The sequence below is a fragment of the Curtobacterium sp. MCLR17_039 genome (assembly GCF_003234745.1).
GTDB lineage: Bacteria > Actinomycetota > Actinomycetes > Actinomycetales > Microbacteriaceae > Curtobacterium > Curtobacterium flaccumfaciens.
In genome coordinates this window covers 1-55,771 of the sequence record NZ_QKTF01000018.1, presented here as the reverse complement: position 1 = coordinate 55,771, position 55,771 = coordinate 1, and the positions used below count along the sequence as shown (strand labels likewise).

The window sequence follows — 55,771 nt, the reverse complement described above, 5'->3', positions numbered from 1 at the left end:
CCCGCTCCGAGCTCGACGCCGCCGGGTTCGGCGACGGCGCCCCTCGACTCGTCCTGCACTTCGGCGCCGTCGACCACCGTGCCCGCGTCTGGATCGACGGGCAGTTCATCGGCGGACACGAGGGCGGCCACACCCCGTTCTCCTTCGACGTCACGGAAGCGCTGGCCGCCGACCCCGACGCCGTGCACACCCTGGTGGTCCGCGCCGAGGACGACCCGCACGACCTGACCCAGCCGCGCGGCAAGCAGGACTGGCACGAGGACCCGCACGCGATCTGGTACCGCCGGACCACCGGGATCTGGCAGACGGTCTGGCTCGAGGCCGTGCCGACCGCCTCGATCGCGTCCCTGCGCTGGACGAACGTCGACCACGCGACCATGCGCCTGACGGTCCGGCTCGACGGGCACCGCACCGGCGGGGAGCGCCTGCGCGTCGAGGCCCGCTGGGACGACCGCGACGAGCACCTCGCCACGATCGAGACCACCGTCGGCGAGACCGGCGACGAGTTCGACGTGGTCGTGCCGATCGCACGGCAGACGAACGGGCAGGCCGAGGACGAGCTGCACTGGACGCCGGACACGCCCCGGCTGATCGACGCCACGGTCACGCTGCTGCCGAGCGCCGGCAACGCCACGACAGCGAGCACGGGCGCGCTCGACGCCGTCGCCAGCTACTTCGGGATCCGGACGGTCGGGGTCGACGGCGGCGCGTTCCTGCTCAACGGCCGACGCCACGACGTCCGCAGCGTCCTGAACCAGGGCTACTGGCCCGAGTCGCACATCGCCGCCCCGTCCCGCCAGGCACTCCGCCGCGAGGTCGAACTCATCAAGGAGCTCGGCTTCAACGCGGCCCGCAACCACCAGAAGATCGAGGACCCGCGGTTCCTGTACTGGGCCGACCGACTCGGAGTCATGGTGTGGGGTGAGGCTCCCGGCGCCTACGCGTTCTCCCCCCGCGCCGTGCAGCGTCTGATGCGCGAGTGGATGGACGCCGTCGAGCGTGACGCCTCGCACCCGTCGATCGTCACGTGGGTGCCCGCCAACGAGAGCTGGGGCGTGCAGCACATCGCCACCGACCCGGCCCAGCAGGCCTACGCCCGGGCCCTCGCCGACGTCACGCGGGCGTTGGACCCGACGCGTCCGGTGATCTCGAACGACGGGTGGGAGCACACGAACTCCGACATCGTCACGATCCACGACTACGAGGGCGACGGCCCCCGGCTCGGGGCCACCTACGCGGACGAGACCGCACGGGCTCGACTCCTCGGTGGCATCGGTCCGGCGGATCGCCGCATCCTGGTCGGCGGCGCCGAGGACCTCGGCCAGCCGGTCATGCTCACCGAGTTCGGGGGCGTGAACTACCAGCCGGGCGTCCAGCGCGAGGACGGCTGGGGCTACACGTCGGCCAGCGACGGCGACGACTGGGTCGCCCGCATCACCGCGCTGTACGACGCGATCCGTGCGAGCTCGTTCCTCGCCGGGTCCTGCTACACGCAGCTCACCGACACCATGCAGGAGACCAACGGCCTGCTCAACGCCGACCGGTCGCCGAAGGTGCCGATCGAGCAGATCCGTCGCGCGGTCACGGGGCGCTAGCCGGGAGGCCCGCACTTCGTGAGCAGTAATGGTCGGGTCCGGCAGACGGACCCGACCATTACTGCTCACGATGCACACAGGTTGCCTCGCGGCGGACGCGGGACGGCCCGCGATGCGGGGCGCGGCCCGCGGTCTGGGAGGATCGGGCGGGTGACGAACGTGGCGGAAGCGAGCCGGGCCTCCAGGCGGGGGTTCCGCAGCCTGCTGACCGGACGGCGCAGCGCCTGGACCGCACCGCTGCTGATCTGGGCGGGCTCGCGGGTGGTCAGCACCGTGCTGCTGGCGACCGTGTACCTGCTGGCGAGCGCGAACGGCTGGCCGTTCGCCTCGTACCGGCAGGATCCCTCGTTCTTCACGTTCTCGGGCTCGTGGGACGCCTCGTTCTACCGGATCATCGCCGAGCACGGGTACCCGGCGACGCTGCCGACCGATGACTCCGGGCACGTCCTGCCGAACGCGTGGGCGTTCCTGCCGGTGTTCCCCGCGGTGGTGCGGGTCGTGATGACGCTGACCGGAGCGTCGTTCTGGGTCGCCGGGGTCGTGGTGGCGTCGATCGCCGGAGCGGGCGCCTGCGTGCTGCTGTACCGGCTGGTGCTCGCCGTCGGGTGCTCGCACCGGGCCCGCTGGGCGACCGCACTGTTCGCGTTCGCGCCGACGGGGTTCCTGCTGCAGGTCGCCTACGCGGAGAGCCTGCTGCTCGTGCTGCTGTTCGGCGCCCTGCTCGCCCTGGTCCGGCGACGGTACTGGCTGATCGCCCCGCTCGGTGTCGTGGCGGCGTTCACGAAGCCCGGGGTCCTCGCGCTGGCGCTGGCACTGGCCGTGCACCTGGTCCTGCGGTGGGCGGCCTGGCGCCGGCAGCAGGACGCGTTCCCGTGGCGCGACCGGATCGCGATCGTGGTGACCGGCATGGTCGTCGCGGCTGCGGGACTGGCGTGGCCCGTCATCGCGACGGCCGTGACCGGGCGACCGAACGCGTACCTGGACACCGAGCTGTCGTGGTGGGTGGGGTTCGTCGGTCGCCAGCACTTCGCGCCGCTGACGCCGTGGTTCACGATGGCGTCGACGTGGCTCGGGCCGCTCGGCATCGGACTCGTCGTGGTGGTGCTCGCCGGCGCGGTGTGGTTCTTCTCGCGCCGGAGCACCCGGGCTCTGGGCACCGACGTGCTCGCGTTCACGGCGTCCTACGGGCTGTACCTGGTGGCGGTGTTCCTGCCGCAACAGTCGTTGCCGCGGTTGCTCATGCCGATGGCGCCATTGCTCGGGTCGGACGTGTTCGTGGGGACGCGGCGGCGGGCGGTGACGTGGCTGGTCGTCGGGGTGTGCCTGCAGCCGGTCGCGATCGTGCTGCTCTGGTTCCTCGGGTACCCGTGAGCGGTGCTGGTCGTCGACTCTGCAAGACACCGGTGTTCGCCGGTTGAACACGCGCAGACCGCGGTGCGACGTGCGAACACCGGTGTCTTGCGGGCCTGGTGAGCGCTACGCGTCGAACGTGTGGAACCAGGCCGATCCGCCGGGGTGCTGCACCGTGATCATCTCGTCGAGGTCGCGGTAGGGGCCGTCCTGGTTGTGGCTCGCCGACTTGATGCGGATGGTGCCGTCGGGCTCGGTGAAGACCTCGGACACGATGGTGGTGTGGTCGGGTGAGCCGTTGGCGTTCCAGTCGAAGAACACGATGTCGCCGACCTTGACCTTGTCGCGCTCGTCCGAGGAACGCCGGGTGAGCCCGAACTCGCCCGCGTTGTCCGCGAGCCAGGGGTCCATCGTCGGGCAGTAGGTCCACGTCGCGCTGTGCTCGGCACCGGCGGCCCGGTTGTACCAGTCGGACCGCTGCTCCCACCCACGGGCGATGAGGGTCTGGCTGACGTAGTTCGCGCAGTCGCCACCGATGGGGTTCATCGTGCCGTACTCGGCGAGGTTGTAGTCCTTCCAGTACCGCATCGCGTAGGCGAGCTGCCGGTCGACGTCGGTCAGTGCGGCGTAGGCGAGGGTGGTCGAGGCGACCGCGCTGCCCGCAGCGGGCGTCACTGCGGCGGTCGGCGTCGGTGATGCGGTCGCGGTGTCCTGGGTGGCGCCGCTCTGCCCGTCGTTCGCGGCGCTGCCGTTGCCGTCGGAGGACTGGTTCGCCGACGGGGTCGGTTCGATCGCGGACGTGAAGAGTGCGACGTCGGCGTCGCCGGCCGTGTACATCGCCTGGTGCGGGGCCGTGAAGGTCACCTTCGACGCGGTGGCCTGCACGTCACGCGCCGCGACTCCGCCGACGGTGACGCCCTTGACGGCGGCGAGTCCGGTCCCCGCCACGGTGACCGTGACGCCACCGACGAGCGGGACCTGCGCCGGAGCGAGGGACTTCGCGACGGGCTTCGCGGTCGGTGCGGACGAGGCGTCCCCACCGGAGCTCCCGCGCCCGCCGCCCGAGCCCTTGCCCGAGTCGCCGCCCTCGTCGCTGCCGGAGGAGCACGCCGCGACGGCGAGCCCGATCCCGGCGACGCCGGCGAGGGACAGGAGTGCGCGGCGGTTCATCGAGGCAGTCATGACACGACCAGCGTAAGCGACACCTCCGTCGTTCCGACACGGCATGATCGTCTTCGGGGGCGAGCGTCCTCCGTGTCCCAGCGGACCCGTTCGGAAGGAACACACACATGCCCGAGAGCCACGACTTCTTCGTCGCGACCGACCCCGAGACCGCCCGTGCACAGGTGCGCGAGGCCCTGTCCCGCGAGGGCTACACCGTCGACGACGCCGAGCAGGGTGCACTCCGTGCGACCCGCGGCAGCCTCGGCCTGACGCTGCTCATCGGTGGCATGGCGAACGACCGCACGTTCCACACCCGCCTGGACGTGCAGATCATGATCGCCCCGGACGGCCGCACCGTCGCCCGGCTGTTGCGTGGCTCGGGCAAGTCCGCGATCAAGGGCGGAGCGCTCGGCATCTCGCGCGGCAACCGGGCCTTCGAGCAGGCCGCGAACGCGATCCACACCACCTTCGCGCAGTCCGGCGTGCTGACGGAGAGCATCGCGGGCTGACGCCCGACGAACAGCCCGACCACGGCAGAACGGCCCGGAACCTGTGGGTTCCGGGCCGTTCGTGTTGCTACCTGGTGGAGCTAAGGGGATTCGAACCCCTGACCTTCTCATTGCGAACGAGACGCGCTACCAACTGCGCCATAGCCCCAAGTGCTCGATCACATTAGCACCCTCGGTCGGCCCAGCCGAAATCGCCGGTGGCCCGTCGGGCGTGCCGCGGGTCAGACCGCGCGGCGCCGCCGCATGATCGCGTCGAGGTCGGCCTGCTGGTAGGCGTCGTCGTCGAGGACCCCCATTCCGGCCCACTTGCTCGGCGGACCGGCCGGAGCGGCGGGTTCGTCGGCAGCAGCAGCGGAGGCAGCGGCAGCAGGAGCAGCGGGCGCCCGCAGCCCGAGCCGCTCGGCCAGACGCCCCTGGTCGTGCGCGGACAGCGATGCCGCAGCTTCCTCGAGCTCGGGTCGCATCCGCGAGACCCGCGCCAGCGAAGGGTCGGACTCCCCCGCGCGGATCGCCGCCGCTTCGGCCTCGGCTTCCGCCTTGGCCGCGGCGACGCGCTCCTTCAACCGCGCGGCGAGTTCCGCCGACGACTCGGGCGATGCAGCCGGTGCGCTCGGGCGCTCCACGTAGAGGGGCTTGGGCACGTGGTTCGGGGTCCACGAGCGGTCCGCAGCGGGTGCAGCGGGCTGCTCGGTCGACAGGGGCGGGGCCGGGTCGGTCCAGGCGGTGGCCGGCCGGGAGGCGCGGGTCGCGCCCGTCTCGCCGGCCGCGAGACGCTGCTTCCGCGCCGTCGCCACCTGGTGCAGCTGGGCCAGGACCGCTGCGGACCCACCGGCGGCGACGAGGCCTGCGACACCGACGAGCCAGAGCGACGGTGCCGCGACGAACACCACGAGGGCCACGACGATGCCGAGCGTGCCGAACAGGGTCGCCCCGAGCCGGGAACGGCGCATGCGCATCGCGGTCAGGGCCGGAACGGCGGACGCCCGCTCCAGCACCGGGGCCTGCTCGGCCAGGCGGCGGGTGATCTCACGCTGCCGCGCCGCTTCGTGGGCTCGGACGATGGCGGTGCGCTTGGCCTCTTCGGACCGGGCGACGCGCTGCGCCTGGGCGAGGGACTTCGCGTTCATCTCGATGCGGACCTCGTCCGGCAGCTCGGCGGTCTGCGCGAGGATCCGGAGGGTCTGCTGCAGCCGGATGGCGTTCCGCTCGGTGGCCAGGTACTGGCGGCGGGCGGCCCACGACGGCATCAGGTAGACGAGCCAGAGGACGGCCGCGACGAGCAGGACGATGCCGCCACCCCACGAGCCGATTCCTGCCATGCGAACACGGTAGGGGCGGCGGTTCCCGCGCCGCGTCATTGCCGGACGCGTGTTGCGCGTGTCGGGGGCGAATCTGCGGGGGCGAGCCGCGCCTCCAGGCCCGTGACAGGCGGCCCGTCAGATGCGGGGCGTCGTGTCCAGCGGCATGGCGGCCTCGTCGCGTGCTGCGAGCGGCACGGTCCCCACACCGGGAGGCACCTGCCCCTGGACCCAGCGCTCGAGAACGCCGCCGCGGACCTCCTCCGCCACCAGCGCGAAGCAGAAGTGGTCGCGCCAGTCCCCGTTGATGTGGATGTAGCGGCGACGGAGTCCCTCGTACCGGAAGCCGAGCTTCTCCACGACGCGCAGGCTCGGGGCGTTCTCCGGCCGGATGCAGATCTCGATCCGGTGCACGCCGAGCGACCGGAAGCAGTGGTCGACGGCGAGGGCGACCGAGATCGGCGTCACGTTGTGGCCGGCGGCGTCCTCGACGACCCAGTAGCCGATGGAGGCACTCGCGAGCGAGCCGTAGGAGATGCCGGAGACGTTGAGCTGACCGACGAAGCGGCCGTCGAGCTCCATCGCGAACGGGAGTCCGAGTCCCGCGCGGGCGTTGGCCTGGAGCGCACGGATGCTGCCGCGGACGTCGGTGGAGACGTGTCCGGAGGGGTTCGTGGCCTCCCAGGTGCGGAGCCACGAGCGGTTCGTCGCGAGTGCCGCGTCGAGGTCGCGGGTGTCGCGGAGCCGGAGGGGCCGGATGGTGACCCGCCCGTGGGACAGGGTCGGGATCGTCGTCATCGCTGGGTTCCTCCGGGGTCCCGCCGCTGTGCGGGACGGGGTGTCCCGCCCGGATCCGTCATCTGACGGACCCGGGCGGGATGGCCGACTATTCGCCCGCGTTGAACTCCTTCAGCCACGACTTGAGGTCGGGGCCGAGGTCATCGCGGTCCGAGGCGAGCTGCACGATCGCCTTGATGTAGTCGAGTTTGTCACCGGTGTCGTACCGGCGTCCACGGAACACGACGCCGTACACGCCGCCGGTCCACTCTTCGGCGCTCGCCATCTTCATGAGCGCGTCGGTCAGCTGGATCTCGCCGCCCTTGCCCGGCTCCTGCTTCTCGAGGACGTCGAAGACCTCGGGACGGATGACGTAGCGGCCGATGATGGCCAGGTTCGAGGGCGCCTCGCCCTGCGGGGGCTTCTCGACGAGCCCGGTGATCTTCACCACGTCGTCGGTGTCGGTCGGCTCGACCGTGGCGATGCCGTACAGGTGGGTCTGCGACTCGGGGACCTCGAGCAGGGCCACGATGGTGGCGTTCTTCTCGCCCTGGACCTCGATCATGCGCTGGAGCAGCGGGTCACGGGCGTCGATGATGTCGTCACCGAGGAGCACGGCGAACGGCTCGCGGCCGACGTGCATCTTCGCGCGGAGCACCGCGTGGCCGAGGCCGAGCGGGTCGCCCTGCCGCACGTAGTGCATGTCGGCGAGGTCCGTCGACTGGTTCACCTTCTGCAGCTTCTCGTGGTCACCCTTCTTGCGGAGGGTCTCCTCGAGCTCCGACACGTGGTCGAAGTGGTTCTCGAGCGCGTTCTTGTTGCGCCCGGTGATCATCAGCACGTCGGTCAGCCCGGCACCGACAGCCTCTTCCACCACGTACTGGATGGCCGGCTTGTCGACGACGGGGAGCATCTCCTTCGGCATCGCCTTGGTCGCGGGGAGGAAGCGGGTACCCAGCCCTGCGGCCGGGATCACCGCCTTCGAAATCTGGAAGCCCATGGTCAGACCGTATCCGATCCCCCTTTCGAGGGCATGTCGTCGCTCCGGGGGACACGGGACCCCGCGGGTTCCCGGCGGGAAGCCGCAACCGTGCCCCCTCGGTAGACTCCTGCCCATGATCGCCGATCTCGGGAACGAGAAGCGCGCCCTGCGAGCCGAACTCCGGCAGCGGCGGCGCACCCGGACCACGACCGAACGCGACGCGGACACCCAGACCCTGACCGCGACCCTGCAGCGCTTCGTCGAGGAACGCCAGGTGACGTCCCTCGCCCTGTACCTGTCCGCACCGGACGAGCCGAACGTCCGCCCGTTCCTGAACTGGGCGTTCGGGCAGGGCATCCGCGTGCTGCTGCCGGTCACCCGCGAGGACGGGCTGCTCGACTGGGCCGTCGGCGATGGCGAGAGCGAGACCGAGAGCCTGCTCGGCCTGCCCGAGGTGGTCGGCGAGGTCCTGTCCCCGCTCGCGATCAACGACGTCGACGCGATCCTCGCCCCGGCGGCGGCGGTCGGGCACGACGGCGTCCGCATGGGCTGGGGCCGCGGCTACTACGACAAGACCCTCGGGTCCATGGCGAACCGCCCGCCCGTCTATGCTGTGATCTTCGACGCGGAGTACCTCGACGAGGTCCCGCGCGAACCCCACGACGAACCCGTTGACGGCATCATCACGCCGTCGCGCATCATCACGTTCCGGAGCTGACGTGCCCACCTACTCGTACCGTTGCACCGAGTGCGACAACGCGTTCGACATCAAGCAGTCCTTCTCCGACGCCACCCTGACGGAGTGCCCGGTCTGCGGCGGCGTCCTGCGGAAGGTGTTCTCCCCCGTCGGCGTGACCTTCAACGGTGGCGGTTTCTACCGCACCGACTCGCGTCCGGCCCCGAAGTCCGAGGGCTCGTCGAGCACTCCCGCGAAGTCCGAGCCGAAGAAGTCCGAGCCGGCGAAGAAGACCGAGTCGAAGCCCAGCGGCTCGAAGCCCGCCGCGTCCTGACGCGGCCTGCGCTCTCCGGATAGGTTGGGGCGCGTCGCCACCCGGCGGCCGTCCTCGACCCGGAAGGAGACCCTCGTATGAAGGGCTTCAAGGAGTTCCTGCTCCGCGGCAACGTCATCGACCTGGCCGTCGCAGTCGTCATCGGTGCGGCGTTCACCGCGATCGTCAGCACGATCGTCAGCGCCCTGATCAACCCGCTCATCGGTGCGGTGTTCAACGCCTCGAGCCTCGACAAGGCGCTGGTCGTGGCGATCCCCACGTTCTCCGGCGGTGACGCACAACTGAAGTTCGGCGCGATCATCGGCGCCGTCCTGAACTTCGTCATCGTCGCCGCGGTCGTGTACTTCGCGCTCGTCGTGCCGGTCAACCACCTGAAGAAGGCGGCGTTCGAGCGCGTCAAGAACGACGAGGAGCAGACCCCGCAGGACGTGCCCCCGACCGACGTCGAGGTGCTGCTCGAGATCCGCGACCTGCTCCGCCCGCAGACCGGCGGTGCCACGAGCGCGGGCGCGCACATCGCCCCGTCGAACGCTCCCGAGGGGCCCGGCATCGGCGGCTCGACGAAGCTCTAGCGCCGGCGCCGTTGCAAGACACCGGTGTTCGCGCGCTGCACACCCGCAAACCGCGGTGCGCAGCGCGAACACCGGTGTTTTGCGGAGAGGGCGGCCGCGTCAGGCGGCGGGGACCGCGCGGCGCTTCGCGAACATCGCGACGGCGTACTGGGCGCCGGCGAGCACGTGGCCCGCGGTGCCGAGGTACACGAACACCAGGGCCACGACCCGGACCCACGGTGCGTTCTCGTCGACGGTGTGCACCGCGGAGAACAGCAGCACCGGCAGCCCGACGAACAGCAGGGCCGAGCGGATCTTGCCCGTCCACGTGACGTCGAGGTCCGGGTTGCCGTGGAACAGCACGCTCGACAGGACGACGAGCACCAGGTCGACGAGCACCACGACCGCCACCACCCACCAGGGCAGCAGGCCGACGAGCACCAGGGACAGCACGATCGCGATGATGGCCAGTCGGTCGGCGACGGGGTCGATCGCCTTGCCGAGCTTGGATCCCTGGTCGAACTTGCGGGCGATGAAGCCGTCCGCCCAGTCGCTCACGCCGATCACGACGAGGGCGACGAGCGCCCACCCCGGGTGTCCGGCGACGACGAGGCCGATGAACACCGGGATCAGCACGAGGCGGAACAGCGTGATCAGGTTCGGCCAGGTCTGCCAGTCGGGGCGCTGTCGCGCGGTGTCAGTCATCACGGGCCAGGCTACCGGTTACCAGTGCGGGGGGACGTCGCGTCGGAGCTGGTCGTCGTTCTCACCGTCGCGGTGCCGCGCCGGTTCCGGCGGCGGCGCGGGGTCGTAGCCCGCCACCGGCTGGGTGGTGACGCGTCTGCGGCGCCGCGCCGGGCCTCCCGGCTGGTCCGCCGTCTCGCGTCCGGACGACGCTGCCGTGCCGGGAGGCGCGGCTGACGACGCGTCGTCGGCCCGCGTCCACGTGCCCACCAGCTGGTCCGTCTCCGGCGTCACCGGACCGGCGGGCCGCGAGGCCCGGCGGCTCATCGGCGGGCGGGGATCGGCGGGATCGAGATCTCCTGCGTGGCGCCGCGGTCGACCCCGAGCACGGCGGCGACGGTGTCGGCGACGCGGTCCGGGTCGGAGAACAGCTGGAACGCGTGCACGCGCACGTAGTGCCAGCCGAGTCGGCGCAGCACCTCGGGACGCAGGCGCAGGGACTCGCGCAGCGATCCCTTGACCAGCGACGCGTCGGTCTCGATCGTGACGCACACCCCGCCGTGCGCGGCGACGAGACCGAGCTTGCCACGGTGTCCGAGCGCCACCGGGATGCCGCGCATCTCGAGGCGCCGGGCCAGGTCGACGAGCAGCGGGTCGGAGTCGTCCGGCACGTACTCGGCGGTGGTCCGGGCACGCACCTCGGCCAGGATCTCGGCGAGGGCGACGGTGCCGTGGCCCATGCGCTCGGCCTCGATGTCCGACGGCTGGAAGCAGGTGACGATGACCATCGAGCGACGCGCGCGGGTCATGGCGACCGCCAGCAGCCGCTCGCCGCCGGGCTTGCCGAGCGGACCGAAGTCACGCAGCACGCGGCCGTGCGGGGTGCGGCCGTAGCCGATGGAGAACACGACGCGGTCGCGGCTCTGCGCCACCGACTGCTCGAGCGTCGCCACGATGAACGGCTCGGCACGATCGCCGATGACGAACTCGGTCAGGTCCTTGTGGCCCTGGGCGGCGGTCAGCACGGCCTGCTCGACGCGCACGGCGTGCTTCGCCGATGCGGTGATGACCATGAGCGACTCGGTCGGACGGGTGCGGGCGTGGTCGATGACGAGCCGGACCACGCGGTCCACCTCGGCGTCGACGCTCTCGACGGCACCGGACTCGGGGTCGGGCACGGCCTTGCCGTCACTGACGTAGTCGAGCGCGATCGACCCGTGGCCGAGGAACGAGCCGGCCCACGGCAGGGACTCGATCTTGCCGCCGTAGAACCGACGGTTCACGAGCTCGGCCAGGTCCTCGCCGCCGGCGCGGTACGACCGCGACAGCGACAGGGTCGGCAGCAGTGTGGACAGCTTCGCCAGGGCGGAGTCCGCGTGGAACGCGTCGAGCGTGCCCTCGTCGACCTGCAGCGCCCGGTGCTCGGGGTCCACGGCGATGCGGAACGGCGACGGCGTCTGGGTGACCGGGTCGCCGAACACGACGGTCTGGCGGGCACGACGGACGGCACCGACGGTCTCGGCGATCGTCACGGCGCCGGCGTCGACCAGGATCACGGTGTCGAAGGGCATCGTGTCGGCGATCTGCGGCACCTCGTACGGGCTGGCGAGCCAGACGGGCGCGATCGACCGGGACAGGTGCGGTGCGGAGTCCTGCAGCAGGCGCGAGGTGATCGCGCCGTCGCGGAGCTGGGTCTTGAGCGCCGTCGCTTCCTCGGGCCAGTCGACGAGACCGACCTTCCAGTTCTCGGCGAGCTGCCACGCGAGGCCCTGCGATACCCCGGCCGCGTGGGCGTCGTCCACCAGGCGGAAGTCGGCCTCGACCCGGTCGAGCATGTCGGTGTTCGCGCCGAGCAGGGCCCGGTCGGACTCGAGCATGGTCTCGAGGGCGGACTGCCACCAGGCGAGCTCGAGCTCGGCCGGCACCTGCACGTCCGGCACGTGCCGGTTCGCCAGGTCGGTGATGAGCGGCTCGAGCTGCAGGTCGCGCAGGGTCTGCATGAGCTCGGTGCGCTCCTGCAGGTTGTGCAGGACGTCGGACTCGGCGGCGAGCTCGGCGATGGTGGGGACGAGCTGGTCGACCGGGGTGTTCGCGAGCTGGCGATCGCGCTCGGTGCGGCCCAGCGGCTCGTCGAGGCGCGCGAGGTCCTCGGCGACGTTCGAGAACAGCACCTGGACGTCGGCGATGCCCGTGGGCACCTCGGGGTTCACCCCGGCGGCGACGTAGCGCTGCCAGAGCACCCGCTGCTGCTGGACGCGGGTCAGGGCCTCGTGCAGGTCGGACACGTGCACGCCCGGGCGGACGTACTCGCGGGCGAGCTTCTTGAGCCGGCGACGGTTCGTCGACGACATCGGGGCGCCCTCGCCGCGGGGGGCGGTGGCGGCCACGAGCTCGGACACCGAGCGGTCGAAGACCACCGGCAGGAAGCGGTCGAGCGTGTCACGGATCTCGGTGAGCAGGCGCAGGTAGATGCCGAGCTCGTTGATCGTCGTGAACTGGCGCATGTGCGTCGAGCTCACCAGGTCGTGCGCGCGGCGGAGCAGGGTCGGCAGGCCGTCGGCGTCGAGGTCCTTCGCGATGCGGTGCGCACGCTGGGCACCGTCGCTCGAACCGAACTTCGCGCCGTACCAGGGCGAGTCGTCGGGGCCGTAGCGGAACTCACCGAGGTTCGCGGCGCTGACCATCGTCTCGGCGACGCGCGAACGGCCGTCGACCATCGATGCGACGGACTGCTTCGACAGGCGCGCGGTGGTCGACGGGGCGACGGGCAGCAGCGACAGGCGCGACAGCTCCACCAGGCAGTCGAGCACCGAGACACCGAAGTCGGGGTCCTTGCGGGTGAGCGACCCGCGGTAGTCCTTCAGCACCTTGCGCAGGCGGACCAGTGCGTCGTCGACCTCGCGGAGGTTCGGACGCGCGGCCTTCTCGTTCCGGGCGATGGCACGGACGACGTCGCGGCGCAGGGTCGACGGCGTGACCGCGACCCCGGGCAGCTGGACCTCACCGAAGCGGGCGGCGATGCCCCGCAGGGTCGCGCGGCGCGGGCTCACGACGAGCACGCGCTTGTTCGCGGCGACCAGGCCGCCCAGGGCGTTCACGATGGTCTGGGTGCCACCGGTGCCCGGAAGGGTCTTCACGACGATGGAGTTGCCGGCCGTGATCTGCGCGATCACGTTCTCCTGCTCGTCGTCGGCGTCGAGCAGGAGCGTGTCGGTCTCCGGGCTGCGCTCGTCCGACGGGGTCTGCTCGACCGGGTGGTAGGACTGCTCGACCTGCCACTTCGCGCTCGGGTTGCCGGCGAGGGCGTCGAGCACGGGGTGCGACAGGTCGCCGGTGTCCTCGACCATCCCGGTCGCGACCTCGGCGAAGGTGGACACCACGAGTCGGGCGTGCACCGAGAAGCCGGGGATGTGCGCGGTCAGGCCACGCAGGCGGTCGATGACGGGGTTCGGCGTGAAGGAGCCGTCCTGCTGCGCGAGGGCCACGAAGGACTGCGCGTCGAGGATGACCCCGAACTGCTCGTGCAGCGCGTCGGCGAGGCCCGGGTTGAGCACCGGTTCGCCGAGCAGGCGCACCTCGAAGTCGCGTCCGTGCCGGCGGATCGCCAGGGGGCGCAGGAGCACCGGGCCGCGGAACTGCTCGTCGCCGTGCTTCCAGTCGGCCATGCCGATGCCGAGCTTCACGGCGTCGATGCCGCGCACGGTGGCCAGCTCGGTGCCCTTCGCCTCGACGTGTCCGGCGGCCACGCGGGCGGCACGGAGCGCCACCTCGTCGCGGATCAGGCTGGACAGCAGGGTCGTCTTGCCGGTGATGAACTGCGCGAGACCGCCCGGGTGGGTGGTCGAGAGCTCGATGCGGGCGCGCGGGTGGTCGCTGAAGTGCGTGAGCGGGCTCGTGCCGCCGACACCGGTCAGCTGGGTGCGCCAGCCGTCCCACGTCGGTTCGGCCGCGTTGCCGGCCTGCAACCGCGGGTCGCCGAGGCTGATCGCCTGCGGGCTCGTCATCTGCAGCTCCGGGCGGAGCGTGCGGTCCGGCTCGTCGTCGGTCCGTTCCTGGTCCACGTCCTGCTGCTCGTCTCGATCGTCGTCGGGGCGCGCGCGGGCACCCTCGACGGGGACGTCGTCGTTCACGTCGTCCTCACCGTCGGTCACCCTGTCCGCTCGCCACACATCCGACACTGTAGGCGGAACCGGACGGCCTCTCTGGCAATGAACCGAGGTTTCGGGGTTTCCGCACGGACCTGACCGGCGTCAGACCTGACGTGCGGCGCGTCAGACCCGACGTGCGGCGCGTCCGATCCGACGGCGGCCCCGTCCGGTGTGGTACCAACGGGGCATGGCCATCGACGACCGCACCACTCCGTCCGCCCCCACGCCGAACCGGCGTCGATCGGTCCCCGCCGAGATCTCACGGTCGTGGCTGTTGGTCTCCGGCACCGCCACCGACCGGTTCGACAAGTCCCAGCGCTCCCGCGCCGACCAGATCATCCTGGACATCGAGGACGCCGTCGACCCCGCCGCGAAGCCCTCGGCCCGGCAGGGCGTCGCCGCCTGGCTCGCCGGCGGCGGCGAGGCCTGGGTGCGCATCAACGACGTCACCACGGACTTCTGGGCGGACGACGTCGAGGAGCTCCGCGGCCTGCCCGGGCTGCAGGGCGTCATGCTCGCCAAGACCGAGTCCCCCGCGCAGGTCACCGACACCTGGCACCGGCTCGGCGGCCAGACGCCGGTGATCGCCCTGGTCGAGTCGGCCCTGGGCATCGAGGAGTCCGTGTCGATCGCCAAGGCGCAGGGCGCGTTCCGCCTGGCCTTCGGTTCCGGCGACTACCGCCGTGACACCGGGACCAGCGCCGACACGCTCGCGATGGCGTACCCGCGGTCGAAGCTGGTCGTCGCCTCGCGCGTCGGCGACCTGCCGGGTCCGATCGACGGCCCCACGGTCGGGTCGTCGCACCCGATCCTCCGCGAGCAGTCGCAGGTGGCCGTGTCGCTCGGCCTCACCGGCAAGCTGTGCCTGGACACCGAGCAGCTCCCCGTCATCAACGAGGTCATCTCCCCCACGCCGACGGACGTCGCCTGGGCGCAGGACTTCCTCGACGACTTCGAGGCCCGCGGGCGGGTCATCCGCGACGGTTCCGACCTGCCGCGGCTCGGTCGGGCGCAGAAGATCCAGCGGCTCGCACAGGCGTTCGGGGTCGAGGCGCGGTAGGACTGCACGCATGACCTGGTCCAACGTCCCCGGCCCTCCGCCGCAGTCCTCCTCCGGCCCCACGGACGCGCAGCGCGCGGCGTGGGAGCGCGGTGGCACCACGCTGTTCCCGCCGGCGAAGCTCGCCGACCGGATCTCGACGGTGCTGCTCCTGGTGTTCGGTGCCGTCATGACCGCGATCACGGCGGTCGTCGGCATCGTCGCGATCGCCTCGGCCACGGCAGAGTGCGACGCCTCGGCCGGGTGCACACCCGGTGGGTACTTCGGTGGCGCGGCCATCGCGGTCGGTGGCGCCTTCGTCATCGGGGTCGCCACGATCGTGCTGTCGATCGGCGCGTGGATCCGACGGAAGCCGTCGTGGTGGATCGCGGCGATCGGCTTCGTGCTCGCGATCGTCGTCATCGCCTGGGGCGGGGTCGTCTTCGTGAACGCCGTCGACAGCGGGTCCGGATCGTCGTCGGTGTCCGCCAGCGCCTGACCGACGCCCACCGACACCACCCTTCCGACCGGACACCGGTCGTCCGACGCATGTCGGGTCGGAGAACGCGTGTGCGTTCCGGCCTGGAGGCGCGGGTCGGGGCCGCCACGCGCCTCCGGTCCGGACCGGGGTAGCGTCCCGGGCATGGTGACGGTGTCGCGGACGACGGTCGCGGTGGTCGGTGGCGGCCCCGCAGGGGTCGTCCTCGGGCTGCTGCTCGCCCGCGCCGGCGTCGACGTGCGCGTGCTCGAGCGGCACGACGACTTCAACCGGGACTTCCGGGGCGACACGGTGCACGCCTCGACCATCCGGCTGCTCGACGAACTCGGACTCGGTGCAGCGTTCCGGGCGTTGCCGCAGTCACGCCTCGACGACTTCTCGCTGCCGATGCCGGACGGCTCGCGGCTGCTGCTCGGTGACTTCTCGCGTCTCGCGCCCCCGTACGACCACGTGGCGATGGTGCCGCAGTGGGACCTGCTCGACCTGCTCGTGACCGCCGCCCGTCGGGAACCGTCGTTCCGCATCGCGATGGGCCTCGCGGCGACCGGACTCATCGAGGAGAACGGAGTCGTGACCGGGGTCCACCTGCGGCCGAGGGACGGGGCCGGCGAACCCGAGGAACTCCGCGCCGACGTCGTGATCGCCTGCGACGGGCGGAACTCGGTGCTGCGTCGCGCCGCCGGGCTCGTTCCACGGGCGTTCCGGGTGCCGTTCGACACCTGGTGGTTCCGGTTGCCCCGGCACCCCGGGGACGCGGCGAGCGCCCTCACCCCCGCGTTCTCGGACCGGGACGTGCTGCTGAGCTTCCCGCGGCCGGACTACCACCAGGTCGCGTACTTCGCGCCGAAGGGCTCGGACGCGGCCCTGCGCGCTGCAGGGGTGGCGGCCTTCCGTGCCCGGCTGGCGCGGCTCCGACCGGACTTCGCGGACCGGGTCGACGCGATCGCCTCGATGGACGACGTGCACGTGCTCGACGTCCGCATGGACCGCCTGCGCCGGTGGAGGCGTCCGGGGCTGCTCTGCATCGGTGACGCCGCGCACGCGATGTCGCCCGCCGGCGGGGTCGGCATCAACCTCGCGGTGCAGGACGCGGTGGCGACGGCGACGATCCTGGTGCCGGCGCTCCGACGGGGGCTCCGCGGTGGCGGCCTCGACCGGGCGCTCGCAGCCGTCCAGCGTCGTCGGACCCCGCCCGCAGCCCTGGTGCAGGCCGCCCAGGCGGTGCTGCACCGGGTCGTGTTCGAGCGGGCCTTCGCCGGGCACCTGCAGGACGGGCCGCCGCTGCTCCCGGTGCTGCTCGCGCGCTGGGTCCCGCCGGTCCGGGGCCTCTACGCCCGCGGCATCGCGTTCGGCCCGCTGCCGGAACACGCGCCGGAATGGGCTCGTCGGTGACCGGGGCTCGTCGGTGCGGGCGCCTCGTCGTGCGGCAACTGGGCGTCGGCGTCGGGGCCGGGCGCATGCTGGGCCGATGAAGCAACGAGTCATCGGAGACGTGTCCGTCAGTGCCATCGGTCTGGGCGGGATGCCCATGTCGATCGAGGGCCGGCCGGACGAGCGTCAGTCCATCGCCACGATCCACGCAGCGCTCGAGAACGGTGTCACGCTCATCGACACCGCCGACGCGTACCACCTGGGCGGCCACGACGAGGTGGGGCACAACGAGGAGCTCATCGCGCGGGCCGTCCGGGAGTTCCACGCCGACACCTCGGACGTGCTCATCGCGACGAAGGGCGGACACCTGCGCCCCGAGGCCGGCAACTGGGCGCAGAATGGGCACCCGGAGTACCTGAAGGAGGCGGCGAAGGCCTCGGCGAAGCGGCTCGGCGTCGAGCAGATCGGCCTGTACCAGTTCCACCGCCCCGACCCGGCCGTGCCGTACGCCGACTCGATCGGCGCGCTCGCCGAGCTGCTCGACGAGGGCGTCATCCGGATGGCGGGCATCTCGAACGCCGACCCGGATCAGATCCGCACCGCGAACGAGGTGCTCGGCGGACGCCTGGCGTCGGTGCAGAACCAGTACTCGCCGAAGTTCCGGTCGAGTGAGCCGGAGCTCGAACTGTGCGACGAGCTCGGCATCGCGTTCCTGCCGTGGAGCCCCCTCGGTGGCATCGGGAGCGCGGCGGACCTCGGGACGGCGTTCGAGGACTTCGCGTACATCGCCCGCGACCGTGGGGTCACCCCGCAGGTCATCGCGCTGGCGTGGGAGCTGCAGAAGAGCGACGTCGTCGTGCCGATCCCCGGTGCGTCGCGGCCGCAGTCGATCCTGAACTCGATCACGGCGCCGACCGTGCGGCTCCGGCCGGAGGACGTCGCACGTCTCGACGCCTCGCAGCCCGCGGCCGTCTGACGCCCGTCCCCCGTCCCCCGACGGGGGAGGCACGACGCCCCGCCCCTCCTGGTCCAGGAGCGGCGGGGCGTCGTCACGTGCGGGGCTGGGCGCGAGCCCGCTCAGCTCTTGGCGGGGCAGACCGCCGAGACCTGGTCGAGGGTGGTCTGCACCTCGGTCTGGGCCTTCTTGACCTCGGCGGAGTCCTCGGCCGCACCGGAGCGGATGGCGGAGCTGTAGCCCTTCGCCGCGCCGGAGAAGTCCTCGAACGTGTCGTGGACCTGGTCGTTCGAGACCTTCTTCAGCGCCGAGTCGATGCGCTGGACGAACTCGTCGACGAGCGCCGCACGGGCCTTCGGGTCGGCCGGGGCAGAGCTGGAACCCTGCTCCTTGAGGAATGACGCGAGTTCGTTCTCGAGCAGGGAGCAGGCTTCCCCCTTGGTCTGGGCGGGTGCCGCGGCGGCGGTCTTCGAGGCCGACGGTGCGCTGGACGAGCCCGAGTCGCTGCCGGAGCAACCGGCGAGCAGCGTGAGTGCGAGGCCGGCGGTGGCCAGCGCGATGAGCTTCTTGGGCATGGTGGAGAGTCCCCCTCGATCTGTCCGCACTCCCCCGGATGAGGTGCAGATCCGTCGTCGAGCGTACAGGGAACCTCCACAGGGACACCGGCGGCGGTTGTGGGCGACCGGCAGCCGGCCGGAGGCGGGTGGCGCGTACCGTCGAGGGCATGCGAGCCATCACGTTCGACGACGCTTCCATGTCCGTCACCGACCTGCCCGACCCCGAACCCGGCACGGACGAGGTCCTGATCGAGGTCGCCGCGGCCGGCGTCAACAACGCCGACCTGCAGCAGCGCGCCGGGAACTACCCGCCGCCGCCCGGGGCGTCGGAGATCCTCGGGCTCGAGGTCTCCGGCACGGTGCGGGCCGTCGGCGCGGGCGTCACGACCGTGGCGGTGGGCGACCGGGTGTGCGCGTTGCTCTCCGGCGGCGGGTACGCGGCACTCGTGGTCGCGCCGGTCACCCAGGTGCTGCCGGTCCCCGAGGGCGTCGACCTGGTCGAGGCGGCCGGACTGCCCGAAGCCGCGTGCACGGTCTATTCCAACATCGGCATGCTCGCCGGACTCCGCCCCGGGCAGACGCTCCTGGTGCACGGGGGCACGGGCGGCATGGGGTCGCACGCGGTGCTGTGGGCGAAGGCCCTGGGTGCGACGGTGATCGCGACGAGCGGCGGCGACCGCAAGGTCGCCGCATCCCGTGACCTCGGCGCCGACCTCGTCATCGACCACCGCACGGAGGACTTCGTGGAACGCGTCATGGCGTTCACCGACGGTGTCGGCGTCGACGTCGTGCTCGACGTCGTCGGACCGTCCTACCTGGAGCGGAACCTGCAGGCCCTCGCCCCGAACGGGCACGTCGCGGTCATCGCCTCGGGCAGCGGCCGCACCGCCGAGCTCGACTTCGGGATGCTGATGCGGAAGCGCGCGACGATCAGCGGCACGACCCTGCGCGCACGGCCGCTCGCCGAGAAGGCCGCCATCGTCGAGGCGGTCCGCTACAACGTCTGGTCACTGGTCGCCGACGGCCGGGTGCGCCCGGTCATCGACTCGGTGCTGCCCCTGGCCGAGGTCGAGGAGGCCCACCGCCGCGTGCGCGACGGCGAGGTCATCGGCAAGGTGCTGCTGACGCCCTAGGCGTGCACGCGGGCGAGGAACTCGACGAGCGCCGGGTGCTGCGGGTGGTCGAGGACGTCGGCGGGGGAACCCTGCTCGACGACCTCGCCGCGGTGCAGGAACACGATCCGGTCGGCGACGTTCCGCGCGAAGTGCATCTCGTGCGTCGTCATCAGGATCGTCGAACCCTGTCGCTTCAGCTCGGTGACCAGGTCGAGCACCTCACCGACGAGCTGCGGGTCGAGGGCGCTCGTGACCTCGTCGAGCAGCAGGAGTTCCGGGTCCGACGCGATCGCCCGGACGATGGCGACGCGCTGCTGCTGCCCGCCGGACAGGCGGTCGGGGTACGCATCGGCGAACGAGGCGAGCCCGATCCGGTCGAGCAGCCGGCGCGCGGTCTCCTCGGCCTGGGCCCGTCCGATGCCGTGCACCTGGCGGGACGCGAGCGTGACGTTGTCGAGCACGCTCATGTGCGGGAACAGGTTGAACTGCTGGAACACCACGCCGATGCGCGCCCGCACGGCGTCGACGGCGATGCGCGGGTCGGCGATGTCCGTGCCCTGCAGCAGGATCTCGCCGTCGTCGATGCCCTCGAGCAGGTTGACCGTCTTGAGCAGCGTCGACTTGCCGGAGCCCGAGGCCCCGATGACGCAGATGACCTGGTGGCGGTGGACCGTCAGGTCGATCCCGCGCAGGACCTCGTGCTCGCCGAACGCTTTGCGCAACCCGCGCAGTTCGAGGACCGCGGCGTCCGTACCGGACGCACCACGGGCCTCCAGGCCGGCCTCGCTCATACGGTCCCTCCGATCTGCTCGCGCCGCTGCTGGCGACGCGCGATCGCGTCCGTGACGCGGATCAGCGGCAGGCTGATCACCACGAACAGCAGCCCGGCGACGAAGTACGGCGTGAAGTTGTAGGTCTCGGCCTGCGCGATCTGGGCGGAGCGGACCGCGTCGACGGCCCCGAGGATCGACACCAGACCGACGTCCTTCTGCATCGACACGAAGTCGTTCATCAGCGCCGGGGTGACCTTGCGGATCGCCTGCGGCAGCACCACGAGCCGCAGCGTCTTGGCGTGCGAGAGTCCGAGTGACCGGGCGGCCAGGCGTTGGGAGGGGTGCACGGCCTCCATGCCGGCCCGGAGCACCTCGGCGATGTAGGACGAGTAGGTCAGGGTGATCGCGATCGTGCCCCAGACCTCGGCGGGGAGCCGCGGGAACACCCCGAGCCCGGGGATGCCGTAGCCGACCAGGTAGAGCACGATGATGAGCGGCAGGCCGCGGAACAGGTCCGTGTAGCCGGTCGCGAGCATCCGCAGCGGGAAGAACACGGGGTTGCGCAGGCCGCGGACGACCGCGAGCAGCGTGCCGAAGACGGCGACGCCGATGGCGCTGAAGAACAGGATCCGGACGTTCAACCAGAGGCCCAGCAGGATGTCCGGGAACGTGTCGACCGCGGTCTCCGGGTCGAAGAACGACTGCTGCACCGCCGCCCACCCGGGGGTGTTCACGACGCCGAAGTACACGACGGCGAGCACGACCAGGGTGGAGACGACCGACACCACGACGGAGCGACGGCCACGCTGGCGACGGTAGAGCCGACGCTCGAGCTCGACCTGGCTCGGCGCGGGTGCGGCGACCGGGGTGCCGGCCCCTGCTGGCAGGGTCATCCGGTTACTTCAGGACCGGCGTACCGGTCTCCGACGAGAGCCACTTGGTCTGCAGGTCCTGCAGGGTGCCGTCGTCGTCGAGGGTCTTCAGGGCCTTGTCGACCTTGCTCGTGAGTTCCGAGTCCTTCGGCAGGACGAAGCCGAACTCGTCGCCCTTGCCGTCGGACGGGAACTGCGCGGACACGGTGCCGTCGTCGAGCTGCGCCGAGGCCATGTAGAACGCCGTCGGCAGGTCGGTGACGATCGCGTCGATCTGCCCGGACTTGAGCGCGAGCACGGCGTCGTCGTTGGAGTTGAACACCTGCGGCGTGACCCCGAGGACGTCCTTGACGCTCGCGATGCTCGTCGAACCGGTCGCGACGCCGATGGCGTCCTGCTTGAGCGCCGCGATCGTGGTGTCGCCGGCGGCCTTCGACCCGGACGTCGTCACGACCGCCTGGGTCGTCGTGTAGTAGGCGCTCGACATGTCGACGGCCTTCTTGCGCTTCGCGTCGATCGAGAACTGCTGGACGTTGAGGTCCCAGTCCTTCGGCCCCGGTGCGATGGCGCTGTCGAAGGTGCTGCGCTTCCAGACGACGTCGGACTTGCCGTAGCCCATCTCCTTCGCGACGGCGTACGCCACGGCGGACTCGAAGCCCTTGCCGGACTCGGGCTTGTTGTCCTCGATCCAGGGCGAGTACGCCGGGTCGCCGGTGGCGATCGTGAGCTTGCCGTCGGTCACGGTGCCGTCGGCGTTGCTGCTGCCCCCGGCGGAGCAGGCCGACAGGGCGAGGGCGGCGACCGCGGCGGTGGCGACGGCGAGGGTGAAGCGGAGGTGACGGGTCACGGTCGGGCCTTCGTGCGAGGGGGGTGGGGGCAGGTCGAAGTGTACTTCGCGGTGGGATACCAACGCGAAACGGTGTCGCGGTGCTACTCGGCGGCAGGGTCCCCGTCGTCGGCCATCGTGAAGTCGTCGAACGAGAAGCCCGGCGACACCAGGCAGCTCAGCAGCACCTCGCCGTCGCCCGGGATCGTCCGCTGCCACACGCCACCGCGCACGAACGCCTGCGCGTCGTTCACCCGGTCGCGTCCGGCGTCCGGGCCGAGGGTGATCGTCGCGCCGGGCTCGGGGACGTCACCGTCGCCGCCGAGCTGCAGGTCGACGGTGTCCGGCCCGTGCCACATCCAGATCTCGTCGCTCGTGACCCGGTGCCAGGCGGAGGCCTCACCCGGGGGCAGCAGGAAGTGGATCAGCGTGGCGGCGGGACGCTCCCCCGCGGGGGTGGTGACCGTCGCCGGCGAGGTCCAGGTGCGGACGTACCAGCCACCCTCGGGGTGCGGTTCCATGCCGAGGGCGATCGCGCGCTTCGGCACGTCGAGCCACTCGATGAGCTCACCGGTGACGGTTCGGCGTGCGGCCATGCCGGGGTGGGGTGCGGACTCGGTCATCGTTCCTCCTGGTGCGGTGCGGGGATGTCCGTGTGCGGGGAAGCCGGCTCGGTGACCCCGCCCGCCACGGCGCGCACGACCCCGCGGATCACGGTGGCGGCCGCCCGCCCGGCGCCGTCCTCGACGAGCTCGGCGAGCGCGTCCGGCACCGTGCGGGCGTCGACGTCGAAGACCGCCAGGTCGGCACGCGCCCCGACGGCGAGGTGCCCGATGCGGTCCGGTCCGACGGCCAGCCCCATCGCGTGCGCACCACCGAGGGTCGCCGCTGCGAGCAGTCGCTCGTGCAGGTCACGGTGCCCGTAGCCCTGGGCTCGGGCGATGCGGTGCAGCGCGGTGACGTCGGCCATCAGGTCGAGGGACGGCGACGACGACAGGGAGTCGGTGCCGATGGCGATCGGGCTACCCTCGCGCAGGTAGTCCGCGACGGGCGGCGGGTCGAGGCCGATGACGGCGTTGGAGCGGGGGCACAGCGCCACCGCCGTGCCGCGGGCGCGCAGGAGCGCCCGGTCGGCGGCGGTCATGTACACGCCGTGGGCGATGTGGCAGTCCGGCCCGAGCACGCCGAGGCGGTCGACGAACGCGGTCGCGCTCGCGCCGAAGCCCAGGGCTCGCAGCGCCCGGAACGACGGCACGTTCGCCAGGTGCCAGTCGTTCCCGTGGCCGACGCCGTCGACCCCGTCGAGCCCGGGGACCGGACCGAGGGCGGTGCGCTCCCCCTCGAACGCCGCCTCACCGAGGTGCAGGTGCAGCCGCAGGCCGCGCTGCCGCACGATGTCGGGGAGCTCGAGCAGCGGAGCGACCTCGAGCGAGTACGGCGCGTGCGGCGACAGGCCGGCACCGGGTGTCGTGGGGATCCGGTCGAGTTCGTCGAGCACCTGGTCGCGACCGTGCGACTGCCAGGCGTCGTTCTCCCAGTCCATCACCTCCCAGTACGCGATCCCGCCGAGCCCGGCGTCCTGCAGCGCGGTCGAGGCCTCGATGTCGGTGACGATGTCCGCGATGCTCGTGACGCCGGCCAGGATCGACGCCCGTGCACCGTCCGCGGCTTCGGCCCGCCAGTCGTGCGGTTCGGCGTAGTCGACGTTGAACGCCGCGGCCCAGTCCTCGAATCCGTTGTACTGGCGTCGGCCGACACCGGACATGCCGGTGTACTGGAGGTGCGAGTGCGCGTTCACGAGTCCGGGCAGGAGCGCGCCGCGCCACTGCCGCTCGGTGAAGGTCGCGCCGGACCCGGTGAGCTGGTCGATGACCCACGACCGGTCGCCGACGTGCAGGATGCGGCCGTCCTGCACGGCCACCGCGCCGTCGGCGATCGGCGGCGCCGTCATCGGGACGACGACGCGCGCCGAGTGCACGGTGACCGGGTGCTGACGAGCGCTCATGCCGGGTCTCCGAAACGGTGGGTCCGGACGTCCGGCTCGCGGTCCGCCGGGTGTTCAGGGAGAAGGCCGGGAGGCCCGACGTGCGTTCCGAAGGCGGCGAGCGCCGCGCGGGCGGTCACGTCGTCGACCGCGGGGTCGATCGGCACGACGGCACGCTCCAGCTCGTCGCCTCGTTCCAGGAGCATCCGGACGGCGCCGAGCTGCACGGCGAACGACAGGTCCATGATCTCGACCGGGTTGCCCTCGGCCGCGGTGATGTTGATGCAGCCGCCGTCGTCGAGCACGATCGGCCCACCGTCGGTACCCGGGAACACGAACCGCTCGGCCTTCGGCCCCACGTCCTGGCGCCGGGCCCCGGCGTCGAGGGCGTCGTCGATGGCGATCTCCTGGTCGACCCCACCGGCGACGGCGAGGACCGCACCGTCCGCGCAGGCACGGAGCACGTCGAGGTCGATGGTGTCCGGCACCCCGGTGGCGCTCATCACGAGGTCGGCGTCGCGCACCGCCTCGACGAGCGGGGCCACGGCGCACCCGGCGAACCGCGCCTGCAGGGCGCGGACCGGGTCGGTCTCGGCGACCGTCACCCGGAACCCGAGGGCGGTGAGCACCAGGGCGACCCCCTCGCCGACGTGCCCGAACCCGGCGACGACCGCCGCGCCTCCCGGCATCACCCGGTGGGTGCCGGACGCGAGCCCGTCGACCAGGTCGAGCGCCGCGAACACCGTCGACTGCCCGGTGCCGTAGCGGTTGTCGAAGAACGTCTTGGTGCGGGCGTCGTTCACCGCGATCACGGGGATGCCGAGCTCGCCGCGCGCTGCCAGCACCCGCAGGGGCCGCAGGCCGCTCGTGGTCTCCTCGGCGGCACCGAGCATCGTCGGCAGCAGGTCTGGGCGTTCCTGGTGGGCGAGCCGGATGACGTGCGAGCCGTCGTCGAGCAGGATGTGCGGTGCGGTGTCGAGCATCGCGAGGGCCAGCTGCTTCTGCTCGGGGAGCGTCACCGTGCTGCTCGCGAACACCGTCAGGCCGGCGGACCGCAGTGCGTCGGCGACGGCGTCGTCGGTCTCGTCGGCGTGGGCGTAGACGACGACCTCGGCACCGGCGTCACGGAGCAGCAGGCTCAGCACCGCCGTCTTGGGCTCGAGGAACATCGCGACGCCGATGCGCGTGCCGCGCAGGAGTCCGCCGTCGCGGAGCTCCGCGGCGACCGAGCGGGCGACCGGCATCGACCGTCGTGCCCAGCGCAGGCGGGCGTCCGCCGCGGGGTCCTCCTCGGGGTCGCGGCCGGTGGACACCAGGAAGACGTCGTCGGACAGCATCGGGACGGCGAGCACGCCGGGGCGGGCGGGTGCGACGGGGCCGAAGGCGTCCTCGTCGACGGCGGGCAGGTACCGGCCGGCGTCGATGACGACCAGGGTGGTGCCGCGCGGGCGGCCGGCGGCCTGCTCGACCGCGGGGGTCGATTCGTCGGGCGTGCCGAGGCACCAGAGCTGGTCGACGAGGTCGGACGGCTGGTGCTGGTGGTTCGACTGCTCGACCTCGCGCGCGCCGAGTGCGGTCAGCAGGTGCCGCAGTGCCGCGGCATCCCGGGGGTCACCGCCGACGATGCGGAACCGGCGGGCGGCGACGAGCAGGTTGGTCGCCGCGGCGAAGCGCCGAACAACCGCCGAGGCCCAGACCAGCGTCGCGGGGTCGGGTGCTGGCGGCATGTGCCAATCGTAGGGCGAGCGGCAGCGGCGCTCCGGCGGGGGTCAGCGCAGGCGGTCGGGTCCGGGCGTCCCGTCCCACCCGGCGGGTGCCTGCGTCGCGTCCCGCCCGGCGGGTGCCGACAGGGCCTGCGTGCGTCCGCGGTGGTGCCGGAGCACACCGACCAGCACGGCGACGCCGATGAGGCTCACGATCGCGAGCCCGATCACGTAGACAGTCGTCACGATCCCGCCGACCGCCGCCGGCACCATGCCGTACTGCGCGGCCGAGAACGGGACCCCGGACACGACGAACGCGATCAGCGTGGCGATCGTGCCGTTCGCGTCCCACAGCCCGTGCAGCACCGAGACGACCACGTACGCCACGATCGGCGGCCACGACCAGCGGAAGCGAGCGCGTCCGGTGGCTGCGCCGAACAGCACCGCACCGAGGATCGCCGTCCACAGCACGTGCCCGACCGGTGCCAGCACCGCGCGGACCACCTCGGTCTGCAGGAGCGACGCCAGGTCGATCCCCCGGGCCGTGATCGCCGCGTTGAAGGCGTAGCCGGCGGACTCGAACGCGGCGAACCCGGCACCGATCGTCGCGCCGAGCAGCGCACCCTGCCTCGCCGTCTTCGGGCGGACGCGCCACCCCACGACGACGAGCAGGACGCCCTTCACGAACTCCTCGACGAAGCCGACGACCAGGTAGAGCCCGGCTCCCTGCTCCAGGTCGGCCTCGAGCAGTGACGCCCCGAGCACCCCGAGGATCCCGCCCACGAAGAACGCCGTGACGAGCTGCATGGTGCTGACCGTGCCGGTGACCCGCTCGATCACGAACAGCACGACGGTGAACGGCACGAGGAAGCTGCCGAGCAGGATGATCGTCGGCACGAGGTTCGTGTTCTGCGTCGACACCGTGACGATGATCGTGACGACCCACAGCACGAAGCCGACGAGCAGGGTCCTCCACCACCAGCCGTGGCGGTGGTGGGGGTGTGCGACGGGCGTGTCCCAGGGCAGGCTCATGGGCACATCGTGCTCCGGGCAGGGCGAGGGGCGTCACGGGAATGCCCGGGGGCGCTCCGACGTACTCTCTGCACATGAGCGATGCGACGACTGCCCCCGACCGCGTGACCATGTTCGGTGCCGACTGGTGCCGCGACTGCCGTCGGTCCAAGGCGCTGCTCGACACCCTCGGCGTGGACTACGAGTACGTCGACGTGGAGCAGGACCTGTCCGCTGCCGACCGTGCCGAGGCCATCAGCGGCCGGAAGAACATCCCCGTCGTGGTGCTGCCCAACGGCAAGCACTTCGTCGAGCCGTCGGACGCCGAGCTGCGGGCCGAGCTCGAGGCTTCCGGCGTGGTCTGATCGGCGAACCCGACAGTCCTCCCAGGAACCCCGGAGTTTCGTCGGATGTCGGCCCTGACTCCGGCAACCATGCCGCGGCAACCGCACCCACGAGGAGGACACCGTGCTCGGTCTCATCATCAGCTTGATCATCATCGGACTCATCGCCGGCGCTCTCGCCCGGCTCATCATCCCCGGCAAGCAGAACATCGGGATCCTCATGACGATCGTCCTGGGCATCGTCGGATCGTTCGTCGGCGGGTTCCTCGGGTTCCTGATCTTCCAGCACGACCCGATGGACGGCTTCTTCCAGCCGGCCGGCATCATCGGTTCGATCATCGGCGCGATCATCGTGCTGTTCATCTACACCCGCGTCGCGGGCCGCGGCTCGCGCCGCTAGGCACGACGCTGCCGGTCTGACCGGCGAACAACCACAGTCACCCCGGACCGCGTTTCCACGTGGTTCGGGGTGATTTTGCGTGTGCGGGCCGACTGCGCGCTGCGGGCTGCGACCGGGTCGTGTCGTCCGCCACGGCCTGGAGGCGCGGTGCGGGTCGGACCCGCACCGCGCCTCCAGGCCGTGGCCGCCCCGCGCCGGGGGCGACGCGATGGTCACGCTGGTCAGGCGGTGGCGAGCCGCCCCATCTCGCCGACGACCGCGCGCAGCCGCGCAGCCAGTTCGTCGCGGGAGCCGTCCGCCGATCGGTGGGCGGACTCGATCACGGCGGCCATCACGAGGGTGGTCGCCGTCCGCGCGGTGTCCTCGTCGACGCGCTCGGCGGCCACCGCCAGCACGGTCTGCCGCGCGTGCGCCATCCACTGCATCATCGCCGGGACCATCTCGGGGCGGGCTCGGACGAGCTCCTTCATGCGCCGGCGGTCCTGCGGCAGGGTGACCGTGTGCGCGACGAGGTCGCAGAGGTCCGACACGAGCGGCCCCGTGGCACCGAGGAACGCTGCGCGTGCCGTGTCCGGGACCGTCGTCGCCGGCAATCCGAGGGCTGCTTCGGCCTTCGACGGGAAGTAGTTGAAGAACGTCCGCGGGGAGACCCCGGCGTCCGCGCAGATCTGCTCGACGGTCACCCCGGCGAGTCCGTGGTCGGTGACGAGGGCGAGCGCCGACCGGTGGATGGCGGCCCGGGTCTGCTGCTTCTTGCGCTCCCGCAGGCCGCAGTCGGTCAGCGCGGTGGCCTCGGTGGTGGTGAGCTGGTGCACGTGCTGCGCTCCGTCTTGTTCTCGGGTTGGTGCGACGCCGGGCCTCCGCGTCCTGTGACGAGGAGGCCCGGCGTGACTCAGACCTGCGCCCGACCACCCTGGACGGGGATCGAACCGGTGACCGGGGCGGTGGGCGAGCCCATCGTGTCCGCGGCCCGCACGGCCTGCGCTTCGAGGTCGTCGGCGGTGCCGGCGTCGTCCGCCTGCTCCTGCAGGGCCGAGCTCTTGCGGAGCGGCGGCGCCTTGAAGAAGAAGCTCAGGACGAACGCGAGCAGGATCACCGCGAAGCCGACCCAGTAGACGGTCACGGCCGAGGCGTTGAACCCGGACATGAACGGCCGGGTCAGAGCAGCGTCCGCACCGTTGAGGTACGACGTGTCGCTCGTCTCGGCGTTCGAGTCGCTCGAGTCGTTCGCGCCCTTGTCGATCTGCTTCGACAGTTCCGGTGCGAGCTGGTCCACCCAGTAGGTGCGCTGCGCCGCGTCCGACCAGTCGACGACGAGCCGGCCGTCCTGCACGCTGGCGTGCGCCTTGTCGGCGGCGGCGGTGAGCGCCTGCTGCTGCACGGCGTCGGGAGCCCCGGCGGTGGCCTGGGTCACCTGGTCGGTGGCGGTGTCGAGGCCGGACTGCACCTGCTTCTGGAGCGGGGTGACGATCGGGTTCCAGATCTGGTCCATGACGCCCTGGTTCGCCTTGGCGCTGGCGACCTCCGGGTCGAGCGCCGCACTGAGGGCGGGCTTGAGGTTCGACTCGTCCGCCGTGGCGTGCAGGATGTTCGCCGGCATGAGCGAGAACAGGACGGACAGCAGGACGGCGGTGCCGAGCGTGCCACCGATCTGGCGGAAGAACGTGGCGGACGACGTCGCCACACCCATGTCACGCGGCTGCACCGAGTTCTGGGAGGCCAGGGTGATGCTCTGCATGAGCTGGCCGAGCCCGAGGCCGATCAGGAACATGCCGATCATCAGGAACCACAGCGGCTTGTCGATCGTCATGAACGTCAGGACGACGTAGCCGAGCGACACCAGGGCGGTGCCGATGACCGGGAAGATCCGGTAGCGGCCGGTGCGCGCCACGATCTGCCCCGAGGCGATCGAGGCGATCATCAGGCCACCGATCATCGGCAGCGTCGCGAAGCCGGATTCGGTCGGCGTCAGGCCGGTGACGATCTGCAGGTACAGCGGGATGGTGAGCATCGCGCCGAACATCGCGAAGCCGACCAGGAAGCCCAGGATGGTCGCCATCGAGAACGTGCTCGAGCGGAAGAGCTTGAGCGGGATGATCGCGTCGTCCTGCATGCGGGTCTCGATCACCAGGAAGGCGACGAGGCCGAGCGCACCGATGACGTAGCAAGCGATCGCGCTGGCGGAACCCCAGCCCCACGTGCGGCCCTGCTCCGCGACGAGGAGCAGCGGCGCGAGCGTGACGATGACCGAGGTCGCGCCCCACCAGTCGATGCGCGGCTTGGCCTTGGCCTCGCCGAACTTCGGCAGGTGCAGGAACGCGATCACCATGAGGAGCGCCGCGACACCGATCGGCACGTTGATCAGGAACACCCAGCGCCAGCCGGTGATGCCGACGATCGAGCTCGCACCCGCGAACAGTCCGCCGATGAGCGGGCCGATCACGGACGAGATGCCGAAGACCGCCAGGAAGTAGCCCTGGTACTTCGCGCGCTCACGGGGCGCGAGGATGTCGCCCATGATCGCGAGCGGCAGCGACATCAGCGCACCGGCACCGATGCCCTGGAACGCGCGGAAGGCGGCGAGCATGGTCATCGACGTCGACAGGGTCGAGAGCAGCGACCCGAGGATGAAGACCGCGATGCCGAAGATGTAGAGCGGGCGACGGCCGAAGACGTCGGAGAGCTTGCCGTAGATCGGCGTGGTGATGGTCGACGCGATCAGGTAGGCCGTCGTGACCCAGGCCTGCTGGTCGAGGCCGTGCAGGTCGTCACCGATCGTGCGGATCGCCGTGCCGACGATGGTCTGGTCGAGGGACGACAGGAACATGCCCGCCATCAGGCCGTAGATGACGAGCAGGATCTGGCGGTGCGACATGATCGGCTTGCCCGGCGTGCTCGCCGGGGAGTCCTGTCGTCCGCGCGACACCTCGACGGGTGCGGTGGCAGTGGACATGCGGGGTTCCTCACAGGGGATGTGGCGTGGTGGTCGTCGGCCCGGTCGGGACCCCGAACGAGGGTCAACCTTGCAGGCTCTGCAACTTTACACCGCAAGCACCTTTGCTACCAACGCAAAGTTGCCGAGCGTGCATGTTCGTGTACGGGTTCTCAGGTAGCGTCGGCGCATGGGGCGAACCACCTGGACCGATGTACCGACGACGCTGCGGCAGCAGGTGGAGGGGGTGCTGGGCGGTCCGGTCGTGACCGCCGAGTCCCAGGCGAGCGGGTGGTCTCCAGGCAGCGCAGACCGGGTGACGACCGCGGCGGGGGAACGAGCCTTCGTGAAGACGGTGTCGCGCTCGCGCAACGAGGCCGCCCTCGACCTGCACCGCCGCGAGGCCGAGGTCATGGCCCAGCTGCCGACCACCGTGCAGGCACCGCGGCTGCTCGACGCGCTGCACGCCACGGTCGACGGCGACGACTGGGTCGCGCTCGTGCTCGAGGACGTCGCCGGGCAGCACCCGGGCGAGCACCTCGACGGATCGGACACGACGGCCGTGCTCGACGCACTCCACACACTGCCGCTCGCAACCGATGGGCTGGCGACGCTCCCCCGCATCGCCGAGGACCTGCGCGGTGAGTTCGGTGCCTGGGACCGGATGCTGGCTGCCGGCTCGAACGCCGTCCGCGTCGCCGAGGTCGTCCCGCCGCACGTCCTCGACGCCGGCCCCGCGATCGCCCGCGCGGCATCGGGGGCAGCTGCCCTCGTCGACGGCGAACACCTCGTGCACGCCGACTGCCGAGCGGACAACCTGCTCGTCGACGACGCCGGGCTCGTCTGGGTGGTGGACTGGCCCTGGGCGAGCGTGGGCGCGCACTGGCTCGACCCGCTGACCTACCTGCTCGACACGCTCGTCCGCGGTGAGGACGACGACGTCGAACACCACCTCGCCACGCACCCGGTCTTCGCCGGGGTGCCCGCCGCCACGATCGACGCCGTGCTGGCCGGGCTCGCCGGACTGTTCTTCGAGCACGCCCTGCCCCCGGCGCCGCCGAACATGCCCACCATCCGCGACTTCCAACGGCGCGAGGGCGTGGCGGCCGCCGAGTGGCTGCTCCGCCGCTGGGCCGCCTGACAGCGCATCCGCCCGAGCGGGGGACGCGTGGTGTCCAGGGAGCGCAGCGCACCGGAGCGTACGGTCCACCGCATGACTGATGAGCACCGCACCCCGCGTCCCGAAGACGACGCCGCGCGCCTCGGTCTCGTCGTCGTCGGAGAGGCAGCAGCCCTGCAGTCCGGCGATGAGGCGGCACTGGACGCGAGCGAGCAGAACATCCGCGACACGATCGACGAACTGGTCGACGAACCCCTGACCCCGCGGCAGGAGGAGGTCGTCGAGCGACTCGCCGCGGCAGGCGGCACCCTGACCGCCGGACTCAGCGGTGCCCTCGCCGCCCAGAGCGGTCGCAGCGTCGACGACGTGCTCGAGGGTGCGGCACGCAGTGTCGTGTGGCAGCAGCGGCTCGCGGACGAGCGTGAGGACGCCGGCACGCAGCAGCGCGACCCGCAGAACGAGAACGGGCACGACGAGGGCTGATCCCCCGTCGCGCCCGCTGCAGGCACCCGCTCGGTTACTCGGCCGGCTCGACCTGTGGCACCGACTGCTCGCGAACGACCGCACGGGCAGCCGCCTGTCCCGTCGTGGTGCTCTTCACGATGTCGCTCAGGGTGAACCCGGCGGTGGCACCGAGCAACGCGTCGACCTCGCTGAACTGACTGACGACGCTCTTCGACAGGGCACCGGCACCCTCGGAGGACACCACGGTGAGCGTGTCGATGTTGCTCATCGGCGCCGCGAGCTCGCGGGCGATGCTCGGCAGCGTCTCGATCGCCTTGACCCGCAGGACGGCCTCGGAGTGCTGCGCGAGCGCGTCGGCCTGCGCCTTGGTCGCATCGGCCTCGGCCTGACCCTTCGCACGGATCGCGTCGGCGGCGGCTTCACCCTCGGCGCGTGACGCGTCGGCAGCGAGCTTGCGGGCGTCCGCCTCGGCCTTCGCCTCGGCCGCGACGGCCTCCGCGGAGATCCGACGGGCCTCGGCCTGGGCGCGTGCGGTCTCGACCTGGGCCCCGGCGGCGGCTTCGGCCTCGACGCGGGTCTTGCGCGCCTGGGCCTCGGCGACGGCGGAGACCTCGGACTCGAGCTCGGCACGGCGCAGCTCGGCACGCTTCTGCGCGGTGATCTGCTCCTGCTCGACGACACCCTGGGACGCGCGCGCCTGGGCGAGCGGGCCGGCGGCAGCGGCTTCGGCGGAAGCACGGTCGGCGTCGAGCTGCAGCGCGGCACGGCGGATGGCCAGGGTGTTCTCGGCCTCGGCGATCGCCTGGTCTGCGGTCGCGCGGGCTTCTCGCGCTTCACGGTCGGCCTGGGCCTCGGCGTTCTCGGCCTCGAGTCGCACGCGTGCACGCTCGGCACGGCCGAGGTCGCTGATGTACTCGTTGCGGTCCGAGATGCCCTTGATCTCGAACGAGTCGACGTCGAGCCCCTGGCTGTGCAGCGCGTCCTTGGCGACGTCGAGCACAGCGACGGTGAGCTGATCGCGCTTGCGGATGATGGTCGACACGTCGGTCGCACCGATCGAGGCGCGGAGCGAACCGGACAGGACCTCGCGCGCGAAGTCGTCGATCTTCTTCTCCTGCCCGAGGAACCGCTGTGCGGCCGCCCGGATCGAGGCGTCGGTCTCGCCGACCTTGACGAGCGCGACGGCCTCGACGTCGATGGTGACACCGCGGGAGTCCTGCGCGTTGACGTTGATGTCGATCGCACGCGAGCTGAGCGACAGCTTCGCGACCTTCTCGAAGAAGGGGCGGACGAGCACGCCGGCGCCGAGCACGACCTTGATGCCGGACTCGACGGTCTCGGTGCCGTCGGCGTTCTTGACCTTGCGGGAGCGCTTGCCCGTGATGATGAGCGCTTCGTCGGCACCGGCGTTGCGGTACACGACCTTGGCGTAGATCAGCGCGATCACGGCGAGGACGATGATCCCCACGATGATCAGCGGGACGGCTCCGAGCGCGAACAGGACTTCCATGACTCCCCCTTGAGGACCAGGCACCAGCCTGGATTCCGCATCTGTTGTTCCGTTGGCTCCCATCCTAGGAGCGCACGCGGACAGCAGGAGCGCGGAGGGAAGGGTTGGGGACAACAGACGGGAGGCGCGGTGCAGGATCACCTGCACCGCGCCTCCCGTCCGGGGTTGCGTCAGCGCCTACGCGCCCGCACGCCACCACTCGTCGAAGGGCGTCGCCGGCACCTGGCGCTTGTGCTCCGTCGCGCGGTAGCGCGACTCGATCGCCTCGGCGACCTCGACCGGCACGTCGTGGCCCTGCAGGTAGGCGTCGATCTCGGCGTAGGTGAGTCCGAGGTTCGCCTCATCGGTCTGCCCGGGCAGCTCGTCGAGCAGGTCGGCGGTGGGCGCCTTCTCGTACAGGCGAGCCGGTGCGCCGAGGTGCTCGAGCAGCTGCCGTCCCTGGCTCTTCGACAGCCCGGTGAGCGGGGTGAGGTCGACGCCGCCGTCGCCGTACTTGGTGAAGAAGCCCGTGACGGCCTCGGCCGCGTGGTCCGTGCCGACCACCAGCAGGCCGCGCTGCCCGGCGATCGCGTACTGGGCGACCATCCGCATGCGCGCCTTGACGTTGCCCTTCACGAAGTCGCTCAGCTCGACACCCGAGGCCGCGGTGTCCTCCATGACCCCGTCGACCCCGTGCTCGATGTTCACGGTGACGCCCGGGTCGGCAGCGATGAACTGCAGGGCGAGCTGGGCGTCGTCCTCGTCGGCCTGCACCCGGTAGGGCATGCGGACGGTCGTGAACTCGGCCGGCTGCCCCTCGGCTCGGAGCGACTCGACCGCGAGCTGGGTCAGGCGGCCGGCCAGGGTGGAGTCCTGCCCGCCGCTGATGGCGAGGAGGTACCCCTTCGCCCCGGTCGTCAGCAGGTAGTCGCGCAGGAACCCGACACGACGGGCGACCTCCTGCTCCGGGTCGATGGTCGGCTGGACGTTGAGGTCCGCTGCGATGGCGGCTTGGAGTTCACGCACCACCCCAGTATCACGCCGATCCGGCTCCGTGGACCGGCGGGTTCCCGAAGACGTCGATCGGGTCGACCGGGAGGTCCGGGGCGGCGGTGACCCGATCACCACCGCCCCGGGGATCCGCGACGACCCGAACGCGTCGCGGACCCGGTGAGGCGGACGCCGGTACCCGCCGGCGCCCGTCCTGGTCAGGCGCGACGAACTCGTCGCGCCGGGATCGCGGTGGGTGATCCGTGGTGTGGCACGATGCCCCCTCCTCCGACGGGGTCTCCGCCGCTGATCCGCCCCCGGTGGTGAGCCAGGGGATGTGGGGCCCGTCGAACGGGCCGGAGGCGGCTGGTGAGGCCGCTTGCTGTGGAACGTATCAGGGTCCGGGCAGGACTCGACACCCCCGTTCTGGGGTCACGAGTCGGGCTGGGTTCGTTGACAGTTCGATGCCTAACAGTTAGAGTCCTGATCATGCAGGCACCGGACTTCACGACACCGCTCCAGCTCATGCGGTGGATCGGATGGGCACAGCGCAAGGGCGCCGAGGAGTGGGTCCGTGAGCGCGACCTCACCCACGAGCAGTCCTTCGTGCTCGGGTACCTGCAGGAACACCCCGGCGCCATCCAGCGGGACATCGCCGAGGCCACCCGGACCAGCGCGGCCAGCGTCTCGAGTCTCCTGCAGGGACTCGAGCGGCGTGGCCTGATCGAACGACGACCGGACGCCACGAACGGGCGGACGAAGACGGTGCACGCCACCCAGGCGGGCATCGACCTCATCGCCGGGTTCACCGACGCGATGGTCGCCCTCGACGACTCCCTGCTCGCACCGCTCGACGCGGACGAACGCGCCACCCTGCGGCGGCTGCTGCAGAAGGTGACCGCGGAACTCGCGCCGCCGACCCGCTAGCCGCACCACCCGCACCACCCGCACCAGCGCACCACCCGCGCCGCCGCACCGACCCGCTCCACGCACCACGCGCCTCCCGGCCGGATCCGCCGGCGCGCCCTCGCGACCACGCGATCCCGCGCCTTCGCGATCCCGCGACCCCGCGACCCCGCGACCCCATCGGTCGCGTGCTCCCCCCTGCCGTGCCGGCGTCCGTCGGCGCGCCCACCGTCATGCCCGGAAGGGAACCGTCATGTCCTCCACCACCACCACCACCGCTGCGGCGACGAACCGCTGGTACCTCTCCGCTGCCCCGATCGCCCGAGCCCTGGTGCACCTGTGCGTGCCGATGGCCGCCGCGATGGTCGTCAGCGCCCTGTACAACGTCATCAACGCGGGCTTCATCGGCGCCCAGCACGACACGTCCTTGCTCGCCGCGATCACCTTCGGCACGCCGCTGCTCGGCCTGGTGATGGCCGTGGGCGGGGTGTTCGGCGTCGGCGGCAGCGCCTTGATGTCCCGGTTGCTCGGAGCATCGGAACACGACCCCGACAAGGCGCGGGACATCAAGCACGTCGCCTCGTTCGCCCTGTGGGGAGCCGTGGTGACCGGCGCCGTGCTCGGCGTCGTCGGACTCCTGCTGCTCCGCCCGCTCGTCGCCGTCCTCGGTGCCGACGCGGCAGCGGTCCCCGCCACGAGCGAGTACGTCGCCGTGATGCTCGCGTTCGTCCCCGTCCTCGCCGCGTCCTTCGCGCTCGAGCAGATCGTCCGCTCCGAAGGTGCCGCGCGGCAGGCGATGATCGGCCTGGTCCTGTCCACGGTCGGCAACCTGGTGTTCGACGTCCTGTTCATCCTGGGGCTGCACTGGGGTGTCGGCGGCGCCGCACTCGCAGTGGGCCTGGCCAACGTGGTCTCGATCGCCTACTGGGTGACGTGGCTGCAGCGGAACAGCGAGAACGTCAGCTTCGCGCCCAAGTGGTTCACCCTGCGTGCGGACATCCTGAAGCCCGTGTTCGGCATCGGCGTCGGCGAGCTGCTGCAGTCCGCGTTCCTCATCGTCACGACACTCGTCCTCAACAACCTCGCCGCCGCCTACGGTGACGACCCGCTGGCAGCGATGGGCGTCGCGGTCCGCATCGCCCAGGTGCCGGAGTTCCTGGTGATGGGCGTGACCATCGGCGTGCTGCCGCTGCTCGCCTACGCGTTCGGAGCGGGCGACGCCGATCGGCTCCGCTCCGGCCTGCACGCCGCGGCCCTGACCGTCGGCGGCATCGTGCTCGTCTTCTCCGGCACCGTGTTCGTGTTCCGCGAGCAGGTCTTCACGATCTTCTCCGGTGACCACTCGGTGCTCGCGATCGGCATGACGATCCTGACGGCACAGCTCGTCGCCGCCGTCGTCAACGGGTTCACGGGACTGCTCACCTCGCTGTTCCAGGCGACCGGGATGGTCATGCCCGCGATGGTGCTGTCGATGGCGCAGGGCGTGCTGTTCATCCCGACCGTGATCGCCGGCAACCTGTGGTTCGGACTCGCCGGGATCATCTGGGCACTCACCGTCACCGAGGGCATCGTGTTCGTCGCCGCCGTCGTCCTCTGGCTGGCGACGCGGGGTCGCATCGCCCGAGGCCTGGCCGAGGGCAGCGCGGCACGCGCCGACGCCGCTCTGGAGGCCACCCCTGTGGCGTGAGGCGCGTCGCCCCCGGCGTCACGCACCACGTGCGGACGGGAGGCCCGGTGCCGGTCCGGCACCGGGCCTCCCGTCCGTTGCGTGGTCGCGTTCCGTGCGCCGCGTGCGCTTCGTGAGCAGGAACGGTCGGGTGCGCGCGTGCGACCCGACCGTTTCTGCTCACGAAGTGCGCGACGCGGCGCCGCCCGCGCGCTACGTGCTGCGGCCGCGCCGCAGCAGCAGCACGACGACCGCGCCGGCCACCAGGACGGCTCCGGCGCCGAGGCCGATCCACACGCCCGGCGCGATGCCCGGCGACGAGGACGGAGCACCGTCCGAGGCTCCGGTGGCCGTCGCGGTGGCACTCGGCGTCGGAGCGGTGCTCGCCGTCGGGGTCGGGGTGGCACTCGCGCTCGGGGTCGACGCCGGGGCTGCGGCCCGGTACTCGAACGCGAGCGTGCCCTCGATCGGGTGGCCGTCCGGCGACACGTACCGCCAGAGCACCGTGTAGCTGCCCTGGTCGAGGTCGACCGCGCGGCGCATGGTCGTCCCGGAGACCCTCACGTCACCCGTGGCGACGTCGGCACCGGAGGCGTCCGTCACCTGGATCCGGAGTCCGGCGTCGAGGCCGGCGAGCGGCGCTTCCGAGAAGGTCAGGTCGACGGATTCGAGCGGTTCGGTGACGACCGCCCCGTCCGCCGGGGTACTGCTGGTCAGGGCCGAGTGGGCCGACGCGGGCTGGACACCGACGAGCGTCAGCAGTCCCGCCGCGACGATCGCCAGTGCCGCCGCCGTGGTTCGGGCTGTGCGCATGCGCAGACTCTACCGACGGCGGAGCGGCAGCCCGCTGGGGGTCAGAGCTGCTCGCCGAGGAAGTCCGCGTAGGTGGGCTCGTAGCGCGCTTCGCTGACGCTGACGAGCTGGTGGCCGGTTCCTTCGAGGCGTTCGGCGACGAGGGCGGCGAGGTCCTCGGGCGAACGGAGCCCGTGGCGGTGCCACGCGTTCTGGATGGTGGCGGTCATGGTGACCAGCCCTTCGTCGAGATGATGCGCATCCCGGATCCGTCCGGGTCGACCCGCTGTGCCAGACCCCACAGATCGTGAGGAGCATCGTGACGACGAGTCCCTGATGACTGACCCGGTACTGCAACGATACGGTCGCGCCGGAGCGCCGTCGAGGCGGATGCGCTTCGCGGCTGACGGACGCGACGGACCGGCGCGGCGGGTGCGCTGTAGCGTCGGCGCATGGAGATCCTCTTCGTCCACGGCGCGCTCGTCCGCGACGGCGACTGGTGGTGGCAGCCCACCGCCGACCTGCTGTTCGAACGCGCCGGTGTCCGCAGTCGATCGGTGGCGCTGCCGTCCTGCGGCGAGGGCCCGTCCGGCCGCCCCGAAGGCGGTCTCGCCGAGGACGCGGCAGCGCTCCGGGCCGCGCTCGACCGCAGCGACGGAGCGATCGTCGTCGGGCACTCGTACGGCGGCACGGTCGTCGCCGAGGCCGGTCAGCACGATGCTGTCGAGCACGTGGTCCACGCGTCGTCCTACCTGCCCGACGTCGGATCGGCCCAGGCCGGGATCATGTCGGACGAGCCCGACCCGGTGGCGATCGGTGATGCCGGGGACGGAGCCCTGGCACTGGTCGGGTACGACGCCTCGTCGTTCGGCGCGCGGTTCCTGCAGGACGCCGTCCCCGAGGTGCAGCGGGCTGCGTGGGACCGCGTCACCGCACAGTCCGCTGCCGCGTTCGTCACGCCGACGACCGCCGCGGGCTGGCAGGGCGTCGACTCCACCTACCTGGTCTGCACCGAGGACCGGAGCACCACCGTCGGCCTCCAGCGAGCGCACGCGGCACGCGCGACGCGGAGCGTCGACGTCCCCACCGGGCACCATCCGTTCATCACCCGACCCGACCTGGTCGTCGAGCAGGTCGAGCTGCTGCTCGGAAGCGCCGCGGCTTGAGCCTTCGCGACGACGGACGGGAGGCCCGGTGCCAGCTGGCACCGGGCCTCCCGTCCTCAGTGGGTCGCGCCCAGGGCGCGGATCCGCTCGATCAGTCGGTGCCGGAGTCGAAGGCCGCGCCCTCGGACGCGAGGTCCGTCCGACGACCCATCGCGTCCTCGGCGTCGGAGGCGACGATCGCGCCGCCGAGGATCTCCTCGGCCTCGCCCGCCTCGAGCTCACCGACGAGCTCGGCCGTCGCGCCACCGATGAGGCCGGCGGCGGCGTACTGCTCGAGCCGCGAACGGGAGTCCGCGATGTCGAGGTTGCGCATGGTGAGCTGGCCGATGCGGTCGTCCGGGCCGAAGGCGGCGTCGCCGACGCGCTCCATCGACAGCTTGTCCGGGTGGTACGACAGCGCGGGGCCCGTGGTGTCGAGGATCGTGTAGTCGTCGCCGCGACGCAGGCGCAGCGTGACCTCGCCGGTGACGGCGGAGGCCACCCAGCGCTGCAGCGACTCGCGGAGCATGAGGGACTGCGGGTCGAGCCAGCGGCCCTCGTACATCAGGCGACCGAGGCGGCGACCCTCGTTGTGGTACGAGGCGACCGTGTCCTCGTTGTGGATCGCGTTGAGCAGACGCTCGTAGGCGATGTGCAGCAGCGCCATGCCCGGAGCCTCGTAGATGCCACGGCTCTTCGCTTCGATGATGCGGTTCTCGATCTGGTCGGACGCACCCAGGCCGTGGCGGCCACCGATGGCGTTCGCTTCGTAGACCAGGGCCACCGCGTCCGTGTACTCGACGCCGTTGATCGCGACGGGGCGACCGGCCTCGAACCGGACGCTGACGATCTCGGTCGCGACCTCGACGTCGTCACGCCACGCGGCGACACCCATGATCGGCTCGACGATGTCCAGGCCGCTCGACAGCTCTTCGAGGCTCTTCGCCTCGTGCGTCGCGCCCCAGATGTTCGCGTCGGTCGAGTACGCCTTCTCGGTGGAGTCGCGGTACGGGAACCCGCGGGCGACGAGCCACTCGCTCATCTCCTTGCGGCCGCCGAGCTCCTCGACGAACTCGGAGTCGAGCCACGGCTTGTAGACGCGCAGACGCGGGTTGGCCATCAGGCCGTAGCGGTAGAACCGCTCGATGTCGTTGCCCTTGTAGGTGGAGCCGTCGCCCCAGATGTCGACGCCGTCTTCCTTCATCGCGCGGACGAGCATCGTGCCCGTCACCGCGCGGCCGAGCGGCGTCGTGTTGAAGTACGTCTTGCCACCGGAGCGGATGTGGAACGCACCGGTCTGCAGGGCGACCAGGCCTTCTTCGACCAGGGCGCTCTTCGCGTCGACCAGTCGGGCGATCTCGGCGCCGTACTCGTGGGCACGGCTCGGGACGGCGTCGATGTCCGGCTCGTCGTACTGGCCGATGTCGGCCGTGTACGTGCAGGGGATCGCTCCCTTCTCGCGCATCCAGGCAACGGCGCAGGAGGTGTCGAGACCCCCTGAGAACGCGATGCCGACTCGTTCGCCGACGGGGAGACTGCTCAGGACCTTGGACACGAGGTCAATCGTACGGGGCCAGCGGGCCCGACTACCGTCCGGGGCGACGGTTGTGGAGAACTGCCCTGCCACCTGACCCGCCGTCACACCAGGAAGGGAACCAGATGACTGCCGAAGCCCTCGACGTCCGGGCGGAACTCCGCGCGCTGATCGAGCACCGTTCCGTCGCGCTCGACGCGATCGCCCAGGTGACCGGGATCTCGGAGTCCGAGCTCTCCGCGTACCTGGACGGACCAGGAACCGAGCACCAGGGTCTGACCACCCTCGGGACCGGGCTGACTCCCGACGAATCGCAGCGGCTCGCCGTCCTCGCAGCGATGCTGGCCTCTGCCCGGAGCGTGCCCGACGACGACCGCGTCCGCGGCATCCTCGAGAGTCTCACGCAGGTCACCGGGCTGACGGTCGCGAACATCGCGTCGCTCACGGGGATCGCGGAGTCCGACCTCGACGCGTTCTCGAGCGATCCGACCGGGGTGAGCGCTGCCGTGAAGTTCACGATCGCGACCCGGACCTCGTACCTCGTGAACGCCGTCAACCTGGCCGCACCGAGATGCTGAGCGGCACCGAGACACTGGGTCCTGCTGGTGCCCTGGACAGCACTACAGGGATTCGAACCCCTTCGACCTGCTGGTGCCCCTGGAGGGACTCGAACCCCCAACCGTTTCCTTAGGACGGAACTGCTCTTCCATTGAGCTACAGAGGCTGGCTCGTCCACTCTAGCGGCGGAAGCCCTGCAGGAACGCGTGCAGTTCGTCGACGAACAGGTCCGGCTGCTCGAACGGCGCGAAGTGCCCGCCGCGGTCGAGTTCGTGGTGGAACACGAGGTTCGTGGTGCGCTCGAGCCACTCGCGCGGCGCCCGCACGATGTCGCCGGGGAAGATCGAGAACCCGGACGGCACCTCGACCCGGCGTTCCAGCTGCTCCGCCGGGATCGCCGCGTTCGCGTGGTACATCCGCATCGCCGAGCCGATCGTGCCCGTGGCCCAGTACTCGGTGAGCAGCGCCAGCACCTCGTCGCGCGTGTAGACCGACCACGGGTCCCCGTCGCAGTCGCTCCACGCCCGGAGCTTCTCGAGGATCCAGGCGGCGAGACCCGCGGGCGAGTCGTTCAGCCCGATGGCGGCGGTCTGCGGCTTCGTGCGGTGCAGCATCGCGTAGGCGCCCTCGGTGGTGCGCCACCGATCGGTCGCGGCGACGAACTCCCGCTCGGCGGCGGACAACGTCGACGCATCGAGGCCCGGCCAGGCGAGTCCACCGTCGATGCGGTGCACGGCGACGACCCGATCGGGGTGGTCGAGTGCCAGGTAGCGGGCGACGTGCGTGCCGATGTCGCCTCCGGACACCGCGAACCGCTCGTACCCCAGGTCCGTCATCAGCGTCGCCCACATGCCGGCCACCTGCCGGGCGTCGAGCACCTGCGGCGGTGCATCCGAGAATCCGTAGCCGGGCATGTCCGGCACGACGACGTCGTACCCGGCGGCGACGAGCATCGGCAGCACCTTGCGGTACCGCCAGCCGGAGTCCGGCCAGCCGTGCGCGAGCAGGACCGGCAGGGCGTCGGGCCGCGGAGCGCGGGCGTGCAGCACGTGGATGCCGATGCCGTCGACGACGACACGGCGCGAGGGCAGCGCGGCGAGCTCGGCACGGTGTGCGTCGAAGTCGAACCCGTCGGCCCAGTACTCGACGAGCGGGCGCAGGACGTCGAGGTCCACGCCGAGCGACCAGCCGACCCCGGCGGGCGCGTCCGGCCAGCGCGTGGCACGAAGCCGAGCGCGCAGGTCGTCGATGGTCGCGTCGTCGATGTGCGGTGTCTCGCCCATGTCGGCGACGCTAGTCAGCGCCACCGACAGGCGGACGGGAGGCCCGTGGCGGCGTCACCACGGGCCTCCTGTCCGTCACATGGCGTGCAGCAACGGTCGGGTCGGCCTGATCGACGCGACCATTGCTGCACACGAACGCGGCGGCGGCCGCTACGCGGCCACGAGGTACTCGTCCCACTCCGCCTGCGGACGCTCGATGCCGCGCACGACCCACGAGGACCCGTGCGGCACCTTCGGCGGGAACCGGAGGCGCCACCCCATCTCCTGCGGGGTGCGGTCGCCCTTGGTGTTGTTGCAGACCAGGCAGCAGGCGACGAGGTTCTCCCACGAGTCCTGCCCACCGCGCGACCGCGGCTGCACGTGGTCGATCGTGGTGGCGTGGCGGCCGCAGTAGGCACAGTGGTTGCCGTCCCGACGCAGCACACCGCGACGGGACACCGGCACGAGCCTGGAGTGCGGGATGCGCACGTAGCGGGTGAGGATGATGACGGACGGACGGTCGTAGCTCGACGTCGACCCGGTGACCGGGTGTTCGACGTCGGCGGCGACGATGGCGGCCTTCTGGTTCATGACCAGCACGAGGGCTCGTCGGAACGAGATCACCGCGAGGGGCTCGTAACCGGCGTTGAGGACGAGAGTGCGCATGGGTTCCCTTCCGACGTGCCTGGACGGCTTCCAGGCGCTGCGGGTGCGTCGGACCGACGACGCGAACGGGTGAGGACGACCTGTTCACACCCCTGGAACCACGAAGAGCACCACCCGGATGGGCAGTGCTCTCGTCATGCAGGGGCGTGCTCGTGCACGCAGGCTGTGCTCGACCATATGTCGACGCGCGCGCGCCGACCCATGGTGCGGGTCGTGCGGAACATCGACATGAGGGTCTCCTGTTCGCGCCGGTGCGGACCGGTGCAGCGTCAGGTTAACCCAGAAACCGGCCCGGCACGAGGGTGCGCGGGCCGGTTCCGGTGAAGTTCACACGCCGGAGGGGCAGTGGTCGCTAGATGCCGAAACGGACGATGTGGTAGTCGCTGGTCCAGATCGGGCGGATCTGCACGGTGCCACCGGGCTTCGGGGCGTCCATGATCATGCCGTTCCCCATGTAGAAGCCGTCGTGCGCCTCGTTGTTGAAGATGACGACGTCACCGGGCTGCGCCTCGGACTCGGGGATCGTGGTGCCGGCCTGGTCCTGCAGCGGCACCGAGTGCGCGAGGTTGATGCCGTACTGGGCGTACACGAACATGATGAAGCCCGAGCAGTCGAAGCCCGACGGGTCCGCGCCACCGAAGACGTAGGGGGTGCCGATGTACTGCTTGCCCGTGGCGACCACGGCCGGCAGCGAGAACGGGGTGTCGGCAGCGGACGAGCTGGCCGCGTACTCGGCGGCCGTCGGTCCGGTGTACGAGGAGTACTGCTTCGCCGTCGCGGCACGGGCGGACTGGGTCTGCTCGGCCTGCTCGGCGGCTTCCTTCGCTGCGGCGGCCTGGTCGGCGGCGGCCTGCTTGGCGGCCTTCTCGGCGTCGAGCGTCGCGGTGGAGGTCGCGCCGAAGCCGTCACGGCTCGTGTCGGCGAGCGCCACGGCGTCGGAGACCGACAGCTCCTGGCTCTGCGTGGCCCGGACCTGACGCTGGGCGTCGGCGGCGGCGGTCGAGTTGGCCGAGGTCGTCGCGGCGAAGGCCGGGGCGACCGCGACCGTGCCGAACATGCCGGCGGCCACGGTGAGGACGACCGGCGCGAGGAACTTGCGCTTGCGCGACGACGAGCTGGCCTTCGCGGTGCTCGCGGCTGCGGCGGCCTGCGCGGCACGTCGACCACCGGGCAGCGGGGCGGAGCGCACCGGCACGACCTTGCGGACCGGGCGGCCCTCGGTCTCGCGCACGGCCCGCCGGGTGAGCGGGGCGGTGGTGGCGTTCTCGGTGTTCGTCGGGTTCGCGGGCGTCTGGTCGTCCGCGGCGGTACCGGTCTGCGTCAAGAGGTGGGTCTCCAACGTCTCGTCATCACGCCGCCGTGGGTGTCCGGCGGTGTGCAACCCCATCCGTTCGTCATCGTTTCCGATCGAGGCAGGAGACGGGTTCGAGACGTCCTGCCACGGGTCTCCGGCTCAGGGGCAGCGCGGCGACTCGGACGAGTGTACGGAGGCGTCGTTACCGTGTCGAGACCAAACGCCCCGGAGGTAACGAAACGGTAAAGACTCTCAGGGACGACCAGGAACGGTCAGTCCCGCTCGATGTAGACGTGCTGTGCGACCTCGATGGGCAGCTCGATGCCCGAGTCCTCGCCCTCGACGCGGACCGCGACGTAGGCGCCCGCACGCTGCACGCTCGCCATGCGCCCGGGCATGACCCCGGCGGTGCGGAGCTGGTGCAGGAGCTCCGGTTCGAACTGCACGGGCTCGCCCAGGCGTCGGACGACCCCGGTCGTGACGGCGTCGGTGCCCTCGGTCGCGGCGACGATGTTCTGGACGCCGTCGAGGAACCCGGCGGCCGCGGGGCCACCGATCTCGGCCAGTCCGGGGATCGGGTTGCCGTAGGGCGATTCCGTCGGGTTGCCGAGCATCTCGAGCAGGCGGACCTCGACCTGCTCGCTCATGACGTGCTCCCACCGGCAGGCCTCGTCGTGCACGAAGGCCCAGTCGAGTCCGATGACGTCGGCCAGCAGGCGTTCGGCCAGACGGTGCTTGCGCATCACGTGGGTGGCACGGGAACGACCTTCGTCGGTGAGCTCCAGGTGGCGGTCACCGGAGACGACGACCAGGCCGTCGCGCTCCATGCGGGCGATGGTCTGCGAGACCGTCGGGCCCGAGTGTCCGAGGCGCTCGGAGATGCGCGCGCGCAGCGGCACGATCGCCTCTTCCTCGAGGTCGAGGATGGTGCGAAGGTACATCTCCGTGGTGTCGACGAGATCGGTCACGGTCCGCCTCTCATGTCTGGGCCCAGCGCCGACCACACTACTTGTTCGCACCGACGAACACCGACCGGCGCCCGGGTGCACGTGAGAAAGGGTCATCCGACGCGGTGGACGAGCGGGTCGAACCCTCCCCGTCCGGCCGGTACACGGGCTCGGGCAGGCGGATCGTCGTCGGTAGGATCGGTGCATGGCAGACATCGTCATCCCGGCCGAACTCCTCCCCACCGACGGTCGCTTCGGCTGCGGTCCGTCGAAGATCCGCGGCGCCCAGCTCGAGTCCCTCGTGACGCGCGGTGCCACGATCCTCGGCACCTCGCACCGCCAGAAGCCCGTGAAGGACCTGGTCGGCAGCGTCCGCTCCGGCCTCGCCGACCTGTTCCAGATCCCCGAGGGCTACGAGGTCGTCCTCGGCAACGGCGGCTCGACCGCGTTCTGGGACGCCGCCGCGTTCGGCCTCATCGAGCGCCGTGCCGAGAACCTGTCCTTCGGCGAGTTCGGGTCGAAGTTCGCCAAGGCCGCAGCGGCCCCGTGGCTCGAGGCTCCGCACGTCGTCGAGGCACCGGGTGGCTCCCTCGCCGCACTCGAATCGGTCGAGGGCGTGGACGTCTACGCCTACCCGCACAACGAGACCTCGACGGGTGTCATGGCCCCGGTCGTCCGTGCGACCGGTGACGCCGGCGCCCTCACCGTCGTCGACGCGACCAGCGCCGCCGGTGGCGCCCTGTTCGACGTCAGCGCCACCGACGTCTACTACTTCGCCCCGCAGAAGAACTTCGCCTCGGACGGCGGCCTGTGGCTCGCGCTGCTCTCCCCCGCCGCGATCGAGCGGATCGAGCGGATCGCCGCCTCCGACCGGTACATCCCGGAGTTCCTGTCGCTCAAGAACGCCGTCGACAACTCGCGCCTGAACCAGACCCTGAACACCCCGGCGATCTCCACGCTGCTGCTCCTCGACGAGCAGGTGCGGTGGATGAACGAGTCCGGTGGCCTGGCGTGGGCGGACCTCCGCACGAAGACCTCGTCGTCGACCATCTACGACTGGGCCGAGGCCAGCGACTGGGCGACCCCGTTCGTCACCGACCCCGCCGCTCGCTCCCAGGTCGTCGCCACGATCGACCTCGACGACTCGATCGACGCCAAGGCCGTAGCCGCGACCCTGCGCGCGAACGGCATCGTCGACACCGAGCCGTACCGGAAGCTCGGCCGCAACCAGCTGCGCGTCGCGACGTTCACCGCGATCGACCCGGACGACGTCGCGAAGCTCGTGCGCGCGATCGACTTCACGATCGACGCCCTGCGCTGACCTCGGGGACACCCGCCGGAACGAGGACGGGCCCGGCACCACCGGATCGGTGGTGCCGGGCCCGTTCGTCGGTCCGGGTCAGGCGCGGTGGAAGCCCGGGTCGGCCTCGCCGGCGTCGAGCTGGTCGACCTCGAGATCGGCGTCGGGCTCGAACGGCTGCACGCGGCGGGCACGGCGGCGACGGGGCGGTTGCGGGGCCTCGTCCTCGGCATCGGTGTCGGTGTCGGTGTCGGTGTCGCTCACATCGGCGAGCGCATCGACGTCCACACCCTCGATGTCGTCGTCGCCCGATTCGTCGAGGTCGTCCTCGTCGGCGTCGAACTCGTCGTCATCGTCATCGTCGTCGTCCGACTCGTCGTCGTCCTCGTCGTCATCCGAGTCGTCGTAGTCGTCGTCCTCGTCGTCGTCGTCCGACTCGTCGTCTTCGTCGTCATCGGACTCGTCGTCGTAGTCCTCGTCGTCGGAGTCCTCGTCGGAGTCCTCGTCCGACGCGTCCTCGGCGCCGTCCTCGCCCTCGTGCTCCTGCGCAGCCCGGTACTCGGCCAGTCGCTCGGACCACGGCACCCACTCGGGCGCGACGAGCGAGCCGTCCCCGGGCATCAGCTCGACCTCGAGCACGGTCGGTTCGTCGTCGCCGACCTTGGCGACGCTGACGGTCCACCGCCACCCGGGGTAGCCGGGCAGCCGGTTGGCGAACAGGACGGACACGACGCCGTCCCCTTCGTCCACGGTGCCGACGGGCGCACCGACGGTCGACTCCGGGGTGACCTCGAGCAACGCCTCGCGCGCCAGGTCGGTGTAGTCGATGGGCGCTGCGTCGATGAACGCTGCGTCGATGGGCGCTGCGTCGATGGGCGCTGCGTCGGGAGCCGTCTCGGCCCCTGCTGTCTCGGACTCGGTCATGGGGTCACGCCTCCAACTGGTCTGCGACGTGCCGCAGGATGGCGGCGATGCGATCGCCGTTCTTCGGGTAGCGGCCGTGGCGGAGGTCTCCGCTGATCCGGTCGAGTTCCTTCACCAGGTCCTCGACGATCACGGCCATGTCGTCCGCGGAGCGACGGGTCATCCGCGACAGCGACGGCTGGGGCTCGAGCAGCCGCACGGACAACGCCTGCGACCCCTTCTTGCCCTGGACGACGCCGTACTCCAGCCGCGTGCCGGCCTTGACGGTCACGACGCCGTCGGGCAGCGAGGACGCGTGCAGGAACACCTGGTCGCCGTCGTCTCCGGTGATGAAGCCGAAGCCCTTGTCGTCATCGTAGAACTTGACCTTGCCGGTGGGCATGCGTGGACTCCTCGAGGTCGTGGTACGGCCGTGGTGCGTCGGATATCCTGGGTCGATGGCCAAGCCGACCCGATCAACCGGGAACCCGCAGGACTCCGCAGAACCCCCGGTGACGTTCAATCGTACCGAACGCGCTCTGGCGTTCATGATCGGTGGGATCATCATCCTCGGCTTGCTCTGCTTCGTCGCGATGATCATCATGTGGCTCACCGCACCTGCTGCCCAGGGTGCGATGCCGTGGCCGGTGGTCATGGCGATCCCGCTCTTCGGCTTCCCGATCGCCATGGTGCTGGTCTTCACGCTCCTCGGCATCACCTGGACACGTCGCGCACGAGCGAACCGGACGGCTCGCTGACGTCCGCCCCGGACGCTGGCACCGGACGATGACGACCACCGCCGACCTCGCCGCCCGACTCCGGGCGATGCCGGACGATGCGCTCGAGCGCCTCGTCGCGGCGAGGCGACTCCCCACCGCTGCACTCGCCGAGACCGGCCCGCAGCGCATCACCGACTTCTTCGACCTCGCCGAGGCGCTCCGCAGCGACGACGCCGTGGACGCCGCCGTCGAGCACCTTCCGCGCGCGACGATCCTCGCGCTGCGTGACGGCGGAGCCGTCGACGCGCTCGGCCCCGCGATCGAGCTCGGCCTCGCCGACGAGGACGGCGCAGTCGACGACGCGGTCGCCGCTCGCGTGGCCGCCCACCCCGACCTCACCTCGCTCGACGAGCAGCCTGGAGGCCCGGAGCAGGTCCGCCCCGCTGCTCCCGCCCTCGACGCCGCGGCGCTCGAGCGTGCGCGCACCACCGGTGCGGAGCAGGCGTTCGCGACGATGACCGTGCTCGCCGAACTGCTGCGGGCGGTCGACGCCGGCGCGGTCCGCGAACTCGTCAAGGGCGGGATCGGCATGCCGCTCGCCCGCACCCTCGCCGAGCGCATCGGCACCGACGCCGAACTCGTCGCGGGTCGCCTGGCGCTGCTCGACGGCATCGGGTTCGCCGACCCCGACACCGGACGCTGGATCGTCACCGACGCCGGGCACGCCTGGTTGCTCGCCGGGTGGCCGGAGCGCTGGGTGTCGCTGGTGGCCGCGTGGTCGGACACGCTCCCGCCCGCCGTGCACCAGGTGCTCGACCTGGCCGACGGGGACCTGCGCGACCTCGTGCCGCTCGGGCGCTGGGCGTACCCGGCGGGGTCCCGCTGGCTCGACGCCCTGCTGCTCGACGTCGCCGGCACCGCGGCGTCGCTCGGCCTGGCAGTCGACGGCATCGTGACGAGCACCGGTCGGGCGCTCCTCGACGGTGACGCCGAGCAGGCCGCCGACGACCTGCCGGGCACCGTCGAGCGGGTCTACCTGCAGCACGACCTCACCGTCATCGCACCGGGGCCGCTCGCGCCGGTGGACGACGACGCCCTGCGTACCGTCGCCGTGCTCGAGGCGCCGGGCCTCGCGGCGCGCTACCGCATCTCCGAGGACACCCTGCGCGCGGCGTTCCGGGCCGGACACTCCCGCGACGACCTGCTGTCCCTGCTCGGACGGCTGTCGGCGACCGGGATCCCGCAGCCCCTCGCCTACCTGATCGACCAGGTGGCCGGACGCGACGGCAGCATCGTCGTCGACCGGGGGCCGGGTGGCGTCGGGACCGAGGTCCGCGGCACCGCCGACCAGCTCGACCTCGTCGGGGTGGACGCCGAGCTCCGGCAGCTCGCGTGGGAGCGGCCCGACCTGACGACGCTGACCACGCGCTACCCGCCGCACGTCGTGCACACCGCGCTCGAGGACCAGCGCTACCCGGCCGTCCTGACGACCGCAGCCCGCCCCGAGGCGCACCACGGGCCTCCCGGCCGGCGCAGCCCCACCGGACGCTCGCCGGAACAGTCGGCGCACGCACTCGTCGAACGGCTCCGCCTGACGACGCAGCGCGGCGACGCGGAGCCGGAGCAGGAGTGGCTCGGTCGGCAGATCGACCTGGCCGTGCGCGGACGCACGCCGATCCGTGTGACCGTCCGGATGCCGGACGGCTCGGAGCGGCCGTTCTCGATCGTGCCGACCTCGGTCGCGGCCGGACGCGTCCGCGGGCGGGACACGGCCGTCGACGTCGAGCGGACCCTGCCGCTGTCGCTCGTCGTGTCGGTCGAGAGCGACGCCTGAGCCGCGCAGTCACCCGCACGCAGGTGCCGACGGCTAGGCTGGCAGGTCATGAACGGACCGCTGATCGTGCAGAGCGACCGCACCGTGCTCCTCGAGGTCGCGCACCCCGACGCCGAGGACGCACGCCACGAGCTCGCGGCCTTCGCCGAGCTCGAACGCGCTCCCGAGCACGTGCACACCTACCGGATCACCCGCCTCGGACTCTGGAACGCGCGCGCCGCGGGCCACGACGCCGAGGCGATGATCGACACCCTGGAACGCTTCGCGAAGTTCCCCGTGCCGCAGAGCGTCACGGTCGACATCCGCGACACGGTCTCGCGCTACGGACGGCTCGTGATCCGTCGTGAGGAACGACCCGACGCACCCGTGATCGCGAACTCCCCCACCGAGGAACTCGAGCGGCTGCCGCTCCTGCTCCTCACCGCCGAGGACCCGTCGGTGCTGGCCGAGGTCATCCGGTCGAAGCGCATCAAGCCGCTGCTCGGTGACATGCGGTCCTCGACCGAGGTCGAGCTGCAGCCGTGGGCGCGGGGACAGATCAAGCAGGAGCTCGTGAAGCTCGGCTGGCCGGCGGAGGACCTGGCGGGCTACACCCCTGGCCAACCCCACCCGATCGACCTGGACACGGCCGAGTGGCACATGCGGCCGTACCAGGAGCAGGCCGTCGACACGTTCTTCGCCCAGGGCTCCGGCGTCGTCGTGCTGCCCTGTGGTGCGGGCAAGACGCTCGTCGGCGCGGGCGCGATGGCGACCGTCAAGGCGACCACGCTCATCCTCGTGACGAACACCGTCTCGGCGCGGCAGTGGCGCACCGAGCTCCTCAAGCGCACGACCCTGACGCCGGAGGACATCGGCGAGTACTCGGGCAGCGTCAAGGAGATCCGGCCGGTCACGATCGCGACCTACCAGATCCTCACCGCCCGCCGGAAGGGCGAGTACACGCACCTGTCGCTCCTCGACGCCCTCGACTGGGGCCTCATCGTCTACGACGAGGTGCACCTGCTGCCCGCGCCGGTGTTCAAGCTGACCGCCGACCTGCAGGCCCGCCGTCGCCTGGGCCTCACCGCGACGCTCGTGCGCGAGGACGGCCGCGAGGGCGACGTCTTCTCGCTCATCGGGCCGAAGCGGTACGACGCCCCGTGGAAGGAGATCGAGGCGCAGGGCTACATCTCGCCGGCCTCCTGCTACGAGGTCCGCATCGACCTGCCGCACCAGGACCGCCTGGAGTACGCGGCGTCGAGCGACGACGAGCGCTACCGGCTCGCCGCGACGTCCCCGGCCAAGACCCCGGTCGTGCGGGAACTCATCGAGAAGCACCGCGGTGAGCAGATCCTGGTGATCGGGCAGTACATCGACCAGCTCGACGAACTGGCTGCGTCGCTCGACGCCGCGGAGATCACGGGGGCGACCCCGGTCGACGAACGGGAGCGGCTGTACGACGCGTTCCGGTCCGGCGAGGTCGACGTGCTCGTCGTCTCGAAGGTCGCGAACTTCTCGATCGACCTGCCCGACGCGACCGTCGCCATCCAGGTCTCCGGCTCGTTCGGGTCACGGCAGGAAGAGGCGCAGCGGCTCGGCCGGCTCCTCCGCCCGAACAAGGACGGCCTGCCCGCGTCGTTCTACACGCTCGTGGCCCGGGACACCGTCGACCAGGACTTCGCGCAGAACCGGCAACGGTTCCTGGCGGAGCAGGGCTACTCGTACACGATCCTGGATGCCGACCAGGTCCAGACGCCCGTGGGCTGACGTACGAACCGCTCCCAGGAAACCCCGAGGGAACAGTCAGAAGATAGGACCATGAGCGATGGCCCCAAGATCCTGATCGTCGACGACGAGCCGAACATCCGCGACCTCCTGACGACCTCGTTGCGCTTCGCCGGCTTCGCCGTGCGTGCGGTGGGCAACGGGGCACAGGCGATCTCCGCCGTGCTGGAAGAAGAGCCGGACCTCATCATCCTCGACGTGATGCTGCCCGACATGAACGGCTTCGGCGTGACCAAGCGCCTGCGTTCCTCGGGATACACCTCGCCGATCCTGTTCCTCACGGCGAAGGACGACACCGAGGACAAGATCACCGGCCTCACCGTCGGCGGCGACGACTACGTCACCAAGCCGTTCTCGCTCGATGAGATCGTCGCCCGCATCAAGGCCATCCTCCGTCGCACCATGAACGACGAGGAAGACGCGATCATCCGCGCCGGCGAGCTCACGATGGACCAGGACACGCACGAGGTCACGATCGGCGACGCGCAGATCGAGCTCTCGCCCACCGAGTTCAAGCTGCTCCGTTACCTGATGCTCAACCCGAACCGCGTGCTGTCGAAGGCGCAGATCCTCGACCACGTGTGGGAGTACGACTTCAACGGCGACGCCGGCATCGTCGAGAGCTACATCTCGTACCTGCGCCGCAAGCTCGACCAGTACTCCGCCGAGCCGATCATCCAGACCAAGCGCGGCTTCGGGTACATGCTGAAGGCGTCCAAGGCTTCGTAGCACCATCACCTCTTCACGGCGGTCGTCCGGTTTCACCGGGCGGCCGCTGTCTATCGTTGGGGCAGCATGCACACGCGAATGAACCACTGGTGGGACGGGATCTCCCTGCGCACCAAGATCACCGGGATCACGGTGCTGCTCGTCGCGCTCGGATTGCTCGTCGCCGGACTCGGCACGATGACGGTGCTGTCCACCTACCTCATGCAGCAGCTCGACAACACGGTCAAGCAGACGACCGAGCAGCTCGAGGGTCAGAACATCAGTGACGGCGAGCAGTACTGCAAGCTGTCCGTCGTGGTGTCGCAGAGCGCCTACGTGGCCGCGTACGACGCCGACGGTGACCGGATCTGCCAGACGAAGGCGTCGAGTCGACCCGACGTCCGTGAAGCCACCCTGGTCGAGGCCTCGCAGTCGAACCAGCGCATCTCGCTGTACGACAGCCAGCACAACCACGAGTGGCGCGCCCAGATCATCCCGGCGTCGCTGCAGAACCAGTCCGACGGCACCACCGAGACGGGCTACGTGCTCATCGCCGTCTCCAGTGCCGGCACCGACGAGACGATCGGCAAGTTCACCGCGATCTTCCTCGGGTTCGGTGCCTCGGTCATCCTGCTCGGCGCCATGCTCACCCGGCTGCTGGTCACCGCGACCTTCGACCCGCTGCGCGACGTCGAGGACACCGCTGCCCGGTTCGCCGCGGGTGACTTCAACCAGCGCCTCGAGGCCGACACCCCGAACACCGAGGTCGGCCGCCTCAACCGCTCCCTCAACGTCATGCTCGAGCGGATCGACTCCGCGTTCGAGGACCGCGAGCGCACCATCGCCCAGATGCGCCGGTTCGTTGGGGACGCCTCGCACGAGCTCCGCACGCCGCTGGTGTCCCTGCGCGGGTACGCCGAGCTGTACCGGATGGGTGCCCTGCGCAAGGAAGAGGACGTCGCCCAGGCGATGGAGCGCATCGAGAAGGAAGCGCAGCGGATGGGCCTGCTCGTGCAGGACCTGCTGCAGCTCGCTCGCATCGACGAGTCGAAGCCGCTCGAGCTCGGCCCGGTCGACCTCGTCGCCATCGCCCGTGACTCGGCGCTCGACACGATGGCCTCCAACCCCGACCGCGAGATCCAGGTCCTCGTCGAGGACGCCCTGACCGGCGAGAGCGTGCCCCAGGCCGTCCGTCCGTCGGCGTCGTCGTCGTCCATCGGCTCTCCGGACTCCGGCGAAGCACCGCCTGTGTCGCCCACCTCGGCGAACACCACCGGGCCGATCGCGTTCTCGCGCCAGACCATCGCCCGACTCCGGGCCCGTCGCACCCGCGCCATGAACATCGACGCCGGTGCCGCGCCGACCGACGAGACCACCCCGCTGCCCACGGTCGTGCTGCCGAAGCGCCCGCCGATCGTCCTGGCAGAGGAGAACAAGATCCGCCAGATCGTCACGAACCTGATGGGCAACGCCATGCGGTTCACGGCGAACGACGACCCGATCGAGATCGGCATCGGCGTGGACGACGAGCGCGGCATGGCACACCTCGACGTGATCGACCACGGTGAGGGCATCCCGCCGCAACTGCGCGAGAAGATCTTCCAGCGCTTCTGGCGTGCGGACACCTCCCGCGCGCGGGACACCGGCGGCTCGGGCCTCGGGCTCGCCATCGTGTCCGGCATCGTCGCGGCGCACAACGGCTCGGTCGAGGTCTTCGACACCGAGGGCGGCGGCGCCACCTTCCGCGTCTGGCTCCCCCTGCTCCCCCGCGACTTCTCCGCCTGAGCCGCGCGGGCCGTGGGGCCCTGCCGCTCGCGGCCCGCGGGCGTCCCGTGTCCCGGCGTCCCGGGTGTCCCGTCCCGCGGCGTCCCGGGTGTCCCGTCTGTCGCGTCCCGTGTCCCGGCGTCCCGGGTGTCCCGTCTGTCCCGTCCGCGGCGTCCCGGGCGGTCACAACACTCCGTCCGACGCCGCCGAGTGGTCACGATCTGTCGTCTGCGCGCCCGCTGACCGACAGTTCGTGACCGGCCGGCGAGCGGCCGTCGACATGTCGTGACCGCCCGGCGACGAGATCTTCAGCGTGGCGATCACGGCCGTCACGCCGACAGCCGACGACTTCCGACCGCTCGGACCTCGAACGCCTGGCGGAGTCGCTCGAACAACACCGCGGGTCGGTGTGCGTCCGACGCCGTCGCGTGGATCACGAGCCAGTCGTTCACCACGAACCCGTTGTCCCGTCGCTGATCGTGTCGGAAGGTGTCGCGCTCGCGGTGGTGATCGCCGTCGTACTCCAACGCGATGCCGAACTCCGACCACGCCATGTCGACGCGGCCGAGGAACCGACCCGCGCCATCGTGCACGTCGACGTTCAGCTCCGGCTCGGGGAACCCCGCTTCGACCACTGCCAGACGGAGCCAGGTCTCCTGCGGCGACTCCACCCCGGCCCGGACGAGGTCCAGCGCGCGCCGAGCAGCGAGCGCGAAGCGTGTGCCGGGGCGGATCGACGCACGGAGGTCGTCCGCCGTCGCCAGCCCGGCTGGTCCGACGAGGTGGTCCCCGATCGCGACCAGCGCGTCCCGATCGACCACGCCGGCGCACTCGAACCACATCTGCGCGGGGACACTGACCGGGAACCCGCGGTGTTCGACGGTCCTCGGCCGGTCCAGCCGGTGCGCGACCACGCCGGGCCGACGCATCCGGCACCCGTCCCTCGCGGTCGAGACGTGCACCGGGCCGACCGAGCGCACCGACTGCGGCAGTGGCGCACCCCAGATCGCGGCGGCCGTCGTGTGGCTGAAGAACTGGTCGGGACGCATGACCAGGGTGACGGCGCCGATGAAGTCCACCGAGTCGATAGGAGCACGCACACCGTGGACCGGGGCTGCCAGGTCGGTGCGTCGGAGCCGTTCCGGATCGATGCCGTGACCGACCGCATCGGCCACGCGGAAGGTGGTGCGGTCGAACGGAGCAGGGAGGCGACGGGGAGCTGACATGCCGTCATGGTCGTCGCGGGGCACGTGAGCCGACCACGCGCACTCGCAACCTGTGGAGAACGAGGTGAGCCGGGCCTCCTGTGTGGGAGAGCCGACCCCCGGACGCGCGCAAGCCGCACGCACGAGCCGGTCACGACTCCCCGCTCCCGCGCCGCCGGACGGTCACGAAGTGTCGACTGGAACGGGCCGAACCGACGGTTCGTGACCGCTCGGCGGACCTGAGCGGGGTGTTGTGACCGCCCCCCCCCCCCGCCCCCCCCCCCCCCCCCC

53 protein-coding genes and 2 tRNA genes (1 of these 55 cut by a window edge) are annotated in these 55,771 nt (G+C 71.3%); 25 read left to right on the top strand and 30 right to left on the bottom strand.

Annotation, left to right across the window (positions count from 1 at the left end; genetic code table 11):
- Positions 1–1,595: the 3' portion of a glycoside hydrolase family 2 protein gene (locus DEJ00_RS16535; protein WP_111058099.1), read on the top strand. The gene continues 286 nt to the left of window position 1, outside the view; 1,595 of the gene's 1,881 nt are visible here — the last part of the coding sequence; its start codon lies off the left edge, out of view; the stop codon is at positions 1,593–1,595.
- A 150-nt stretch (positions 1,596–1,745) separates the two neighbouring features.
- Positions 1,746–2,966 (top strand): hypothetical protein, encoded by a 1,221-nt coding sequence (locus DEJ00_RS16530; RefSeq protein WP_181440217.1) that lies wholly within the window; start codon positions 1,746–1,748, stop codon positions 2,964–2,966.
- Positions 2,967–3,071: 105 nt separating this feature from the next.
- Here the strand turns inward: DEJ00_RS16530 and DEJ00_RS18320 are convergent, their stop codons facing one another.
- On the bottom strand, positions 3,072–4,127 hold the full coding sequence (locus DEJ00_RS18320; RefSeq protein WP_258373718.1) for an amidase domain-containing protein: 1,056 nt from the start codon (positions 4,125–4,127) through the stop codon (positions 3,072–3,074).
- Between the two features lie 107 nt (positions 4,128–4,234).
- Here DEJ00_RS18320 and DEJ00_RS16520 point away from each other — a divergent pair, with 107 nt between their 5' ends.
- A complete protein-coding gene (locus tag DEJ00_RS16520) occupies positions 4,235–4,618 on the top strand; it encodes a hypothetical protein (protein WP_071405149.1) in 384 nt (127 codons plus the stop codon).
- Between the two features lie 72 nt (positions 4,619–4,690).
- Here DEJ00_RS16520 and DEJ00_RS16515 read toward each other — a convergent pair.
- The 4 genes from DEJ00_RS16515 to galU all read right to left on the bottom strand — a co-directional run bounded on the left by DEJ00_RS16515 (position 4,691) and on the right by galU (position 7,693).
- Positions 4,691–4,766 (bottom strand) — tRNA-Ala (locus DEJ00_RS16515).
- A gap of 73 nt (positions 4,767–4,839) precedes the next feature.
- A complete protein-coding gene (locus tag DEJ00_RS16510; RefSeq protein ID WP_111058098.1) occupies positions 4,840–5,937 on the bottom strand; it encodes a hypothetical protein in 1,098 nt (365 codons plus the stop codon).
- A 117-nt stretch (positions 5,938–6,054) separates the two neighbouring features.
- Positions 6,055–6,714, bottom strand: a complete 660-nt coding sequence (locus DEJ00_RS16505; RefSeq protein WP_017887986.1) for a GNAT family N-acetyltransferase — start codon at positions 6,712–6,714, stop codon at positions 6,055–6,057.
- Positions 6,715–6,802: 88 nt separating this feature from the next.
- On the bottom strand, positions 6,803–7,693 hold the full coding sequence (gene galU / locus DEJ00_RS16500; protein WP_027466560.1) for a UTP--glucose-1-phosphate uridylyltransferase GalU: 891 nt from the start codon (positions 7,691–7,693) through the stop codon (positions 6,803–6,805).
- 115 nt (positions 7,694–7,808) lie between these two features.
- On the opposite strand from galU, the gene DEJ00_RS16495 reads away from it, so the two are divergent.
- The 3 genes from DEJ00_RS16495 (at position 7,809) to mscL (ending at position 9,257) form a co-directional block, all read left to right on the top strand.
- Entirely contained in the window at positions 7,809–8,393 is a 585-nt protein-coding gene (locus DEJ00_RS16495; RefSeq protein ID WP_071244110.1) for a 5-formyltetrahydrofolate cyclo-ligase, read from the top strand.
- Position 8,394: 1 nt separating this feature from the next.
- Entirely contained in the window at positions 8,395–8,685 is a 291-nt protein-coding gene (locus DEJ00_RS16490) for an FmdB family zinc ribbon protein (protein WP_111058097.1), read from the top strand.
- 77 nt (positions 8,686–8,762) lie between these two features.
- On the top strand, positions 8,763–9,257 hold the full coding sequence (gene mscL / locus DEJ00_RS16485; protein ID WP_071244106.1) for a large conductance mechanosensitive channel protein MscL: 495 nt from the start codon (positions 8,763–8,765) through the stop codon (positions 9,255–9,257).
- Between the two features lie 99 nt (positions 9,258–9,356).
- On the opposite strand, the gene DEJ00_RS16480 is transcribed toward mscL, so the two are convergent.
- Complete coding sequence (locus DEJ00_RS16480) at positions 9,357–9,941, bottom strand: CDP-alcohol phosphatidyltransferase family protein (RefSeq protein WP_051596961.1); 585 nt, start codon at positions 9,939–9,941, stop codon at positions 9,357–9,359.
- A gap of 302 nt (positions 9,942–10,243) precedes the next feature.
- Positions 10,244–14,071, bottom strand: a complete 3,828-nt coding sequence (locus DEJ00_RS16470; protein WP_083404080.1) for an ATP-binding protein — start codon at positions 14,069–14,071, stop codon at positions 10,244–10,246.
- 184 nt (positions 14,072–14,255) lie between these two features.
- On the opposite strand from DEJ00_RS16470, the gene DEJ00_RS16465 reads away from it, so the two are divergent.
- From DEJ00_RS16465 to DEJ00_RS16450, 4 genes are all read left to right on the top strand, one after another.
- The gene (locus DEJ00_RS16465) at positions 14,256–15,128 is read left to right on the top strand and encodes a CoA ester lyase (protein WP_027466565.1); all 873 of its coding nucleotides are present in this window, start codon (positions 14,256–14,258) and stop codon (positions 15,126–15,128) included.
- A gap of 10 nt (positions 15,129–15,138) precedes the next feature.
- Positions 15,139–15,606, top strand: coding sequence for a DUF6264 family protein (locus tag DEJ00_RS16460; RefSeq protein WP_111058095.1), 468 nt, complete (start codon positions 15,139–15,141; stop codon positions 15,604–15,606).
- A 144-nt stretch (positions 15,607–15,750) separates the two neighbouring features.
- Complete coding sequence (locus tag DEJ00_RS16455) at positions 15,751–16,998, top strand: FAD-dependent oxidoreductase (protein ID WP_111058094.1); 1,248 nt, start codon at positions 15,751–15,753, stop codon at positions 16,996–16,998.
- A gap of 76 nt (positions 16,999–17,074) precedes the next feature.
- Entirely contained in the window at positions 17,075–17,953 is an 879-nt protein-coding gene (locus DEJ00_RS16450; protein ID WP_111058093.1) for an aldo/keto reductase, read from the top strand.
- A 101-nt stretch (positions 17,954–18,054) separates the two neighbouring features.
- On the opposite strand, the gene DEJ00_RS16445 is transcribed toward DEJ00_RS16450, so the two are convergent.
- A complete protein-coding gene (locus DEJ00_RS16445) occupies positions 18,055–18,507 on the bottom strand; it encodes a hypothetical protein (RefSeq protein WP_111058092.1) in 453 nt (150 codons plus the stop codon).
- Between the two features lie 149 nt (positions 18,508–18,656).
- Here DEJ00_RS16445 and DEJ00_RS16440 point away from each other — a divergent pair, with 149 nt between their 5' ends.
- A complete protein-coding gene (locus tag DEJ00_RS16440; RefSeq protein ID WP_111058091.1) occupies positions 18,657–19,622 on the top strand; it encodes an NAD(P)H-quinone oxidoreductase in 966 nt (321 codons plus the stop codon).
- On the opposite strand, the gene DEJ00_RS16435 is transcribed toward DEJ00_RS16440, so the two are convergent.
- From DEJ00_RS16435 to DEJ00_RS16405, 7 genes are all read right to left on the bottom strand, one after another.
- Positions 19,619–20,395 (bottom strand): amino acid ABC transporter ATP-binding protein, encoded by a 777-nt coding sequence (locus DEJ00_RS16435; RefSeq protein WP_111058090.1) that lies wholly within the window; start codon positions 20,393–20,395, stop codon positions 19,619–19,621. The two genes, DEJ00_RS16440 and DEJ00_RS16435, sit on opposite strands and share 4 nt — an antisense overlap.
- A complete protein-coding gene (locus DEJ00_RS16430) occupies positions 20,392–21,270 on the bottom strand; it encodes an amino acid ABC transporter permease (protein ID WP_110862374.1) in 879 nt (292 codons plus the stop codon). Before DEJ00_RS16430 ends, DEJ00_RS16435 begins: the two co-directional genes overlap by 4 nt.
- A gap of 4 nt (positions 21,271–21,274) precedes the next feature.
- Entirely contained in the window at positions 21,275–22,096 is an 822-nt protein-coding gene (locus DEJ00_RS16425) for an ABC transporter substrate-binding protein (RefSeq protein WP_111058089.1), read from the bottom strand.
- An 83-nt stretch (positions 22,097–22,179) separates the two neighbouring features.
- The gene (locus DEJ00_RS16420) at positions 22,180–22,698 is read right to left on the bottom strand and encodes a cupin domain-containing protein (protein WP_250895887.1); all 519 of its coding nucleotides are present in this window, start codon (positions 22,696–22,698) and stop codon (positions 22,180–22,182) included.
- On the bottom strand, positions 22,695–24,080 hold the full coding sequence (locus DEJ00_RS16415; protein WP_111058088.1) for an amidohydrolase family protein: 1,386 nt from the start codon (positions 24,078–24,080) through the stop codon (positions 22,695–22,697). Before DEJ00_RS16415 ends, DEJ00_RS16420 begins: the two co-directional genes overlap by 4 nt.
- Positions 24,077–25,786, bottom strand: a complete 1,710-nt coding sequence (locus tag DEJ00_RS16410) for an adenosylhomocysteinase (RefSeq protein ID WP_111058087.1) — start codon at positions 25,784–25,786, stop codon at positions 24,077–24,079. Before DEJ00_RS16410 ends, DEJ00_RS16415 begins: the two co-directional genes overlap by 4 nt.
- Before the next feature lie 42 nt (positions 25,787–25,828).
- Positions 25,829–26,794: a PrsW family intramembrane metalloprotease gene (locus tag DEJ00_RS16405; RefSeq protein WP_111058086.1), complete on the bottom strand. Its 966-nt coding sequence runs from the start codon at positions 26,792–26,794 to the stop codon at positions 25,829–25,831.
- A gap of 74 nt (positions 26,795–26,868) precedes the next feature.
- Between DEJ00_RS16405 and DEJ00_RS16400 the strand changes: the two genes are divergently transcribed.
- The gene (locus DEJ00_RS16400) at positions 26,869–27,138 is read left to right on the top strand and encodes a glutaredoxin family protein (RefSeq protein WP_017888006.1); all 270 of its coding nucleotides are present in this window, start codon (positions 26,869–26,871) and stop codon (positions 27,136–27,138) included.
- 103 nt (positions 27,139–27,241) lie between these two features.
- The gene (locus DEJ00_RS16395) at positions 27,242–27,517 is read left to right on the top strand and encodes a GlsB/YeaQ/YmgE family stress response membrane protein (protein ID WP_027466577.1); all 276 of its coding nucleotides are present in this window, start codon (positions 27,242–27,244) and stop codon (positions 27,515–27,517) included.
- A 221-nt stretch (positions 27,518–27,738) separates the two neighbouring features.
- On the opposite strand, the gene DEJ00_RS16390 is transcribed toward DEJ00_RS16395, so the two are convergent.
- Both DEJ00_RS16390 and DEJ00_RS16385 read right to left on the bottom strand, forming a co-directional pair.
- Entirely contained in the window at positions 27,739–28,332 is a 594-nt protein-coding gene (locus tag DEJ00_RS16390) for a TetR/AcrR family transcriptional regulator (RefSeq protein WP_111058085.1), read from the bottom strand.
- Between the two features lie 77 nt (positions 28,333–28,409).
- On the bottom strand, positions 28,410–30,470 hold the full coding sequence (locus DEJ00_RS16385) for an MDR family MFS transporter (protein WP_111058084.1): 2,061 nt from the start codon (positions 30,468–30,470) through the stop codon (positions 28,410–28,412).
- 169 nt (positions 30,471–30,639) lie between these two features.
- Between DEJ00_RS16385 and DEJ00_RS16380 the strand changes: the two genes are divergently transcribed.
- On the top strand, positions 30,640–31,590 hold the full coding sequence (locus DEJ00_RS16380; protein WP_111058083.1) for a phosphotransferase family protein: 951 nt from the start codon (positions 30,640–30,642) through the stop codon (positions 31,588–31,590).
- A gap of 72 nt (positions 31,591–31,662) precedes the next feature.
- The gene (locus DEJ00_RS16375) at positions 31,663–32,052 is read left to right on the top strand and encodes a hypothetical protein (RefSeq protein WP_027466580.1); all 390 of its coding nucleotides are present in this window, start codon (positions 31,663–31,665) and stop codon (positions 32,050–32,052) included.
- Positions 32,053–32,086: 34 nt separating this feature from the next.
- On the opposite strand, the gene DEJ00_RS16370 is transcribed toward DEJ00_RS16375, so the two are convergent.
- Positions 32,087–33,544, bottom strand: a complete 1,458-nt coding sequence (locus tag DEJ00_RS16370; RefSeq protein ID WP_071244079.1) for an SPFH domain-containing protein — start codon at positions 33,542–33,544, stop codon at positions 32,087–32,089.
- A gap of 177 nt (positions 33,545–33,721) precedes the next feature.
- Positions 33,722–34,549 (bottom strand): ammonia-dependent NAD(+) synthetase, encoded by an 828-nt coding sequence (nadE, locus tag DEJ00_RS16365; RefSeq protein WP_111058111.1) that lies wholly within the window; start codon positions 34,547–34,549, stop codon positions 33,722–33,724.
- Positions 34,550–35,002: 453 nt separating this feature from the next.
- Here nadE and DEJ00_RS16360 point away from each other — a divergent pair, with 453 nt between their 5' ends.
- Positions 35,003–35,440: a MarR family winged helix-turn-helix transcriptional regulator gene (locus DEJ00_RS16360; RefSeq protein ID WP_027466582.1), complete on the top strand. Its 438-nt coding sequence runs from the start codon at positions 35,003–35,005 to the stop codon at positions 35,438–35,440.
- Between the two features lie 232 nt (positions 35,441–35,672).
- Entirely contained in the window at positions 35,673–37,106 is a 1,434-nt protein-coding gene (locus DEJ00_RS16355; RefSeq protein ID WP_111058081.1) for an MATE family efflux transporter, read from the top strand.
- Positions 37,107–37,298: 192 nt separating this feature from the next.
- Here DEJ00_RS16355 and DEJ00_RS16350 read toward each other — a convergent pair whose 3' ends face one another.
- On the bottom strand, positions 37,299–37,898 hold the full coding sequence (locus tag DEJ00_RS16350; protein WP_111058080.1) for a copper resistance CopC family protein: 600 nt from the start codon (positions 37,896–37,898) through the stop codon (positions 37,299–37,301).
- A 41-nt stretch (positions 37,899–37,939) separates the two neighbouring features.
- Complete coding sequence (locus tag DEJ00_RS18645; protein WP_155896891.1) at positions 37,940–38,107, bottom strand: hypothetical protein; 168 nt, start codon at positions 38,105–38,107, stop codon at positions 37,940–37,942.
- A 222-nt stretch (positions 38,108–38,329) separates the two neighbouring features.
- Here DEJ00_RS18645 and DEJ00_RS16345 point away from each other — a divergent pair, with 222 nt between their 5' ends.
- The gene (locus tag DEJ00_RS16345) at positions 38,330–39,043 is read left to right on the top strand and encodes an alpha/beta hydrolase (protein ID WP_111058079.1); all 714 of its coding nucleotides are present in this window, start codon (positions 38,330–38,332) and stop codon (positions 39,041–39,043) included.
- A gap of 91 nt (positions 39,044–39,134) precedes the next feature.
- On the opposite strand, the gene argG is transcribed toward DEJ00_RS16345, so the two are convergent.
- Complete coding sequence (argG, locus tag DEJ00_RS16340) at positions 39,135–40,577, bottom strand: argininosuccinate synthase (protein ID WP_042540079.1); 1,443 nt, start codon at positions 40,575–40,577, stop codon at positions 39,135–39,137.
- 104 nt (positions 40,578–40,681) lie between these two features.
- On the opposite strand from argG, the gene DEJ00_RS16335 reads away from it, so the two are divergent.
- On the top strand, positions 40,682–41,134 hold the full coding sequence (locus DEJ00_RS16335; protein ID WP_111058078.1) for an HTH domain-containing protein: 453 nt from the start codon (positions 40,682–40,684) through the stop codon (positions 41,132–41,134).
- Positions 41,135–41,205: 71 nt separating this feature from the next.
- Here the strand turns inward: DEJ00_RS16335 and DEJ00_RS16330 are convergent.
- The 5 genes from DEJ00_RS16330 to DEJ00_RS16310 form a co-directional block, all read right to left on the bottom strand.
- Positions 41,206–41,280, bottom strand: a tRNA-Arg gene (locus tag DEJ00_RS16330).
- A 13-nt stretch (positions 41,281–41,293) separates the two neighbouring features.
- Positions 41,294–42,397: an epoxide hydrolase family protein gene (locus DEJ00_RS16325; protein WP_111058077.1), complete on the bottom strand. Its 1,104-nt coding sequence runs from the start codon at positions 42,395–42,397 to the stop codon at positions 41,294–41,296.
- Positions 42,398–42,547: 150 nt separating this feature from the next.
- Entirely contained in the window at positions 42,548–43,042 is a 495-nt protein-coding gene (locus tag DEJ00_RS16320) for an HNH endonuclease (protein WP_111058076.1), read from the bottom strand.
- A 352-nt stretch (positions 43,043–43,394) separates the two neighbouring features.
- Entirely contained in the window at positions 43,395–44,366 is a 972-nt protein-coding gene (locus DEJ00_RS18915) for a C40 family peptidase (protein ID WP_181440216.1), read from the bottom strand.
- A gap of 242 nt (positions 44,367–44,608) precedes the next feature.
- Entirely contained in the window at positions 44,609–45,304 is a 696-nt protein-coding gene (locus DEJ00_RS16310) for a metal-dependent transcriptional regulator (RefSeq protein WP_027466592.1), read from the bottom strand.
- 184 nt (positions 45,305–45,488) lie between these two features.
- Between DEJ00_RS16310 and serC the strand changes: the two genes are divergently transcribed.
- Positions 45,489–46,604 carry a phosphoserine transaminase gene (gene serC, locus DEJ00_RS16305; RefSeq protein ID WP_111058074.1) on the top strand — a complete coding sequence of 372 codons (1,116 nt, stop codon included), beginning with the start codon at positions 45,489–45,491 and terminating at the stop codon, positions 46,602–46,604.
- A gap of 78 nt (positions 46,605–46,682) precedes the next feature.
- On the opposite strand, the gene DEJ00_RS16300 is transcribed toward serC, so the two are convergent.
- Positions 46,683–47,507, bottom strand: a complete 825-nt coding sequence (locus DEJ00_RS16300) for a DUF3027 domain-containing protein (protein ID WP_111058073.1) — start codon at positions 47,505–47,507, stop codon at positions 46,683–46,685.
- A 4-nt stretch (positions 47,508–47,511) separates the two neighbouring features.
- Positions 47,512–47,889, bottom strand: coding sequence for a cold-shock protein (locus DEJ00_RS16295; protein ID WP_017888041.1), 378 nt, complete (start codon positions 47,887–47,889; stop codon positions 47,512–47,514).
- A 55-nt stretch (positions 47,890–47,944) separates the two neighbouring features.
- Here DEJ00_RS16295 and DEJ00_RS16290 point away from each other — a divergent pair, with 55 nt between their 5' ends.
- The 5 genes from DEJ00_RS16290 to DEJ00_RS16270 all read left to right on the top strand — a co-directional run bounded on the left by DEJ00_RS16290 (position 47,945) and on the right by DEJ00_RS16270 (position 54,296).
- The gene (locus DEJ00_RS16290) at positions 47,945–48,244 is read left to right on the top strand and encodes a hypothetical protein (protein ID WP_071244038.1); all 300 of its coding nucleotides are present in this window, start codon (positions 47,945–47,947) and stop codon (positions 48,242–48,244) included.
- Between the two features lie 28 nt (positions 48,245–48,272).
- Positions 48,273–50,039: a helicase-associated domain-containing protein gene (locus tag DEJ00_RS16285; protein WP_071244037.1), complete on the top strand. Its 1,767-nt coding sequence runs from the start codon at positions 48,273–48,275 to the stop codon at positions 50,037–50,039.
- A gap of 48 nt (positions 50,040–50,087) precedes the next feature.
- Positions 50,088–51,785 (top strand): DNA repair helicase XPB, encoded by a 1,698-nt coding sequence (locus DEJ00_RS16280; RefSeq protein ID WP_027466594.1) that lies wholly within the window; start codon positions 50,088–50,090, stop codon positions 51,783–51,785.
- A gap of 51 nt (positions 51,786–51,836) precedes the next feature.
- Complete coding sequence (locus DEJ00_RS16275) at positions 51,837–52,532, top strand: response regulator transcription factor (protein WP_017888045.1); 696 nt, start codon at positions 51,837–51,839, stop codon at positions 52,530–52,532.
- 66 nt (positions 52,533–52,598) lie between these two features.
- The gene (locus DEJ00_RS16270; RefSeq protein ID WP_111058072.1) at positions 52,599–54,296 is read left to right on the top strand and encodes a cell wall metabolism sensor histidine kinase WalK; all 1,698 of its coding nucleotides are present in this window, start codon (positions 52,599–52,601) and stop codon (positions 54,294–54,296) included.
- 308 nt (positions 54,297–54,604) lie between these two features.
- Here the strand turns inward: DEJ00_RS16270 and DEJ00_RS16265 are convergent, their stop codons facing one another.
- The gene (locus tag DEJ00_RS16265; protein ID WP_111058071.1) at positions 54,605–55,501 is read right to left on the bottom strand and encodes a hypothetical protein; all 897 of its coding nucleotides are present in this window, start codon (positions 55,499–55,501) and stop codon (positions 54,605–54,607) included.
- Positions 55,502–55,771: the final 270 nt, after the last annotated feature.

Coding starts and splice junctions, on each gene's coding strand:
- DEJ00_RS16400 (WP_017888006.1), top strand. CDS start 26,869: ATGAGCGATGCGACGACTGCCCCCGACCGCGTGACCATGTTCGGTGCC.
- DEJ00_RS16385 (WP_111058084.1), bottom strand. CDS start 30,470: ATGTCCACTGCCACCGCACCCGTCGAGGTGTCGCGCGGACGACAGGAC.
- DEJ00_RS16270 (WP_111058072.1), top strand. CDS start 52,599: ATGCACACGCGAATGAACCACTGGTGGGACGGGATCTCCCTGCGCACC.
- DEJ00_RS16450 (WP_111058093.1), top strand. CDS start 17,075: ATGAAGCAACGAGTCATCGGAGACGTGTCCGTCAGTGCCATCGGTCTG.
- DEJ00_RS16360 (WP_027466582.1), top strand. CDS start 35,003: ATGCAGGCACCGGACTTCACGACACCGCTCCAGCTCATGCGGTGGATC.
- DEJ00_RS16350 (WP_111058080.1), bottom strand. CDS start 37,898: ATGCGCACAGCCCGAACCACGGCGGCGGCACTGGCGATCGTCGCGGCG.
- DEJ00_RS16375 (WP_027466580.1), top strand. CDS start 31,663: ATGACTGATGAGCACCGCACCCCGCGTCCCGAAGACGACGCCGCGCGC.
- DEJ00_RS16290 (WP_071244038.1), top strand. CDS start 47,945: ATGGCCAAGCCGACCCGATCAACCGGGAACCCGCAGGACTCCGCAGAA.
- DEJ00_RS16355 (WP_111058081.1), top strand. CDS start 35,673: ATGTCCTCCACCACCACCACCACCGCTGCGGCGACGAACCGCTGGTAC.
- DEJ00_RS16405 (WP_111058086.1), bottom strand. CDS start 26,794: ATGAGCCTGCCCTGGGACACGCCCGTCGCACACCCCCACCACCGCCAC.
- DEJ00_RS16275 (WP_017888045.1), top strand. CDS start 51,837: ATGAGCGATGGCCCCAAGATCCTGATCGTCGACGACGAGCCGAACATC.
- DEJ00_RS16460 (WP_111058095.1), top strand. CDS start 15,139: ATGACCTGGTCCAACGTCCCCGGCCCTCCGCCGCAGTCCTCCTCCGGC.
- DEJ00_RS18320 (WP_258373718.1), bottom strand. CDS start 4,127: ATGACTGCCTCGATGAACCGCCGCGCACTCCTGTCCCTCGCCGGCGTC.
- DEJ00_RS16480 (WP_051596961.1), bottom strand. CDS start 9,941: ATGACTGACACCGCGCGACAGCGCCCCGACTGGCAGACCTGGCCGAAC.
- DEJ00_RS16265 (WP_111058071.1), bottom strand. CDS start 55,501: ATGTCAGCTCCCCGTCGCCTCCCTGCTCCGTTCGACCGCACCACCTTC.
- DEJ00_RS16455 (WP_111058094.1), top strand. CDS start 15,751: ATGGTGACGGTGTCGCGGACGACGGTCGCGGTGGTCGGTGGCGGCCCC.
- DEJ00_RS16505 (WP_017887986.1), bottom strand. CDS start 6,714: ATGACGACGATCCCGACCCTGTCCCACGGGCGGGTCACCATCCGGCCC.
- DEJ00_RS16325 (WP_111058077.1), bottom strand. CDS start 42,397: ATGGGCGAGACACCGCACATCGACGACGCGACCATCGACGACCTGCGC.
- DEJ00_RS16465 (WP_027466565.1), top strand. CDS start 14,256: ATGGCCATCGACGACCGCACCACTCCGTCCGCCCCCACGCCGAACCGG.
- DEJ00_RS16430 (WP_110862374.1), bottom strand. CDS start 21,270: ATGACCCTGCCAGCAGGGGCCGGCACCCCGGTCGCCGCACCCGCGCCG.
- DEJ00_RS16285 (WP_071244037.1), top strand. CDS start 48,273: ATGACGACCACCGCCGACCTCGCCGCCCGACTCCGGGCGATGCCGGAC.
- DEJ00_RS16445 (WP_111058092.1), bottom strand. CDS start 18,507: ATGCCCAAGAAGCTCATCGCGCTGGCCACCGCCGGCCTCGCACTCACG.
- DEJ00_RS16440 (WP_111058091.1), top strand. CDS start 18,657: ATGCGAGCCATCACGTTCGACGACGCTTCCATGTCCGTCACCGACCTG.
- serC (WP_111058074.1), top strand. CDS start 45,489: ATGGCAGACATCGTCATCCCGGCCGAACTCCTCCCCACCGACGGTCGC.
- DEJ00_RS16415 (WP_111058088.1), bottom strand. CDS start 24,080: ATGAGCGCTCGTCAGCACCCGGTCACCGTGCACTCGGCGCGCGTCGTC.
- DEJ00_RS16295 (WP_017888041.1), bottom strand. CDS start 47,889: ATGCCCACCGGCAAGGTCAAGTTCTACGATGACGACAAGGGCTTCGGC.
- DEJ00_RS16280 (WP_027466594.1), top strand. CDS start 50,088: ATGAACGGACCGCTGATCGTGCAGAGCGACCGCACCGTGCTCCTCGAG.
- galU (WP_027466560.1), bottom strand. CDS start 7,693: ATGGGCTTCCAGATTTCGAAGGCGGTGATCCCGGCCGCAGGGCTGGGT.
- DEJ00_RS16435 (WP_111058090.1), bottom strand. CDS start 20,395: ATGAGCGAGGCCGGCCTGGAGGCCCGTGGTGCGTCCGGTACGGACGCC.
- DEJ00_RS16495 (WP_071244110.1), top strand. CDS start 7,809: ATGATCGCCGATCTCGGGAACGAGAAGCGCGCCCTGCGAGCCGAACTC.
- DEJ00_RS16335 (WP_111058078.1), top strand. CDS start 40,682: ATGACTGCCGAAGCCCTCGACGTCCGGGCGGAACTCCGCGCGCTGATC.
- DEJ00_RS16510 (WP_111058098.1), bottom strand. CDS start 5,937: ATGGCAGGAATCGGCTCGTGGGGTGGCGGCATCGTCCTGCTCGTCGCG.
- DEJ00_RS16300 (WP_111058073.1), bottom strand. CDS start 47,507: ATGACCGAGTCCGAGACAGCAGGGGCCGAGACGGCTCCCGACGCAGCG.
- DEJ00_RS16380 (WP_111058083.1), top strand. CDS start 30,640: ATGGGGCGAACCACCTGGACCGATGTACCGACGACGCTGCGGCAGCAG.
- DEJ00_RS16410 (WP_111058087.1), bottom strand. CDS start 25,786: ATGCCGCCAGCACCCGACCCCGCGACGCTGGTCTGGGCCTCGGCGGTT.
- DEJ00_RS16320 (WP_111058076.1), bottom strand. CDS start 43,042: ATGCGCACTCTCGTCCTCAACGCCGGTTACGAGCCCCTCGCGGTGATC.
- DEJ00_RS16345 (WP_111058079.1), top strand. CDS start 38,330: ATGGAGATCCTCTTCGTCCACGGCGCGCTCGTCCGCGACGGCGACTGG.
- DEJ00_RS16520 (WP_071405149.1), top strand. CDS start 4,235: ATGCCCGAGAGCCACGACTTCTTCGTCGCGACCGACCCCGAGACCGCC.
- mscL (WP_071244106.1), top strand. CDS start 8,763: ATGAAGGGCTTCAAGGAGTTCCTGCTCCGCGGCAACGTCATCGACCTG.
- DEJ00_RS18645 (WP_155896891.1), bottom strand. CDS start 38,107: ATGACCGCCACCATCCAGAACGCGTGGCACCGCCACGGGCTCCGTTCG.
- DEJ00_RS16370 (WP_071244079.1), bottom strand. CDS start 33,544: ATGGAAGTCCTGTTCGCGCTCGGAGCCGTCCCGCTGATCATCGTGGGG.
- DEJ00_RS16420 (WP_250895887.1), bottom strand. CDS start 22,698: ATGACCGAGTCCGCACCCCACCCCGGCATGGCCGCACGCCGAACCGTC.